This is a genomic window from Hoyosella sp. YIM 151337, assembly GCF_026041215.1.
Taxonomy (GTDB): Bacteria; Actinomycetota; Actinomycetes; order Mycobacteriales; family Mycobacteriaceae; genus Hoyosella.
Map to the genome: position 1 here is coordinate 1 of NZ_JAPEIQ010000026.1, position 57,671 is coordinate 57,671.

Genomic DNA, 57,671 nt, shown 5'->3' on the forward strand with positions numbered 1-57,671 from the left:
CGGCTCAATAGCGCTGCGGCATCGGTGAAGACCGTCTTGACGCTTGTGGCGAACTCGATCTTTTGGTCGAGTACGTCAACCATTTTGCGCTGTCTATCGGTGAAGTGGTGAGCGACGGCGCGTCCAAGGGGAGATTGCCGAAGCCTTGTACTGCGCCTGCTCGAAGAAGGTTCTGCTGAACCTGCCCGAGCTCGTCAAAGCAACGACCACACGATTCGGCAGCTTTGTCCAGCGCGTCACGTGTGAGTGTCAGGTCACCAGACTGAAATTGCCTGTAATACCGCATTCAAAAGCGGAAACGCCTGCATTCGGGCTTCTTCGCGCATGGTCATCTGTTTTCTCCTTACGTTATCGTCGTCAACTTAGCGGCTGAGGCAAAAAGTTCTAGGTCCGCGGCGTGTGAAATCACGCGCGAACACACCGTTTCGCCTGCAGGAAACCCCCCGTCGCGAAGAATCGACACTTCGATCGAGGCCATGCCGGGATGCCTGCTGAATGCAATCTTGCATCGGGCTCCCTCCCTGTCGTCGACTGGCTTGTGATCCCGGAGCACTTGCTGACAGTGGCCGAATACGTGCAGATCGCAGAACTGGAACCGGGCTACAGCGAACTTGGTAAGCGCCGGGTCGCGATGTCGCCGAGCCCAGTTCCCGGCACAACAACTCGTCGCTGATGTTGGCGGTCCAGTTGCTATTTGTGAGCGCTGCGGTGGCTCCGTTGCGGCTGTCACAGTAACTCCTCACGAAGCGAACGCCCCCTGCGTTTCCATGCTGATGTTCTACGGGGCGGTACTGACAAACGCCGGCACCGAAGGTTCCGCAATGGTGCGGGGGTCTACCGAGAAATGAATGTGAATTCCGACAGTCGTCAGATTGAGCCGCCACGAGCAGAAGATCACATAACGTGTCTGCATGAGCGGATATCTCCTGATCATCGCGGACCGAGAACCGCTGGGCTGGATTCTGTCTGAGCGGCGCACAGCGTTCCCGCACAAACGCGCTACTGAAGCGCGTTCGCTCAGGCCGGGTGATTCGCTGTTTCTGTACACTACGCGAGGCTGCTATCGGAATCCCGGCAGAGACCGCGGGCGCATCATCGCCGAAGCGCACGTCGCGACAACCGTCGCCGAGCTTGATGAGCCGGTCCGGTTCGGGGACCACGAGTACCCGGTGGGCTGTGACCTGTCGATCGAGAAGATCACACCGTTCGGCTCAGGACCGGAGCTTGCGCACCTCGTCGGTGATCTCCAGACATTCGCACCGATGGGCGGGGCCTGGTCGATTAAGCTGCGGCGGGCGCTCACGCCGCTTACAGATTCTGACTGCCAGACGATCAGGCAGCACCTTGCTCCCCTGACTGAACCGGTTGATGGGGTTATTCAGCCGTACCTGCGGTGGTGGAGCAAGAGGTGATGAACTTGCGGATCGCAGGCAGTGATGCCTCGCGCGACAGCTTTATGTGCGTTTTGGGCCTTGATGAGGTCAGCGGCTGCGAGTTTCAGGTTTTGCGCGGCATCGAGGGCATCACCGCGAAGTCCAGTTTGAACGCCTCCCTCCGGCGATTCCTCGCGGCTCTGCGCCCGATGGGGACCGACATTGCCAGCCGGAGATGTGGCTGTGCTGCGGTTACCCCGTGTGCGACGGTACCGGTGGATCCGCCAACGCGGGTCACCTCGACTACGCATGCCACGACGCCGAATTGCCGGATGGATGAGGCCAGCCCGGCATTCATAGGAGATCGCAATAAGCTGGCGTGTTTGCGCGAGTTCCTCGATGACGCGCACGAAACGATCCACTTCGACGGGTCGTGGCCTGGATTGGCTCATCGTAAAGCTCACCCTGGCTCATCACGCCGAGCGCACCGGCGGGGAGCATCATCAACGTCTGCTTCGAGAACGAACATCAGATTTGCTAGATCGAATCAGGATCGAACGGCGCGTCTGCGACCGCTCCAGGTGCGAAATCGTCTTGGTCTTCGTCGGCTCGGCGCCGGACACTTAGAACTGGACCATGCGTATGGATCGCATTGTTGGAGGTCAGGAGCGCTACATACCAAACATCTGAGAAGGACATGTTCCGATGATTGTCGTCGTCTACCGGCAGGGCATGACGTTCGCTTAGCGTGCCGATCACCAAGTCAGAGTTGAGCTGTCGGAGCCTGTCGGTGAGCCAGTCCGCATCGACCAGAAGCACATCCTGGTGGTTTTCCCCGTCGGGGACCTCAATAGCTCGTGCAACTACCTTTCCGCCACAGGCCCACTCAGCGCGGCCTCCTACCCAACGCGCAGAACCGAGGAGTTCCGGGGTGGGAGTGTAGAAGTCGACAGACTCGTCGATGGAACAGTCGAGTGTGCTGCCTTCCCACAAGTACTGCTCCACCGCGGGCCGAGGCCGAAGGCCGATGTCACGCAGGTCGCGCGGGATGTCGTAATCGCTCAGTTCCACTTCGGCGGTCGACACGATGGGTGCCGACGCTGCTTCTCCGAGGTATTGGTGGTGCATGCGTTTTGCTTCCGGCATTCCCCGACCGGACAAGCCCTCTTTCTGGATGAATTCGTAAACTCGAGTTCCCTGGCCCTGCGGAATCAACCACGAGAACTGCAGGAAGAAGATATCCCGTTCCCGCTTCGACATCCCGGTGCGCTGTGCGTTGTCGCGGTCCCAAGTTGAGTAGCGTTGGATCGCGACCCACTGTCGGCCGGCAGGGTCGGTGCAGCAGAACATCGATTCGGCAGTCGGCAGGTCGTCTGTCTTCGCAACCCAATCATCTGGCCTGGCATTGATGTCCATTTCTGGGGCGCGGAGAGTTGCCCACATGGCGGTTGCGTCACGAGCAACGCGGCAGACGTGGGACTCACCCTCCACGACACTCGGTGGAAGAGTCGGGTCGAAGTCGCGTCCGTACCAGACCCAAGGCCCTTCGTATCGGTTTTGGGTTTCGCTCCAGGTCTCGTATGAAGGGTGGTAGTTGTCGGCAAGCCGGGCCAGTAGCTCCCTGTGGGCGATCCACTGGTACTTCTTGCCAAAACGCTCAGCCTTGTGTCCCTCTCGCCCACGCCTAAGGTTGTGATTACGTTCAAATACCTCGAAGCGCTCTGTAGTCCAGCCGAGGGAGATTGCACGGTTCGCGATCCACCGCCCTGCCCAGTTGACATCAACTACATCGAGCGGGTTCTTACGGTCTTTTGCGGTTGGGGCCGGGCCAGATAGCGGGTGCCAACTGAAGAACTCCACGTCGCTCTTCACCACGTACTTATTGAAGTCTCCGTACCAATCGAGGCACGAGTGCAGGATCGACGACGCGCGCCAGTCTTTGTAGTTGCCAGCGGAATCCTTGATTGGACCGTATGAGGCTTCGAGGTCTTCACGCGTCGGAGGCTCATCAGGCGGTGTTGCTCCGTACGGCGGTTCGAAATTCGAAAAGGACTCGTCGGCCTGCAAGCCTCGATCTGCGTACCACGCGGCAATACCTCGGACAGCGTCACGCGCTAGGACGTCGACTGGAAGGCCGGATTTGGCCCACGAGGTGACTTCTTCGAGCACCGAACGAGCGGCGTCCAGGTCGCCGTCTCCGCCAACGAGAACAGCGCCGTAGGAGCAGGTCAGAACTCGCTCTTGAACGTAGGGGTCGTTGACGTGCCGCGCCTTCGCGATGAGGGATGCAGCGAGTCTCAGCCGACGAGCCAAAAGGGTGACCAAAGTCTTCGATGCGCGATCGCGCAGAAACCTGTTGGGAGACGTGAGCAGCCACATTAGTGCTATCGCTGCAAGGCGGGCTTCCTCCTCGTTTGCTGCGCCTGAGAGGCGCTCAGCCCAACGAGTCAGTCGATGAAACGCCTCGGAGCTCTGATCGAACTGGAAGGTCGCGATTGACCATTTAGCGTCTCTGTCAGCCATGCTCAGATCGACAAGTTGTGCGTGGAGCCAGTCAGCGTTTCCGGGATGGCCATCACGCGGAGCTAGCGCGAGAATGGTCTCAGCGTCGTGCGGTTCTTCGAGGAAACGCTGACGAAGCAGTTCCAATGCGCGCGTGCCGAAGGCTGCGGCGTGGCGGTCGGTCAAGCTCTCACGTAGGGCTTCTTGCAGTCGAAGATCGTCTGTCTTCGCCGACAGAATGTCGACGAGTTCGATGCCCTCCTTCTCGGGGAGCGTCACCGCCAGCGATCGCCAAGACCACGGAGCGTCAGCGATGCGCGTCGCCAGCACTCGCCGTCTCGATGCTGACCGCATGAAAGGTAGGAACCGGTGCATCCGAGAACTCGACTCTGCATCGACTGCGACCAAAAGCCGGTTTGCGAGGAGGTGCTCGGAGTAGGCCTGAAATGGAAACGCGACGGACTCTGTCCCGTCATACGAGGGGCGGAGCTCTATTAGCCCTTCACTCGCCAACTGCTGGAAGAGTGTGTTCGGCCAAGCCCGACCCGGGAGGAACCCCTCCACCTCCTGCTCGATCTGATGACGCGGAATGGGCCGACCACCGTTTTGCAGAAGGCGATCAGAAATGTGCGTCAGTGCATCCGCGACGACCCTGCTGGTCGGTGGCAATGCAAGCTTTCTCGTTACCTTCTTGCCGACTACCTCGGCGTAGCGATCGAAGAGGTTAGAGCGTGTGGGAGCGTCAACAACTCCTTTAGGATCTGCTGCCATCACCTGGCAGTACATGCGCAGGAAGAGCGGGCTACTGAAGCCAGGCTCGTAAAGGCCATGGGACGGAACTGGAATGCCGAACAGATTGCAGTATGCCGCGAGTCCCTCCGCCTCCATTCCCGTGAGTCCTGGGTGCTGGACCTTGAGGAGGGAGTCTGGTGGACCGATCACTTCGCGGTAGTCCGTTCTAAAGGACACGATCAAAGCAAGGTGGTGATACTTGCTGAATTGCGCAACCATGGCGGGGAGTTCGTCCCGCCATCTCTTAGGCGATTGTGACTCGTTGATCGCGTCGATCACCACGAGAGCGCGACAACTTCGAGCTTCAGCCAAAGAGTCGAGCGCTTGGAGGAACGTGTCGCTGTCGGCGGCGATGCCGCCGAGTGTGTCTGAAGCTGCTGGCCACCAGTTTTTGTCGCTGAGTCGTTGGCCGAGTATCGCGAGGGCAGGCACACCACGTTTCAGACACCCTTCAACGGCACGCATTAAGGCGTGTGTTTTGCCTTGTCCTGCTGGGCCGATCAGCGCAAACGCTCGATTTGTAAGGGCCGCAGCGGCGACGCCTGTAGCGAGAGAATGAAGGGCATGGAGAGCCGAGATCGCGGCATCAAGATTTCGGTGCTCATACCATGGCAAGTTTCCCAGCTCGCGGTACGCGAGATCGAGAAGTTTGCTCGTAAGCGCTTCGATTCTCGCCAGATCTGGAGCGTCATGTGGAATGACATCGTCACCGCTGTCGGTCGCACCAAAGTATGCTGCGCGGACGTCGTCGAGTTTGGTAATCAACTGCTTCGCAGATGCAGTCGAGGTGCCCCACATACCAGTGTCCTGCCGTAAGGCAGCAAGAGTGTGTTTGATGTCTGCGTGGAGACCGGCAAGGAACACCGGACCGCTCACTGCTGCATCTATAACGTCGTTTATGGAGGACGGGGAGTCGGCTTCGGGAGTGTAACGCTCGCCGGCCACCTGCTTCGACTCCGTGAACCTGTCTTCGAACCACTTGTCAGTAAGCTCTAGACCACCGAACCAGTACTCGCGGCGGCCGGCGTGCTCGTTCAATGTCAGCTTGGCTGTGATGTCTCCGGCTCGAATAGTAGCGAACTCGATCTGTGCTGCGCCCGGGATGTCGCTGCGCCACCGTTTTACGGCCGTGTCCCAGCGATCTTGGTCTGTTGTGTTGCTCGCTGTTCCCGAGTCCGTGAAGTCGTAGGGAACCACGAAGGTCAACTTCGTAAGGTTCGGGCGTTTAGCGCAAACCGCTTCGACGGAGTCACGCATGCCGCTCAATGCGTCCGCGAGGGTGGCGTGGAACTTCGCCTGAAAGCCCTCCTGGTGCCCGTCGTCGTAGATCTCGTACCACTCGACACCGGCGTCCGGAGCGCGGGTCTTGCGTGTCTCGACGTGGCTATCGCCCACGGGCGGGCGCAGCTGGTAGACGAGTTCTTCCCATGCACGCGCTTGGCTTCCCTCATGCGCTCGAATATCGCGCAGACGGATCTCGCTGGGTCGGGCGATCATGCGACGCCGTTTGGGGCGGCGGCATCCCCATGTCGTTCACCTTCTCGGATATACGTCACGCCAAAGGCCTTGACCTGACGGTACTGCTGAAGCTTAACCGCAAGGTCAAAGGCGTCGTTCGCGACGAACTGGAAGATGTCGAGCCCCCGCCCGAGATTGATTCGCCATCCGGAGTTGGCGACGATTGAGCGGTCGTGGATGGTGCCGTCGAACTTGACGTCCAGTTTGATGCCCGCGACTGCAGCCGCTTGCTTTACGCGGAGCAGAAATTCCAGCTGCTTCTGCAGCTTCTCCGGACCGTCCCTATTCTCGCTGGTGACTAATACTATCTTCACTTCGTCGGCTGGATCCTTAACGGCCGCAAGCGCTTCGATAAGTTCCATCAGGTTCCGGGCTTGGTGAAACTGCCGAATGTAGGGGTCGACGATGGTGATCTCCGTTGCACCGCGAAGGTACGGGAGCAAGAGTTTCTCGTACGAAACTCCGCGCTGGTTCTCTTGGAACTCGCGGTGGCCCTCGAACAATGGTTCCGGCTTTGAAGTCTTCTCATACCGCACAGACTTGGTGTCTGCTCGCTCCGTGGACTCCGTCGGCTGACCGTGCGGCTCCCCTTCGTCCGTCCGGCGCTTGTGGTAGTAGTCCGGGTACTCGTCCTCTTCGAGCGTAGTAACCCCGTGCCAGTCGCCTGCTTTATCGAGATACCCGAACTTCACATCCGCCATCGTCGTGTCGATGCGAAGAATTTGGTCTTTGACACGTTTGCGTCCTTCGATGGCGAATCGGAGGATCTCTTCGATCTCTTCCTTCGACGCTTCCCCATTCGGATAGAGGATCTTCATTAGTCCGGAGAAGGTCTTGTGGATTCCGTCGCGGTCGCGGGTGGAGATATCAGAACCAAGTGTGAAGTGCTGCTGGTAGCGATCGGAGTAGTCCGTGTTGCGCATGGACTTGAGCACTTCGGCGATGTAGTCGACGACGAAGCCGTAGCCGTCGGAGAACATCTCGCCTCGGATAATGTCGACTTCCCAGCCCGGAATGTAGAAGTGCAGACGGTCGAGATAGGCCGGGTCATGGTAACTTTCGGGCAACTCGTCGAACAGGTCCGAGTGTTTAAGCATGTAGGGCACGTTGTGTGAGGTGTTGCCAACGAACACCATCGATGCCTCAGCGCCCAATGTCTCTACGCCGCGGGAGAACGACTTGTTCGCCATGTAGTTCTTCATGATGTCGACAAGCGCCTTGTCGGTGCGCTTCTTCTTGCCAGCGAACTCGTCGAACGCAACGACATCCCAGTAACCAACGAGGCCGATTCGACCGTTGGAGTTGTTGACGAAAAGCTTGGGAACGGTGACCTCACCACCGGAGATGAGCATGCCGTGCGGCGAGAACTCCGAGTAGATGTGTGACTTGCCCGTTCCTTTGGGGCCGAGCTCGACGAGGTTGTAGTTGCGTTCAACGAACGGGATGAGGCGCACGAGCTGAATGAGCTTTGCTCGTCGGCCGAACACCTCGGGGTTGAAGCCAATTGACTGGATTAACAGATCGATCCACTCGTCAGTGGTGAACTTCTGTCGTGCTTCGACGTATACATCGAAGTCGAAGTTGGACAGCTGGATCGGCTTGATCGATCCAAGGATCCACGGCACGACGCGTGCGTTGTCACTGTGGAAGTATTCGATGTCGCAGATGCACCACACGCCGCCGACCAACAGCTTGGGGTGCGCGGTGATAGTGGTCGACTCGACGAGTACCTGCTTGATGCCGAGGTTTGTAAACGTGGCCTCGTAAACGTCGTCCTTGTCGTTGAGCGTGACGATTACCTTGTCGATGATCTTGTATCGACCGCGCTCACGAATGGTCGACTTCACTAGCTCCGACTGGTTCCGGTGGACGTAATGGTCAGCGAGAATCTTGCGGACCGCGTCAATGCCAGCCTGAATGGTGGCTTCGTCGTCGGAGGCTGCGTACTGGCCGAGAAGGTATTCCAGTACGTACGAGGGCACAATCGCATTGCCCTTAACTGCCTTGACGAGGTCCTTGCGAACGACGAGGCCAGCGAAGTGCTCGTTGATCTTGCGATCGAGGGCACCTGCCGTGAGTGAGTTCGAGGAAGTCAAGTCCTTGATGTCTGTCATGCGTCGTCCCCTGAATTCGAATAGCCGCTCGGCGAACTCTCTTCCTCTGCGATTTGCTGCCAGTCGCGAGCTACGGCGTCCCAGTTAGTCGGCCGGTTGACGGTATTACCATGGGCGTCTGAGCCGGTCCACACATACCAGTAGTCGGGGTCATCGGATCTCGGGCGATGATCGGCGGGTAGATCGAGCATTTCGACGGTGATTGGTAACTCCGACGCCCAACCCAGGAGAATAGCGTTCTTTGACGGCAAAGACGGTAGGTCGCGAAGGAGGCTCCGAAGGTTGTCAGGAACGAGCCTCTGTACGAGGTCTTGATCTGTGTGGTTGCTAAGGCGGTGCAGGAGGAACGTGTTGCACTGCGACAGTACAGTTGGAGAAAGCTCGCTCGGACGTTGCGATGACAACACTAACCCGAGCCCAAACTTCCGCCCTTCCCTCGCAATTCGTTCAAATGTATGAGAACAGATTTCCTGGGTGGATCTGGATTCGGAGTCGGAGGCGTACCGCTTAATGAAGGTGTGCGCCTCCTCCATGACGAGGACCGTCGGAAGAGTGTCACCGTCATTAACTTTGCGGTAGCGCTGAAGCGCCTCCAAGGCCATGCGCCCGATTACCGCGGTAAGAATGTGGACAGCGTCGGCTGGAACCAACGACAGATCGATCACAGTAATATTGGCTGCCCCAGGATCTTCACCGAAGAGGCTGGAGAGCCACCCCAATAACGATAATTCTCCATCGTCCCCGCAAACAGTTCGCAAGCGCGAGTCGGCGAGAAGTGTCCGAATCCGCATCAGCATCGGCTCGACATGCTCGGCAACATTCAAAACCTCAGCGTTTGCTTCGACGCTGCGAAGGAATTGTTCACTGTTAAACTTTCGGGGTACGTCAGCATCCAGCGGTAGCGCTTCGGCCAGAGTCCCGCCAAAGGCTGCGTGAGCGACTGAAGCGAACTCGAGTAGCTGCTTTACCTCGCTTTTGCTGAACTCCCACGTTGGGTGGTTACCACTCCGTGCACCGATCAACTGATTTGCATGATTGTGCAGACTCTGTAACGCTGCATTCTCTTTATCCGAAAAGTCTGCGTCTGGCTCGAAGTCGACTACGAGCTTCCTGAGCCTCTCGCAAAAGCCCTTGGGTTTTGGAAACGCGCCCCATGGAGATCCGGATCGATACTCCATCTGTATTACCGAAACGACCGTCCTGAGGAACCGTCGCATGTCATCGCGTCGAGACGACGAGGGGTCGAAGGATCCGTCGCGCACTGCACGCAACGAGTGGACGAGTGTAGGCCGTTGTGTACGTGGACTCGCTTGGGTGATCGCGGACCACTCGTCACTGTTCCACAGCCAGAGTGGGACCCGGAGTTGCCCTGCTTCCTCACTTGCCTCAACTGCGTAGACCTGGGCACCGAGATCTAAAAAAGCCTTCCCGTATTCGCCATTAGGATCAAGGATGATGAACCGTGCGTTCGGAGTTTTTTCCGAATGCCCTTGCTCTCGGAAGCGCTGGCGCGCTGACTCAAGTGACCAGCGGATGAGGCCTGCGACCGAGCAAGACTTTCCGCTTCCCGTATTCCCTAGGATGGCAAGGTGACGACCGAACAACCGATCTGGGTCGATCTTGACTTCAGCATCAGCGGCGAGCGGACTTGTGCCTATCAATACGCGCCGGTTTGCGCCTGACTCGACAATCGACCTCAACTGTTCGGTAGTCGGCAGTAACACCGGATCCCCGACCGTCGGAAAGGCCTGGATTCCTCTGATGAACGTGTAGTTAACCTCGCCATCGCTCTGGGTCGCCAGCAGCGATAGTTGTCCAACGGGATTCAAGCTCATCTTCCGAAGCGGGTACGGAACGTCGATCAGCCCAAAGTCCTGCATCCCTTTACGCTTTGGATACTGAGACCGCTCGACCGTGATCCATTCAACCTGCCCCACCGCAAACGCGCCGTCACTTGGGACCAGTACGTACCCGTTGACACGTGGAAAAGCGCGTGGTGATCCGGCATTTAGGGCAACCGTGTCGGGTGCCTCAATGTCGAGAAGCACTTCGATCTTGTCCGGGGAGACAAACTCAACGCTGCCGACTCGTAGGGAGTCAGCGTGGGCCATCGGTGTATACGTCATGAACCGTCCTCAGGCTTCGGACTGCTGTCGCCACTGGAGGATTGATTGATGTGGTTGTCCTCGCCGTAGCGATGCCGCAGCAAGTCAGCCATTCGTCGCGATGTCGCATCGATTGACGGCTTGGGCAAGTACTGAGAAGTCAAGTTGGAGATGTTGCCAAGTTCAGGCCCCACAAGTAGGGACACTTGGGACCTTCGTCCCCACTCTTCGAGCACTTGCTGAATTCTTCCAAGCTTGTCGTCAAACGAAATGATTACCAGGTGAGTTGAAGGGATCGTCAACGCATCGCGGATTACCCGATTGATGTGGTCGTCCCCGAAACTGTATCCGTAGGTCACGATCGTGCTATTCGGCCTTGCTATCGCTGCAGCGAAGTCCCGAAACAGTTCAACGTAGGGGTACTCAGCGGTTTCGCGGTCTTTAGCGGCATTAGGAAAGATCATGAGACTATTCGCGGAGACCCCGTTGAGCCCAGGAGCTTCCAAGTACGGGTTAATAATCTTCGCACCGTAGGGAATGCCCACTCGACGAATGGCTTGTCCCTTCGAGATCCAATCGATTGAGCCATGTAACTTCGTGAAGCGGACTACACCTTCAACGAATCGGGGTTCGCCTCGAATACCTGGTGGATTGTAATGCAGATCCAAATCAAGACGGGAAGATCGGAACATAGGGGTGACAGAGCCAACAAACCGGTCGAGGAGATGCAACCCCGCGAGCTCAGCGCCAACCTCTATTAACCGGTCGTAATTTGTCGTGAAGATATTGAGCCGGTCTCGGTTTCCGGTTCGGCTTGCGAAACTCATGAGGAACGACACCAAGGTTGCGAACGCGTGGGTGCGCTTCGACGGCTCAGCCTCCATAAGCTCCCGCTCTGCGCACAGAATCGAATCTGCGAACTGCTTGAGCATTTGGCTAAGTTCGTCGCGCAGATCATTTGCACGAGCGTCCCCTAGAATCTCCAATCCGCGCAGAAGCTGTGTCGCCACGCGGATCCGATCTTCGATGTTGGGCTGATCCCGCCCAGCCAGTAGCGCCGAACTTTTGCTCGCGTCGGAAAGTTCCTGTCCACATGTCTGGAATTCTCCGCCCTCCATGTTTGCCGCGTTGGCGCCTGACAAGCGTGCTACGCCGGTCGGGAGCCCCGAGCCGACTAAGAGCGACAAATGGTCGGATTGAAACAGCGATGTCAGCCATGGCTCAATCCTCCGACGTAAGGCTACTTGGTCGAATGAGTTACCAGCCCAAGGTGGAAGCTCGCCGCCAACTGCTTCAAACTCCCCAGAAGGGCTCTGACTGAAGCGAAAAGCCTTAACGTCGTCGCGAACTTTGAGCGAGTTTGTTGGGCTCGACGCATCTGAGACTTCCGCCGGAGAGTCCCCGTCACCGTTCTTCACACCACCCGCAGCTGAACTGGAAATCTCTCCTCCTTAGAAGTCGAAGTCCGAAGCGAAGGAACGCTTAAGCGTGTACATCGCTTTCTGGTAGACGCGCCACTGGTTGGTGTTGGGTATGTGTTCTTCGAGCCGGAATTCGACGGCACGGTTGTTGTAGTCGTTGGCGTCTTGGGTGAGCAGCATCTGAGCGTTTTGGTATCGGTCCCGTTTGTCTGTCGATTCTTGGTCGAACGTCAATTCGACCTGGTTTGAGATCAGCGTCTCACCGACATATAGTCCTGCGCGTACTTTGCGTGGCTGCACCTTTTCGCTCACGGGTTCAGACTGGAAGAGGCGGACGACAACCTGCCCGGTTGTGATCTTGTCGGATTCTGGCCACACTTCGACGTTAACCAATCGGGTGTCGCTCTTGCGCTTCTTGTTGACAGCGAGCACGGGTATGACGACTTCCTGCAGGGTCGCGCCTCCGTGCACGAAGCGCGAACCACCCCCAGCCAGTTTGAGGCGGTGGATCGATTTGGGGATCTGTACCTCAAGATCACCGTCGAGTTTGAGTTGCACCGAATTGAACGTGGTAAAGGCGTAATCGACTTTGAGGCCGTGGCCGAGCACGTAGCGACGGTTAGTGACTTTGATGTCGTCGCCTTGTGGCTGGGTCGAGAGGAAGAATGAGTCGGCGAGGGCGTCGTCTTGGAATAGGAACCCGTGGTCGGCGGTGATGAAGACGTTGGTGGCATTCGCGTTGGCGAGTTTCTTCACGAGGTCGACGATGTCGCGAAGGGTGTCGCTGACTGCCTCGAACACCTGACGTTCGGTGCCTGGCTTGTCACCGGTTGCGTCGATGCGGTTGTGGTAGACGTAGAGGACACGATTTGCCTTATAGATTCCGCGACGCTCGTCCTGAGTGAGCGCTTTGAAATCTTCAGCCTGGATTGCAGCGCCTCCGACAGTTTCAAGTATCTTGCTGCGGAACGCGGTGTTGTTTGTCGGCTGATCGTCAGCGAGTACGGTTTTCGCGTCAGGCGAATGTTTCAGAGTCCGGTGTGGAAGCAGCGCTGCCATGCCAAGCTGGGTGTAGCTCGGTAGGACTCCGAGCATGGCGTCGAGGCTGGCGTCGAATCGGTCCTCCTGCCGAATGCGGGCGCGAAGTTCCTCGGCCACTTCGTATCGGAGGGCATCCGAAACAATGACGACCGCTTTCTTGCCGTCGCGGACGAGGGGGTCGACGTACTCTCGGTAGAACGCCGTTTGCGGGCGAAGCAGGGACGAAGACCATTCGCTGGACTCGTCGACCTTCTTCTGCCACGTTCTACCTAGTTCGTAGACGAAGGCGTTTGTATACAGCTTCTCGACCTTTTCACGCAGCGGACCGAGCGGGCTGGGCCCCTCGTATGTGCGGAGGGCGAATGTGAAGTGCCGGTACAGCTGGTCAACGCGGAACCAGTCACGGCGGTAACGATCCAACGCATCGTCGAACGACGACATCGTGAAATAAATTGCTGCCAGCTCTGAGAGCAACTCGGCTGCACTAGCAATAGCGGTGTAAAGCTGCTTGTACTCGTCTATCCACACGCTGCTTTGGCGAGCGCGAACGACCTCGGATACTTCACGGGACGTGACGGTTTGATCCGTAACAGCTTGCGCCAGGTCATGGATGATCTTCTTTTCTGTCTCTTCGAAGAAATCGACGGAGACGAGGTCGCGGAAGCTCACGTCTTCAATGGCCGAGGCATAGTCGAGGTCACGCGCAGCACGCTTCGCCAAGGTTGTGAGGGCTTCCTGGCTGCGCCGGTCGTTGCGAAGGCTCGCGAGATCGCGCTGGACGTTCTGGAGCCCACCAGGCCGTTCCGATGCGAAGCCCTCGCTCGCCCTGCGAAAGATCCACAACACAAAGTCGTCGATACTCGGTGATGTGGTTTTGTATCCGTAGATCGATGCAACGCCAGTCCAGTAGAAGTCGTCGAGCCCGTGGTCGACCAACGCGTCATACTTGGCAGTTCGGCCTTTAGCGTTCTCCACTAGTAGTGTTCGGGTGATCTCCAGGAGGGTGTGCTCGGCTTGCCCCAACACCACGGCGGTCATTTTCGCCCGGAGCCTCGCGGCATCATCATTCTGGTTCAGGAGAGCTTTCAGGCTCTGGACGCGTTTGGTGGCGTTGAAGAATTTCTCGTGTGCCTGGACGACCTCTTCGATACCTTCGGCAGCAAGTCCGAGATCCTGGGAGACAAGGGATGCGCGGTCCGCAGTGAAGACTCCATACGCCAGCTCGAGGTCGAGAAGCCAGTTCCCAACGCCGGAAGGAACAATACCGGACCGGTACACGAGGAACTTGCTTGTGGGCTCGTCATGCAGAAGCCGATTTTTAATGGCGTACTCGTCGTTTGAGACGCGGATAATCTCCACACCCGGCAGGTCAAGACTGTCCAGGTCCGCGGCGTATTGCCCTTCCGGGTCGTGCCAGAACACAACCCGGAAGGTGTCGAACCGCCGCTCGAGATGCGGCCGGACTGTGGCGACTTGGCTCATTCCGCAGCCTCCAGACCTGGAATCTTCTTCAAAGCTGCACCGAACTTCGGGTAATTCGCTTTCACACCGTCGTCCAGGTCGATCTCGATCTGCTGGGACGCCAGCGGATACAGAACATCGTGCTCATACTCATCCAGTTCGAGCAGAACCTTGCGGAGCCGGTCTGCTTCCTTCTGGGCTGCCGCCTGCTGACGTGCCGTCCCACCGCCCGCAGCAAGACGTTCCTGATGCTCCAGGCTCGATCCAAGTTTGGCTTTGAACTCGCGCAAGTAGTCGTTGAGCACCGTCGACACCGTTGACGACGTATACCGGTGCATATAGATGAGCGCATTAAACGAGCCCTTAGGGCTTGAGAACAACCAGTAGATCGGGCGCTTCTTATAGCGCTTAACGTGATCCTTGTAGAACGACTTGACGAAGTAGTCGCGGAGGTTCTTCACTCCCAACGACTCGGTCACGAATCGAAGGTTTTCCTCGAAGTGCTGCTCACCAAACGCAACACGCAGGAACTCCCGGAACCGCGAGACAATGTCATCTTCAAACCAGTCACCATCGACGATCGGAATTACATTGTTTGCGTCTGGCATAAACCTCGGCGACGGAACCTTCGCCATGTAGTCCTGGATTGTCGCACCCTGGTCGGCCAGTACGAGGCCCGGTTTGTTGAGGCTGTAGCGGCCAAACATGCAACCAACGAAGTACGACAGCATGTCCTCCACCGCTGTGCGCACAAAGTCACTTCCGTCCGCACGTGCCGCGTCCAGAGTGATGTCATTTGTCACGACGCTGATGTCCTGCACGTCAAGAAGGCCATAAGCCTCCAGAGCCCCCTTGTTGAGGGTCTGCTCCAAATCACGCATGCGGGACACTAATGCCTGACACGAGAATATATGCTGCGCCAAGCGATCGCTTATCTTTCCTTCGGCGGCCGACTGAACAAGAGGCGAGCGCACAAACCCCCACGCCGTCTCACGCTGATCCCAATCATTCCGAGCGAGACTGACGCACTCCTCTGCCCAGTCAGCGAACTCTGCAGGGAGCGCATCCAGGAACGGGATGCTCATGACGTGCCCGAGGTTGAAGTCCAGCGTCGGAGCTAGCATCCGCATGAAGCGCACCGCAACGGCGCTATTGAGCAGCCCCTGGAGCAGGCGGAGCTCATTCGCTTTAATAGCAAATCCCATTGGGCCCTTCGTGTCGAACATGAATCCGTTGGGTACATCGCGTACTGCGAACCCGTTACCTGAGATTCCCGACCACGTAAATCCCTCACGGAATGCGAACTCGCCGTTGAAGTTGTGAGCCCGCACCCGTCCGGTTGTGGAATCGACGTTCGATTTGACTTCCGATCCGTCGTTGTACCAGTTCACCACGAACTCATAGTTGCCCGCCCATCGCCGATACTCCCCCCCTTTAACGTACGGGAACCATCGACGAGTCGAAGGTTTGGCCGAACTAGCCTCAAAGTCGATTGACGACAGCGACACCTCGTGCCACCGACGCAGGAACGAATTGTTGTCGCCGGTGATGAGACCAACACGAGTCTCGATATGGTCGCCAACGGATTCAGCGGTCTCGAACAACTCAAAGTCGCGATCCGTAGCCCAGTATACGATCGCCTTGCCCGGTATCCGAGTGAGATGGACGAGATCAATTAGGTAGTAATCCTCGGCACCCCCCGCGGCAATCTCCTTTAGCCGCTGAGCCTTTACTGCTTCCGATCGACCCTCAACGAGGCGCATGAAAGCTCCGCGGACTCCCGGAGCAGCAGCTTGTCTCGCAATTACGAATGCAGTCGTTCCAACGACTTCGCCACCAATGCTGTCGAATGCACGCGCTCCGAGATGTGCCATTGAGACCAAGCGTTGATTGCCGACAATCTCGGCTCTGAGCCGCTCAAAGTAGCGGAGTGACATCCAACCCTGCATTGTTACCATCGCCACGAGTCCGCGCGACTTAGCCAGGAGGAGAGCGCGCTCGATGAACATAGCGTAAAGGTCAGTTTTGGTAAGAGGGTAAGCCGTCTTGGCCCACTCGGAAAGGCTGCCGCACAACTTTCCCAGTCCGGCGTATGGTGGATTCGCGACGACGACCGCGTACAGCGGGGACAGGTAATGAGTCTGCTCGACGACCCGGTTAGCCCACGAGATCGCGTCGGCCTTCAGCATGTCTCCACCATCGTCGAGTGTGTCCAAGTGGGTCGCCAGTCTGACCGTTAAGCCAGGTTCCGGCTGGATAAGCGCACCCCGAGTATCAGCCTCAGCGAACTGGTTCCAGAATGCGATCTCTTCGTCCCGGTCACCGTCAGCAGTCAGCAGGTAATCGAGCTCCTGCGGTGTGAAACGGATCGGAACTAGAACACAGATATTAGGCTCAACCTGCTTGCCGAAGAACGTCCGCTGCTTCGCTCGCGCCTTCATCGTCAACGCAAACGCCGCAAGAGCCCCTGCCCGAGGATCAATCTCGGTGCCATACAGATTATTGGCGAGGATCAGCCCAGGAATCTCTGAAGGGGCGTAGCCCTCCTCCTCATATATCGCATACAAAAGGTCGAAGGCATAGGTCAGCATGTGGCCGGACCCGCAAGCCGGATCGATGATCTTCAGTTCCTCTGGCGTGTTGATCTTGAGGAAATCGGTCTCCTCGTCTACCGGGGCGATGTAATACTCCATCTGGTCAACCAGCCGGGACAACGGACGGTTGAGCATCCACAACCGGCCCAGTGAGTTCTCCACCAAATAGCGGACAATCCAGTGCGGCGTGAATAGCTGTGTCGCAGCGGGAATTTCCGCAGCCCCGGCCTTCTTGTTCTTCTTGAACCCGGCGAAGACCTCGTCTTTACGCTCCGAAATGTAGAACTGGTACAGCCAGCCAATAACCTCAACGTCCTTGCAGACATCCTCAGTTAGGACCTTGACGGCCCGGTTGAGCACAGAGTCATCAGCCAGGAGGTTAGAAGGGATCAGTAACTCGGTGAAGTCGCCCTCACGCTCGAACATGAACGGCATGGTCCGGTTCCAGTGGCGACAATACGCCGTTAGCAAGAGTGCGTAAGCCTCCCCCTGCGGATCATCACTGCGACGAGTCCCATTCAGAAGCCCCGTCACAGCCTCGCGTATCCGCGGAGTCACTACATCGGCATCAATAACACCGCGTTTCGCCTCAGCAAGAACCTCCGGCTGACCACCCTCCACCCCAGCGTGAGGCGAAACCACACCGATGCCCGTGTAGCCGTTGGCATCCATGAAACGCAAAGCGATAATCCGGTTGAACCACGTATACGCAACTCGGTCCGCTACCGCCGCACGGCCTTTGCCACCACCCCCTGCTGCGGTGACTGCTTTCTCCAGATCGGCAACGATTTTCGGCTGCTCAACCCGCTCAGCGGAAGCCGGCGCTAGCACCGCGGCAACACGCGCAGTCACATCACGAATCAGCGCAGAACGCGCCCACGTAGCAAACGATTTCAGTGGTGCGGTTTCCATCAGAGTGAGATTCGCTTTCCATCGTTCAAGGTCTGAATGAGTACAGCGCGGAGCGCATCTAGATATTTGTCGACGTCATCCTCGGTTTCGAGTACACCACTGGCTCCCGCCACGGTGACGGTCTTCACCGAGACAGTTTGCTTCACCGGAGCCGTACCCTGACCGCTGTCTTCCTGGCCCGCTGCGAGCTGATCGAGCAGTGACGGATAAACGTTGGCCTCAAAGTCGTTCCCGATCTGCAAGATCATTGCAATCTGGTTTTCAGCTACAAGCCTTGCGAGCGTCCTATCGATCGTCTGGCTCACGCTGCGTTGTGCTGCGGACGTGGCCTTCGCGTAGTAGGCGCTGGCGACAAGTTCTGCCTTGCGGACTTCGATCGACTCGGTGGCGGTCGCTCGGTGATCGGCTACCACACTGTCCAGCTGGCCGCGGAGTTCGCCAGTGGCCTGCTTCAGTTGTGCCATCCTGTTGCCCCGGAAGGCATTTCGGTCGGTAAGTGCTGTTCTGACAGCGTCGTCACTGCCGTCGGGCAGATAGCCAAGGTTGCTGCTGTGGGAGGTCAGGAGTGCTGCCGCCTCGTCGTAGATTGTTCGCTGGTTACCGTTGAGGAATGACTGGATCGGATCGATCAGATCCTCTTTAGCGTCGATAAGTTCGTCGGCGAGGCTGAAGTCATTGAGGTACCACTCATCGGACTTGCCCACCACCTGCTCTAGCAGCCCGATAGGGCCTGCGAGTTGCTCAACGAACGGGTACTTCGATCCTGTGATGGTGGCCTTCAGCTCGTCAAGTTTGCCCTTGAGTTTGTCTGCACCATGTCGACCCAGTTCGAGTGGGTCCTTCGGCGCGTCGGACTCATCGAAGAACTCGATACAGAATTTGCGGAAGCCACTTACCTTCTTCTGATCGAATGTTTTCTGCGGAGCAACCACCGCGTGGGAGTGCTTCTGCGTATTGCGCAGCGCCGTCGCTATCTCGCTGCGCTTGAGAGTATTGCCGTCCACGGTGAGCGTTACCTTAGACGCCCCGATCAAGAACGCGATGATCACTTCAATCGAGGCAAGATCCCAGCCGTAGGGCTTGGCCTGGAATGTTTCGACGATCGTTTTGACGGTGACCTGCTCACCGAGTCCCTGCTTACGGAGAATGAATGACAGCACCTCATCGCCGGGCGCAGCGAACTTTGACGACGATTCTGGGTCGAAAAGTCCGCTCTCTGGGTTGGCGGCGTCAGCAACCTGTTTTTCGCTGTAGGTAACCCCTCCCAACAACTTGAGCTGGGTGTATGTCCGGCTGACGAGCTGCTGGAACCCATCAGTCACCCGCGTGAGCGCATCGTGTGAACTCGACGTCACGTCCGACGCGTTGATGATGAGCAGTGCGTTGCCCACAGCGCGGCTCAGGCGCGCAGTTAGTTCCTTCTCGCGGTCGACGTTCTGAAGGGCCTTCGAACCAAGGATCTGGTCCTCGATCGCTGACAACGATGTGGTGCGCTTCCGTTTGGTGTACTTTTCAGTTTTTATCAGAAGGCGCAGGTCTGCGAGGACGCGCTCGTCCGGTTCGAGGATGACACGGAGTTCGTCCTTTCCCGCGCTGTGCATACGTACCTCATCGAGCGTGTGCGGGTATTCCGGGGTGATGAAGTGGATGGCGAGCTCGTGCTGTTTACCGTGGACTTGATCGTCGAGTTTGAAACCGAATGGGAAATCCTGTCCATTCGTGGTGTAGCGAATCTTGTTGGTCTTGATGACCTCGCTAGAGAGGATCTTGAAGAGTCGGCTGCTGATCTCAGCGGCGTCAATGTCGACGTTCTTGATCTCTTCTTCGATGACCTGCTCTTCATTAGTTAGGTATTCGTAGACATTGCCGTTGCGCTGAACGTAGGTCTGCATCTCCAGCAGAGTCAGCGCCTCCTTGACTTCGCTCGACAGTGCAGGCAGGTCCAGTCCAAAGCGGTCGTAAACGAGGACGGTGAGGTTGCGTGGTGTGGCCTGGAAGCCTTCCACGTACTTGACGAGAAACAGCGCTTTGAGCAGACGGATCGCGAGCGGGTTATCTAGGTTGCGCTCAGCGACGTCGATGGAACGCTGAGCGGCGGACTTCAGCGCAGCCCGGATTCCGGCGAACATGTGGTCAAATGTCGCCAGGCGGCCGAGTTCCACGTTGCCAATGTCCTTGGCGACTTGCTGAACGACGCCAAGCATCGACCTTTCACCAACTGAGCTGTTACGGCCCTCGAAAACGTTGTGGTCGGAGATCCCTTCGATCGCTGCCTGGAATAGTGGGAACTGGTAGCTTACGAACGGGTATGTGCCCACAAAGTGATCTTCGCCGGTGTAATTGCGATAGGACTTCGCACCGTCCACGAAATCGAACAATGTTTTAAAGTTCGCGGATTGTTCTTCATAGATCTCACGGAGAGCAGCCGCACCAGCCTCATTCTTGTCTAGCAGGCGCTTTCGGATAACCTCCTCGACGTCGGCGCTCGTCAGCTTCACGCGAGTCTTGAAGCGGGCCTGAATCTTGGAGAAGTCGCTGCCCTGCTGCTTTGTGCGGTCTCCAACAACCTTGTCCATGTCTTCTTGCGAGGTCACAAACACCCATGCGCGGCCCTTACACTTCGTGTTGAGGCTCTCAGCGATCGTCTGGAGATTGAGCATGAGATGGGTGTTCGAACCGATAAACTGGCCGACCTCGTCGACGAAAAAGTTGAGTCGGAAACCCTTGGGCTGCTTATCAAGCCAGCCTTTCACTTCGTCAGCGAAGTCTTCGATTGAAACTGAATACGTCGACTGGTAGGTCGACAATATGTCCGGAGAACCGTCTGCGTTGATACCCGAAGCCTCGGCGTACGCCTTGTTGACTTGTTCGCGAACAGACGGGAGACCGAAACTAGCTCGCCGCGCCTCCCAAGCACGCCCTGAAATCGCCTTGAACGATTCCTTGAAAGCGCCGTACAGTCCCTCTTCGTCCAGCTGGCTCTCGAACCGGGCGATGTGTCCTTGGTCGCCGTAATAGCCGCGGCTCTCGTTGAAGACCTTGACGAACACCTTCAGCAGGGCGTCAGTCTGGTCTTTGGTGATCAATGAAGCTTTCTGGTCAATGTTGAACAGCAGACTCTTAGCGTGAATACGCTCCGACTTCGTCAATAAAGCGGGAAGGAACGCACCAGACGCCTTGGAGCGGAAGCTCTCTGTGACCTGAGCTCGGTCGAAATCCTGACCTTCGACGTCACCAAGTAGGTGGGCGAGCATCTTCAGTAAATGCGACTTACCGGAGCCGAAGAACCCCGAGATCCAGACGCCGTTAGCGTTGGTGTAATTCGTGTAGGTCTCCAGCAGCAGCTCCAGCCCTTTAGCCGCCTCGTTTGTAAGGACGTATTCCTCGACCTCAGTGCCCAGATGCGCTGAGTCGTCCGCTTTGATGACGCCCTCGATCGGACGTTGGACGTCTTTGTTAAAAATTTCATTCAACAGCATCTGAGTCACGCTTCCTGTTCCAAGATGTTCTTGGCTCGGTAGTACTGGTCGTCCTTAAGCCGCCCGAAAAGAACGAGCGACGAGCCGAGAGTGTCGGACTGCTCGTAGCGGCCTGGAAAAAACATGAGCATCGGCTTGCCAGTCACAACGCTCTGAAGGTTATTGAGCACGTTGTGCGAACGGATATAGGGGAATACCTCACCGATTCCGGTGAGAAAAAGGACATCGAAATCCCCGTCTTCGATCTTCGAATAGATCGCTGGCCCAACATGCACCTCAGGGTTAAGCATCGACTGCAGCATCTCAGTGAACTCGGTTTTATCAATGCTGGGCTCAACCTCGATCACCTCATCCCAGTCACCCTGGCGCTTAAGAATCTCCACGGAAAGGTCATAAAGGTTGATCTCGCGGACGCTGACGCCCTTCTGGCTGAGTTTGTTCTTGATCCGCTTCTTCGCCTGCGCGACGGCCAGAGCATCCTCGGGCGCAAACGGGTAGATGAAAAAAGGGACCTCGTTGCTAAGACCCTCCATCTGAAGGAACCTCTTACTGCTGAGCACAGCAAAGACGTGCTCCTCGTCCTTAGTTAAGTCAGCACGGTTCATTGCACAGCACCCCCAGTTGGGAAGAAACGAATATCGCTCGGCGTGCGAGCCGATAAGAGTTCGAAGACGCGGGCTGACAGCACTGCCGGAAGGATGCGTCCCTCTCTGGACAACAGCCCTGCCTCGATAAGCATGCGAAACACGTTCGACCGGAGCTTGCGCAACGTGGACTCCTTCAGGTTCGCGACCTCCTCGTGCCAGAGCTGCTTAGCCCGAACAAAGGCGTCAAAGTCGTTGTGGCCGAGCATCTCCCCCATCAAAAGGAAGCGCTCACGAACCACCTCCTCGGCAAACTCACCGATGAACACATAACGCCGACAGGCAGCTGCCCACAACAAATGCCCACGCTCAGACACCGTAGAGTCGACCAACAACTCAAGCTCATCACCGCTTAGCACTGAGAGACGCTGAACAACCTCACGCGCTAGACGCTTTCCCGAAGCAACAGTGCGGGATTGAAGCAGATTGTCTTGATCGATCAGTTCACGAACCTTGGCCCAGTCGTGCTCGCGAAGGTAAATCGGCGCCGCGACGAGGGCTTCACGCAGCAGGATGGCACCGCTGGTGAACGACAACGCGTAGCGAACCGTGCCTGAAGTGTCCGCCATCATGTGCGCCTCCTTCCATCGATGAGCAAAGTTGATCAGAATAGCACCGCGGTCAGACAGTTTCGGATTGCCAGCCCCGGTGTGGGGATCAGTCGGATCTGTCGGCCTCGCTCGACCCCGCGGCCCCGCCGTTCCGAACCCACTGGTCAATCTCACTCGCCTGGAACTTCCAGAGGCGCCCAATCTTGTGGGCAGGCATCGCCTTGCCGGCGATCCACGAATAGACCGTGTCCTTCGTGACACCCAAGTGGGCGGCGATATCGTCAGCTGAGAGCCAAGGCTCGGACATGCGACGCAGACCTTCCGGTTCGAGAAGACCCAATCTTTCTGGGTATTACCGAGCCTAGACGAGGATTTGCCGATTTGTACGCGTTCAGCCCTGGTGTACTCGAATTGATGTACTACTGCTTCGCGCGTCTCATGCCTTGTTGCAAAACTTTCACAAATGGAGAATCTGGATAGCGCCCGGCGGATGCAGGAGGCAGCTGATTCCAGTAGACGCGAGCGTTGTGGTCGACCTCTGGTTGGCTGGAGCGGCAACGACCGCTCGCTCCCCGCTTTCCCTCTCCGAAGGAATTGCACCTCGGGACCCTCAACAAAAGCCCATCGCTATCGCTCAGGATCACGCGCATTGGAATTGGTCCGGGTTCAATTCCTGCCTTCGCAGACGGCCTCCGTCAACGATGTTTTTGACGGATCTTTACCCGGAATCACCGCCCATCGATCAGCCGATCGGCCATGCGCCAACGCCTACGTTGGATAACGTAGGCGTACGGGAGCGCTTCCGCACACCATCGCCATGCTTGCCTTCACGTTCGCGGCCGGGATTGCGTGCGAGGCGCCCGACTGCGCCTCGACCGCAAACCATGGGAGGAATCGTGGGTTTCCAGGCCCCGCTGCATCAGCTGAGCGATTATCTGGCATGGACGACGAGCGGACGCATCCAGCTCCCGGATTTCCAGCGCGGATACAAGTGGGAGGATGAGCGGATCCGACAGCTGCTTATCACCATTCTGCGTGGCCATCCGCTCGGTGTGGTGATGCTGTTGCAGACAGGCAATGATCAGATCCGCTTCAAGCCCCGCCCAATCGAAGGTGTTACCCTCCCACCCGGTTCCACACCCGATTACCTTCTGCTTGATGGGCAGCAGCGCCTCACGTCGCTGACACAAGCCCTTACCGGTGACGGCGTTGTTGCTACGGAGGACAGCCGCGGCAAGAAGATGGACCGCACCTACTACATCCACATCGACACCGCGCTCGCAGGTGAGGACCGTATCGACGACGCTGTCATCTCGGTACGCTCCGACCGAACACTCCGCTCCAATTTCGATAAGGTCATCGACCTGGATCTCAGGACGGACGACAAGGAGCGTTCATCAGGTTATTTTCCCGTAAGGCTTCTCTTCACGGACGAGGGCTTCTCGTGGCTGATGCAGCTCGAAAACCGCGAACAGTCCATCGCATTTCAGTCCCAGATCCTGCAGACCGCGCGAACTTATAAGATCCCGGCTATCCAGTTGGACACCTCAACCAGCAAGGCAGCCGTTGCCACGGTCTTCGAGAAGGTGAACACGGGCGGGTTGCCCCTGAATGTGTTCGAGTTGCTTACTGCAACCTTCGCCGGGGATCGCGAGTATTACGACACTTACGGGTCAGACTTCCGGCTCAACGATGACTGGCGCGAAACGCAGCAGAAGCTCGCCCCATACTCTGTCCTGTCTGCAGTGGAGAACACTGATTTCCTTCAAGCCGTCACTATGCTCACTACGCTGCGGCGCAACCGGGATGATCATTCAGGCCGACCGCCGGCAGTTTCCGCGAAACGCGAGGACGTTCTCAAGCTCGAACTGAATGACTACCTCACCTATCGCGATCCCCTCCGCGAAGCCTTCATCTGGGCATCCACGTTCCTGGCTGATCAGTACATCTTCGACACCAAGTTCCTTCCGTACCCCAAACAGCTTGTTCCGCTGGCTGCGATCAAAGTGGTACTCGGCAAGGACGCCGATCTGATCAGTGTTCGGGACCGGCTCGCGCAGTGGTTCTGGTGCGGCATTCTGGGCGAGCTGTACGGTAGCGCGATCGAGTCACGTTTTGTTCGCGACCTTGAACAGGTTCCGGCATGGGCACTTGGAAAGACTGGCTCGATTCCCAAAACGGTGCAGGACGCAAGTTTCGTGGAGTCCCGTCTGCATTCGCTGCGTACACGCAACGCCGCCGCGTACAAGGGCGTGTACGCGCTACTACTCGCTCACGGAGCGCGGGACTGGATGAACGACCAGGCATTCAACAAGGTTCAGTACGTTGATCTATCGGTCGATATTCACCACATTTTTCCGCAACGCTGGTGCAACACCAACAATATCGATGACGAGCGACGAGAAAGCATCGTCAACAAGACCCCGTTATCCGCCGTGACCAACCGGACTATTGGGGGCGTCGCGCCCTCGTCCTATCTCAAAGTGATCGAACGTAAGGCGCAAATCAGCCCTGACCGTCTCAACACGCTGCTCGCAACCCATCTGGCCGACGCTGGCGCCATGCGCGAGGACAACTTTGACCATTTCTTCATCCTTCGCCGTAACGCGCTTGTCGGAGTCATCGAGAAGGCCCTCGGCAAATCGGTTCAGCGTGACGTCGATTCAGGAACTCTCAGTGAATCGCTGAATCAGTTCGATCCGGAGAACACAGCAGTAGCCGCTGATCAGGACGACTGGGAGGAACGCTAGCATGCAGACCGCACCTGGCGTCACTTCCTGTACCGCACTTTCAGCACAACCCAGCCGTGTGTCGTCACTGGAAACTTTGAAAGCGCACGTAGGCAATCGTATTTCGGCAACCTGGTATCAATGTTCCCCCGCCGACTCCCGAATCAGAGGTCGACTCGGCTCGTCCACTGTCGTGACCGACGACCCCGCCTTACCACCGAAGCCGACAACAGGCTCCCTGCCCCCTGCAGCCAGGCTCGGCGCCAATCATCAACTGTATCGGCGGCGGCCGGAAACTGGACCGGAATTGATTCGGTGGGTTCCGGCCCAAAAAAGGACCATCCTTTGCGCAACGTCCGCATCACATTCGGTATGTATCAACGGGCCCAGTACTGAGGGCAGCGGTACCCGACCGCATGTGTGAATCTCAACGACGCTTATGGGCACTCTGCGTACGCAGAACTGGACGATGGTCAGCAGAGCCGCACCTTCGCTGGGTGCGCAGACGAGGAAGTGGGTGAAGATAATGGCCGACCTGCATCTCATTTACACCACACACGGGAAAGACGGCGATTGGTCGCTTACTTCTCCCCAATGCCCAGGTTATCTGGTCCGGCGGGACACGATCGATCAGCTGCTGAGCGACACGCCCCGGATTGTTGACACGTGGGGAGTTCCTCCGCATCGCCACGTTTGGCACCATGAGCAGCATGGCTACGTGGACCCAGAGGGCAGCGGATACCTGATCCGATTCGTTGCCGACCCCGGTTATTCGAACGAGGAGCGCCATGACACGGCTGGACGACTGAAGGCCTCGATTGAGACTGGATTCGATTCGGCATTTAAGTTGCATCAACCTTTGTTAGCGTCCGGCGAGCGGTTGTTAATTGCGGTTCATAGTGCGGACACCATCGGCTGGTGCTTGGATCAGCTCGCGACGGGTAACGGGGCAATGCTCTCCGAACACCGTGGAGAGGGCGCGATGTACAACCTTCCCATCCTCGAGGACGGCGACTTCGGAGAGAGTCGCTGGAGCATCGAGACGCTAGGCCTAACCCGCGTGAACTCCTTCGCAGAGCTCTTTGACCGCGTCATGGCGCAGGAAGCTGCTGAACTTGACTACTCGCCGGGTGGCAGAGGCCGTGTTCGAATGAGGCTGTGACGTCGTGGGTCTTGTGTCTAGAAGTACCGTGATCCGGCTCCACCAGTAACAGCACTGGCTTGGCATATGCGAAAAGTAGCGAAATCGGACGGACCACTCCGTTAAGACAAGGAAATACGTTCCCATCTACCCGCCCGCACACGACACCTGGACGCGTACACCCGATACCGAAATGAAACGAGCGTTCCCGCCGATACTGCACATAGCAGTGCAAAACTAGTTGCTTGCGTGAGTGGATCATTTAGTCGGATCGATCCTGCTCTCAAGCCGCCGCCACGTACCTGTGAACTAAACCGCCGCACTGCGGAGAGCCAAACGAGGAGTGCTGGGAGAAATGGAATCTACAGTCCCTCTGCGAGATGACTCGAGACTCTCGTTCGGTTACCACCCAGAGTGTGCGGACGTCGACGTTCCCCTGAAGTTTGGTCGATTCACGCGGGCGCTGATCGTCGGTCTGCCAGTGCAGGGTCTGTACGGACGAACACCCGAATGCCGCTTTATGTGGAAAGCCGACGACAACGTGGCGGAAGGCCTCTATTGGTTTCGCGGAATCGAGCATGGCTCCTTGCTCGTCCAGGTCGGCGGCGCGGATCTTCCCGCAGACGCTGTGGTCGTCGAGGAGCCCGATCTTGACGAGAATCACCCACTCGCTGCCATTTGGAATTGGGCTGAAGACCAATGGCTACAGGCAGAGCCGGTGCCAGCACCCCTGTTTGAACTTCACGAAGCAGCGATCACGAGTGGCGGCCTCGATGTAGTGATTCAGAGCAGGAGGTTTCTCCGCGAGTGGTCTTACACGGTGCTGGTGGAAGGTCGGCGGGAAGAGGTCTTCGAATCGCGCCTGAAGCCTCGGCCGCAGATAGATGATCCGACGACGTGGGTTGTTGGCGAGCCGGTGCCAGCTACACGGTTCGGTGCGACGCTGACGCGCGCGAAGCTTCGAGGAAGGTTTGCGAACACACTATTTTCGTTCCGAGCTACCCGGACCACCTTCCGTCCATATCAGTTCAAGCCGGTGCTGAAGCTCCTGCAGACCGGGAAGGCGCGACTGCTCATCGCCGATGAAGTCGGACTCGGCAAGACAATCGAGGCGGGATTGATTTGGACCGAACTCGAAGCGCGGCAAGAGGCTGATCGGGTGCTCGTCGTGTGCCCGTCGAGCCTGCTCGGGAAATGGCAGGGAGAGATGGAGGAACGCTTCGGGTTTGAGCTGCTCGTGCTCGACCGCAATGAGCTGAAGAAGTTCCATAACCGCCACAGTCAGAACAGGCTGCCGAAACGGCAGGCATACATCGCGAGCCTAGAGACCCTCCGAACATGGTCGGCGCTTGAAGAAGTGGCTAAAGTGCCACCGGAATTCGACCTGATCATCCTGGATGAGGCTCACTCCATGCGGAACAAGGAGACCAAGAGCTACGCATTAGGAACGGAGCTGGCCGACTGGGCAGACAACCTTGTTTTCCTCTCCGCCACACCAATCAACCTGGGCTTAGACGATCTGCAGAACCTCCTTCAATTGCTAGCACCGGAGGACTGTGGCGACATCGAAGACTTGAAGCTTCGCCTCGAACCGAACCGGATCATCAACTCCGTTACTGCCCAGCTCGGGCTAAAAGGAGTCAGCGGGCGCGCGCTCAACGCTGAACTCAGAACACTCGCCACCGTAGCTCTGGGCGACTCGATCATGCAGCGCCCCGAGTACAAGCTACTCACCGATCTCCTTAACAAGGACAAGCTCAGCCCAGGTGACGTCGTCGAGGCAAAACGCTACGTAGCCGATCTCAACATGCTGTCGACCCTGATCACTCGCACAAGGAAGGTTGAGGTCGACGACCGTAAAGCTGCTCGGAGAGAGTCGCGAATCGAGGTTCACTGGAAACCTGCAGAGGAGAAGTTTTACAGCGAATACCTCAAATGGTGCATCGACCGCGCTCGCGAAGCTAACGGGCCGTTGTACTACGCCATGCAAATGCCGTTACGGCTCGCCAGCGCCTGTCTGCCTATGGCTCGAAAGGCTGTTCTCGACCCATCTGCATTCGGCCGGATCACGGACGCCGACGCGGAAGCAAGTTCCGAAAGACTCGAACCCCACCCAGAGTTAGTACGTGCAGCGCACGATCTGCCCGAAAGTCTAGACTCTAAATTCGACGAGTTGACTGGCATATTGCGCGAGCTGCACCAAGAGCGTAAACAAGCGCTCCTGTTCACCCATTCACGGCCTACACTGAGCTACCTGCACAAACGGCTAGCAGGTGACTACCGAGTCGCAGTGATGCATGGCGGCGTCAGCCGCGACCAGCGGGCGCAGATCATGGGCGACTTCAGGGCGGGAATATATGACTTCGTCCTGGCCAACCGTGTCGCCAGCGAAGGCCTCGACTTCGAGTTTTGTTCGGCCGTCATTAACTACGACCTGCCTTGGAACCCCATGGAAGTCGAGCAGCGCATTGGACGTATCGACCGTATCGGCCAAATGGAGGAGACCATTATGGTGGTTAACTTCATCAATGAGAGCACCATCGATGAGCGCATTCTGTCTCGGCTGCTCGCCCGCATCGAAATCTTCAAATCTTCAATCGGCGCACTTGAGCCGATCATCGCTGTCGAAGCCAAAAAGGCACTTGATGCGGGACTGGATTTCACGCTCAGCCCCGAGGAGCGTGAACAGAAGATACACGAGGCGCTCACAGCGGTAGAAGAGCAACGGCGTGGCCTGGAGGAGGTGTCAGATGCTTCGAGCGCGCTGTTGGTCAGCAATGATGTTGACGTCGCAGGACTCGAAGAAGAACTAATGCGCACCGGTCGCTACATCGGCCAACGCGAACTCGCACAACTTCTGGATGACTGGGCGCAGGTCGACGGAGCACAGGGAGTGACCTACCTGCGCGGTGGACAGTCAATCGAGTTCCGGGGGAACGCCGCCATGGCCGCTCGGGTCGACGAGTTGACCCAAAAGCTGCGACGCACCCGTGCCGAAACGAATGCGCTGGCGGCGAAGCTCAGGGAAGAAATGCCGATCCCGATGGTCCTCGACCAGGAACTTGCACGAACGCGTGGGGCGCAGCTGCTGACTGCTACCAGCCCGCTCGTGATGGCCGCCACCGATATGCCGAGCCACCGACACGCACGATACGCATCCCTGCAAGTTTCTGCAGACGGGAAAGATGTCGTATCCGGGCTCTACATTGTCGTCATGGCAAAAGCAGTGTCAGCATCGCGAGGAGGCGATGAGATCTGGGGGGCAGCGGTAACTCACCGTGGTACACCCGCCGGCGAAGGGCCGCCGAATGCTCTGCTCGCTGCGCTCGCCCAAGGTGCGCTGTGGGATGAGCCGCTGCCCCAGATTCAGCATCTGCCGAAGCTCGCAGAGCGAGCGCTCAACCAGCTCATGTCCCGCCACCAGACTGAACAGGAGAAGCGGGACCGCGAGTTCGACGCGCTCCAGCAGACTCGGCTTGTAACCGTTGGTGCACAGTACGAACGGAAGATCCAAGCGATTGAGCAAAGAATCCAGTCTGCGAGGTCCGCTGGCCGTGACGAGAGCGTCATCGGATTGTTTGAAAGCCAGAAGCGGCGCGCCAAGCAGCGGTTTGACCGCATTCTCGCGGAGCTTCGCGATACTGCCCGGCCCGAGATTCGCCTTGAGCCGTTGGCCGCGTGTGTTCTCAGAGTCACTGCACGAGAAGGGCAGTGATGGACTCCGAGAACCAACGAATCGTCGCTAGTGAACGCGCCATTGAGAAGCGCTACGCGGAACAGTTGGCTGAGAAGGCGCGCGCACTCACAGCCAACGTCGCGGGTCCGCGAAACAACCGGTGGACAGGCGACGGTCAGCCACGTAAGCGTGAGCTTCCTATCGGACGCTTAATCGGCCGTGTAGCGCTGGGCGCTCCTGATGAAGAGTGTCTCGATGGACGTGCCGACTTCTACGTTGGCGTAGGGTACGCCGAGTTCGATGGAATCGAAGTCTTCAACTGGACAACGCCGTTTGCACTTAGCTTCTTTCGAGCTCCAGGTGATACTGGGACTTGCGACAACGCCGCAGTGATTCGCACCTTCCAGCACCAACGGGACCAAATCGTCGATTTCGTAGACGAACGGTTGCGGGAGGACGCTCCGACAGACCCATTTCCAGCGCGTGAGTTGAAGGCTCCGAAGTCCCGAGTGCGGCGCCCGCTACGTGCGACGCAGTCTGGCAGCAGGCGCAGCCCGGAGCGCTCTGAATCCGCGGCACCGCCACCGCGAACGAAACCCGATCCAGCCGCCCCCCGGAACGCTGGAGTCCGCGCGGAACCCCTGTTGAAAGCTGCGCTCGCAGCGCCTCGGACGAAAGGCCTGTCCCCCGTACTAGCAACTTTGCAGCCGGACCAGTTCGACCTCGTGACGCTACCGGCAATGGAGAGCGTCATCATCGAAGGGCAGCCCGGTACCGGGAAAACAATCATCGCGTCGCACCGTGCCGCATACCTAGTCGACAAGGCCACTCCCCCCGAAAACACGCTTGACGGTGGGGTACTCCTCGTTGGGCCTACGCCGGCCTATTCAGCTCACGTGCGCGGCGTGATCGAAGGGCTGTCTGCAGGTTCGGAAAGAATCAAGGTTCTATCGACAGCAGAGTTTCTGGCGCGGATTCTCGACGCAAGAGAGTTGCCGGTCGGCGAAGTCACGGTGGTGCCGGAAGATGGAGACGCGGTCCTTGGCCAGCTAGCAGGCTGGGCCGTCGAAGCGTATCGGGCTCGCAAAAGGACTACTCCCACCAGTAAGGACGCTTACGAATTTCTCCGTGCGCATGGTGCAGCTGTGGCGAGAGACGCTGCGTGGGAAGCCTACATTCACAGACTCCCACCGTACCCACAGGCGATGAACCAGCGACGACATATCCTGCTTCTGGCGGCGATACGCTGGCAGGTCGCTAGACCGCCGTCTCTCACTGGAATTGAACACATCATTGTCGACGAGGCTCAAGACCTCACGCCCTTAGAATGGTTTCTGCTCCAAGCAATCAACGAAGCTGGACAGTGGACAATTCTGGGCGATCTCAATCAGCGGCGGTCCAGTCACACACTCTCGAGCTGGGACCAAATCCTTGACATCATCGTGCCAGCGGGAGAAGCACCTGTACGGAGGCTGGAGCGAGCCTACCGTTCGACAAGGCCGATCCTTGAATACGCGAACAAACTGCTCCCGCGCGACCAACGGGCCCTGACACCGTTTCAGGAGAATGGACCAGATCCTGTCGTGGTCCGCTCTAACGCCGACCTGTTAGGGCAGAGTATCGTCAGCCAGCTTCAGCGCCTGCTTCGAAAATACCCGGACGGCACACTCGCAATCATCAGCGCGAATCCAGACGTAGTCCGCAAGGAGCTACGCCAAGCGCGGTGGGTTGGCGACGGCGGAAAAGGACAGGCCTGGACGAGTCACGATCGCGAGATCCTCGCATTGCACCACGACGAGGCGCGCGGACTCGAATTTGATGCGGTGATCGTTGTCGAGCCATCAGCTTTTCCCAAGTACTTCGCTAAATTCGGGCCGCTGTACACAGCATTGACTCGCGCGAATCGCGAACTGGTCATCGTGCACTGCAAACCTCTGCCGGACAAACTTAAACGCACTGGATCACGCACACAGAACTCGGTCACGTCTGGAAAGCAGCAGACAACGACTTCGGTTGCCCGCGAGGTAGCTTCGCAGCCTGACAGCAGGTACCCCACGTGTGCACAGGAAAAGCATATCCGTCGACTTTGCTCTCAGGTTGGCTACGACGCCGACGAGTTGATTGCACGACTGCGGTCGCGGAACTACCACCACGCAGTCAGCTACGCGATCGATTGTCTTGAGCACGGCAGGAGGCCGTGAGGGACCAGTCCGCACTCATACGGTCCGCTCATGAATCTCCCGATGTGGAGACGAGTCTATACGCGCGAAGGTCTTGCGCATCCGCTCAACCTCCCTTCGTGCGGGCAGCTGCGCTGCATATCGGCGTACCCCGGTCCCTAGGATGTTCGCTATCTCGTATTGGTCGCTTTTAGCTAGATACTCGAAGCTAAGGCCCGGATGCCGTTGGAGCGCATTGTCACCAGAGAGAGGGAAAAGCAATCGAAGCGCTCCTGCCGGGACGGAAAACTCAGCCGACTCATTGTTAAACCGCAAATTAACGGACGGCGAAAGCACAAAGGCTTGCGCTATCCCACGTGTCTGCGCGATCCACGAGTCAACGTCCTTCCGAAAGCCAGGAAGGTCGACCTCCTGGTGTTGCGGCATGCCCACAACAATGAGCGGCACATGACGTTCGCTGTCCACGAGTACCTTCCTGAAGGACGGATACTGCTGGTCGGAGACCAGTTGCGCAGAGCCACGGAATTCAACTGGCCCGTCATAGAGGTCCAGACAGTCCAGAAGATAGTGAGCAATCCGTGGGACATTAACAAAGTGCCCTTTGGAATTGGTCACCTCGACAGAAAGCCAGTCACCTGGACCCCGGCGATCATGCGCCATGAGCTCAGTCGTCCACGTGCCTATGTCCGTAGTCTCCTCGAGAGTCATCCGGAAGCAGACTCCCTCCCGCGACTCCCGATGCCGGATCGAAAGACACTCTCGCGGACGTTCGAATTCGCCGTCACGACCAACCGTGACGTCCCATCCCTTCTCCCGGAGCCAGGTGGCAATCTGCGCCTGCATTTCCGGAAACCAACCATCTACGTTTTCGCACTGCATAAAGGCCCGGTAGTTAAGGTCACCGTCGCCTGCGATGTCCACGCCAGCTCACCTGCCTCGTCAGCGTTCGGCCGATAGAGAACTCGAGCATACGGTGGCACGGCTCCTTACTGCGGTAGGACGACGCAGCAAGTACGGTCGTCTCCCCTTCGAAATAGAATCCCGCTGGCCGAGGTGGTGAGATTGCGGAGTCGGCCAACCCCTTCCCAAGGCACAATAACCCCAGATGTCCAGACTGATTCTCCTCACTGCACTGCTGGTGGTCGCGACGCTCCTGCCACCACTCGCGCATGCCAACACCCCACTGACGTGGGGTCCGTGTCCCTCCGAGGCGCGGGCACCTGATGCCGAGTGCGCCGAGGTCACCGTCCCTTTTGCTCACAACGCGCCTGCGCGCGGCTCCATCACGGTCACGGTCTCGCGGATCCGCGCCACGGGTGAGCGCCGCGGCGTGCTATTCGGCAATCCCGGCGGTCCCGGCACGGATGCACTCGGCATGTTCTCTGCTGTACGTGACGTATCGTTCCCCGTCGGGCTGCGCGAGCATTTCGACCTCGTGGCGATGCAGCCGCGCGGCCTGCGCTGGTCAACCCCGCTCGAGTGCGACACCCCCGTCGGCGCATTCGCGATCGGTGCGCTTCTGTGGCAAGCCTGTGATCCGCAGTATGTCGACACGATCACCACCGAAAACACCGCACGCGACCTCGACGTCGTCCGGCAAGCTCTCGGCGAGGACACCGTCAACCTCTACGGCCTCTCTTACGGCGCCGCACTTATGGCTGACTACGCCACACTATTTCCCCACCGTGTCGACAAGCTGGTATTCGATTCCGGCGTTGCCCCCGATTCACGCTGGCTGAGGCTCTACACCGACCGCGTCCCCGCACGCACGCAGCGGCTACATGATCTCTTCGACTGGATCGCCCAGCGCGACGACATCTACGGACTGGGCGCCACACCCCGCGCGGTGTACGAGAGGTGGTCAGACCGGATTAGGCAGGAAAGCGGCGCACCCGCACCCGTTCCCCCACCACCCGCTCAGCCTGGGGACACACCACCTGAACTCGCACCCTGGACCAACGAGTACCTAGCCATCGACGACGCACTCACCGAACCTCTATGGCGCACTACCCAATACGCCTACCCCGGCGTAAGACCCTCGCGCCTCTACGACCTCACCATCTTCGTCGGCCTCTACCGCAGCTCCTCATGGCCCGAAATCGCCGACGCCATCCGCCACGGCATGCCCGACGAGGCCACCGTGCCTGTCCCGCTATCCATGCAATACGTCATAACCGCAATCACCTGCAACGAAAACGCCAACCCGCCAGCCACACACACCATCCCGAACACCGCCTGGGACTATTTGACCGGCGGCAACCGCATCGTCGCCGAAGCTAACGTCTTCGGATCCGGACTAATCTGCGCAGGATGGCAACCAATCACCACCCCCGTACCGTGGTCAGGCGAACAACTCCGCCACCCTCCCCTCGTCCTGCACCAGACAGGTGACGCCGCCGCACCCTACACCGGAGGCCAGGCACTAGCGGCCACATTCGACGCACAAATCATCACCGTCGACGGCGGCGACCACGGCGTCGCCATCCACGACCTACCAGACACCGACCGCGCAGTCGTGAATTACCTGCTTCACGACGACTGATTCGGCGCAGCACAGGAGTAACGGCTCACCGAGCAAGCATCCGTCTCGTCAGATCGCCGCCGACCCACCGTCAACAGGAAGCATCACCCCTGTGATCATGCGCCTTCTTCCTTTTCCGCGCACACCAGTCCCAGCGTGACGCCCCTGAGCCCGGCGTCGAATACACGCAGGCCGTTTCGCGCTTATTGGCTCGAGGGATCTTGCAGCCATCGAATATCAGCGATACCGCCCGGTCACTGCGCGCTGATTTCTTTCATCCGGTCTACAAGGCGACGCAGTTCCGCCGCCCGCTGCTTATCAGCACGACCGTCATTCGCGTGATCGGTGTAGGCCGCGGAAAGCGCACTGTACCACCAGAGCTGATCCTCCACACCAGCATTGAATCGGTCCCACATTGAAGGGCCATCAGTCTCAAGATCGTTGACAGTCGAGCGCGCGTTATGGACTTTGTCGGCCAGGGAGACGCGCACTGTCGCTAGGTCGCGGGTAGCGGTCAGGTGATCGAGGTAGCTCTGCTTGCGAGTCCGAAAATCCGGGATCTCCTCCTTCTTTGCACCGGAGCAGCCGATAACGATGTCGCGTACCCGCAGACCGAATCTTTGCTCGAGTTCATCGGCCCCATCTTCATCGACATCCTCGATGTAATCGTGCAGCAAGCCCGCAATGGCCTCATCAGTGTCACCGCCGTCTTCGATCACCATTCCGCACACTGCCATCAAGTGACTGATATACGGAATTCGCGGCCGCCTATCCCCTTTGGCGCGCTTACGGGTCTGGTCACTGTGCTTGTCGGCGGCGAATGCGACCGCCTCGGCCAATCTCACCGGATCGATCTTCATGGTCTGCTCGGTCATAATCATCACCTTTCTCTGCGATGGTTCGATGTCGAGAAGAACGAGATCGAGCAATGCTGCGCGAGACCTTCTGCACGCACACGTACCCCACCAAAATCGTATGTGCCCTTTTGGCATCGGGTTGGCGATCGCTCGATTCGCACGTCGCTAGACGCATCACCGGCGGGACAAGAAGCGCTATCGATCCCCCAGCAGCTCCGCCACCACCCCACACCAATGCCGCACCTCGCTCGCCGTGGGCGCCAATTCATACGCGTGGTGGTGGCAGGCGTGGCTGAGATCGTTCCACGCGGACGCTGCTTTCTCGCCTGCTTCTCGATCATCTAACTCCCGCAGGATGATCAGCCGCGACCTCATCGACGCCCGTTCGAGGTTAAGCCCGAGTCCACGGCAGCGTTCGAGAACGATTTCCTCTAGCGCCTGCCTCACCAAGAAAGCAGCAGCGCGAGAAGCGCGAGCGCGTTCGACGGCCACCGTGCCGTCGAGGACCTGTTCTGCATACCGCAGAAGTGCTGCCGTGGTGTTCATTTCAGCTGCAGAACGTCGTCGACGGTTCGCCGCAGGTCATGTGCCGCGTCTTTGGGGTCACCTCGCAATCCGCGGTGCACTCCCCCTGCAGCGATTCCGACCGCGATCTTCCGGTACGGAGCTCGGTCCTTCCAGAAGGAAATGTCACCGGCTGGATCACCGGTTAACGCTAATGCGAGGCTGGCTGACGCTGTTTTCGCTCGAGACCACGCGGCTTCGGTGTCCTCTCGCGACTCGCCTGCTCGCAGCCGCTTTGCGTAGAAGATTTGCCGGGCAGCCGCCTCGATCGCCAGACGGCTTAACCCGGGAAATATGCGGTTCTTAATCTCGCTGGGCACGTTCTCGTCGTTGGCGAGCGCCAGCGCGTCCTCGACATACCGCTGAGCGGGGTTCATTGCACTCGTCACGCTGACGGCCGACTGTGCTCCGCGAGTGACTTCGAGCAGCTGCGCTGTCACGCCGAGCTGCCGAATCGTGGTCGCAAGCCGGTCGTCGTGCGAGAAGACAATCACCTGCCGAGTTCGTGCGAGATCCTCGATCACCCTCAAGAACCCTTCGATTTTCGACGGGTCCATCGCCTGAATCGGATCGTCGAGGATGATGAACCGTAACGGGCTGTCCGGTGACGACGCTCGAGGCAGAAACAGCGCGAGCGCTAACGCATGCAGTTCACCCTGGCTCATCACCCCAAGCGCTCCCGCCGGTGCGCCATCGACTTCTGCTTCAAGGACGACGCGTCGACGCGTACCCGTGCCTTCCAGCTTTACTGATCCGAGGTCGACATTGCTTTCTTGCCGCAGCTCACCCCATATTCGAGCGGCTTGCTCCGCAATCGGCTGCAGGCGCTGGTTACGAAGCGTCGCGGCGTTGTTCTTGACCCAGCTGCGTGCGGAATCGAGAGCTTTGATGATCGGATCAGCCTTGCGGGCCTCACGCTCGCGCGTCACCCACGCGATGAGATCAGCCGCAAGCGGAGCCCATCGATCTTCCCTCACGGCGAGCTCCCGCTCTGCCTCGGCCTGAACATTCGTGAGCGTCGTGGCCAGCTTCGAGTACCTACGGTCCACATGCTCTGCGAGTTCTGCATCCGATGCAGGCACCTCGACCCACACTTTGCGCGCTGAACGGTATGCGTCAAGTGATGCGAGAGCAACATCCATCACCTCGGGCGCTGTGCCCGCCTGATTGATCAGCCCGATCAACGCACCACGAGCGGAGCGGAGTTCGTTCGCGGCCCGGCGATGCTTCGCCAGCTGTTCGTTCTGCTGAGCCAGTTCTGATTCGACGCGAATTCTCCAGTCCTCATTCAGCTCTCCCTCACCACACACGGGACACGCGACCGCACCGTGCTGGTGCTGAAAACTCAGCGCCAAATCAAGCAACTCATTCCGTTTCTGCGCTATCTCCAACACGTCGTCCGCTACTTCCGCGACGCGAGCGAGTTTCTGCCGGAACGTAGACGCGGCAGCGGTCACGGCCTCATGCGTCGGGATGGAAAGCGACACGATGGCCCGCAGCTGGGTGAGCAAACCGTCACCGGAACCCACGCGAGCACCCGTGACCAGCTGTATTAGGGCATCAAGATCCGGTGCCCGTTTCTTGACCTCCTTAAGCGCTGCGACCGCGCGTTCATCCTCCGACTCGGCAAGGGCCGCCTTCAGTGCCTTACCGAGCGTGTTCGCCTCCGCGCGGGGCTTCTTCTGCAACGTGTGTTGATCTACAAGCCGCTTCTCCGCATCCGAAATCTGCTCCAGACCAAGCACCTTCGCCAACGCGTCATACAAGACGGATGGGCCCTCATCGAAGAGACCGCCCAACTCGTCATACGACAGAATCGGGCGGTACAGCTCCACGGAAGCCTGCCATCCCAATGGGTCAAGGCCACTCGTCCGCTTCTGTCCAGGCCGCGTGCGAGGAGGTTCTAGCGTTGAGTGAACCCTACGTACGCCGGATAGTGGTGACTATCCTCCACCGGCCTAGCCGCTAGAAGCCGCGAGGGTTACGCCGCGACAAGAGGTACCCGCGGCGGGCGCAGAGCGATTGCCAAGCCTCTTCGTCCACTGCCTTTGAATTCCGGCCACGAACTTGGCAAATACGCTTCCAGCCCTCGCTACCAACGAGGTCCTCCGCGTCGACCGACCCCGTATTGATCGCCTGCACGATCACCCGGTCAGATGCATTCCTGATACTCATGTCTGCTCCCGATCACTGCGGAGACTTCCCCTTTTTACACCTCCGACGGAAGGTGCCCCATCACAGCGGGTCAGGCGCGGGAGCACCGCCTCTACCCGTGCTAGCACGCACAGTCAGCGAGTGTCAACGGCTAGTTTGATGTCCCCGTTTTTGGCGTTAAAAGGCCGGCCGCAATGCAAAAGTCCGGGCGGAACCCGTTGAGCAGCCCGTCCGCGCCGGTCAGATCCTCACCGCGAGCCCGGGCTGCCTTGTCCAGCTCCCGGACCTCGACCTGGTCGGCCTCGCTGCGCGAGGTCGTCTTCCCAGCTTTCTTCTGCATCGAGCTCACGCTCATGATCTTCGGGTTATCAGGTGGCCTTTCCCGTCACGAGTCTTATGACCCGAACACGGGAGGCTGCGGTCTGGCCGGTTCAGCGGCGTTGAGGGCAAGTGTTTCGTTGAGTTCGAGAGGGTCTTCTACTCGTGCGTCATCGTGGCAGGACGTCTGGACCCGGTAGGTGCCCGGGGGCAGGAACGGGTGCGTCAGTGTATAGGCCAGCGGGCTTCTGCCTTCATGTGCGGGTGCGGCACCGAGCTGCACACCTTCCTCGTCAAATAAGGTGAATCGGCACCACACGTAGCCACCCGGTTCGCTCGTTACGGTGAAATGAGATTCGATCCGGTCCTTGTTGACGACGTGCTCGATGGTTCCGTTGAACTGTTTGCACTCTGCAAGGTACGGGCGTTCGATGCAGTATCCGCGTTCCCATGGTTCTAGGTACTGACCTTGGACCGGCGTGCCATCGCCGGGTAGATGCAGGTGCGCGCCGTAGCTCACTTCGATGTCCCTAACGCGGTCGGGCATGTTTTCGAAGCACCGGACTTCGGCAAGGACGTCAGCTACAGTTAATTGATGCATTTCGAGCCAGTCCTGCGTCTGCGTGGCTGATATCCGGCCGTCAGCATCACCGTCATCGTCGTCGAATACGATCTCGGTGGTCGTTGAACCATCGATCGTGAAGAAGCAGTAAAAGTCTTCACCGGTGCGGTCACTTTCGGCCATGAAGGTTGCCGTGACTGTACCGTCAGGGTTCGGGGAAAAGGTCGCTTCCATCGCCGGAGCTGCGAAACTCGTACCCGCACCCACACATAACGCGGCTGCAGTAAAACACGCCGCGGCCACCACCCTTGCAGCTGACTTAAGGTACACGGCGCAAGCATTACAGCTGCACACCGGCCGGTGCTGTCTAACTGCACGCGCGACATGAATGTTCACTGAACTGTTCTATTCGCGTGTCCCTGGTGTTGCCGACATCCCGACCACTGAACCGGATGTCAACGACTTATCGCGCAACCTACGAAAGATGATGACCGACGATCCGGATACAAAAGACCGCCACATCGCACGGGCCCAAGCGATCACTACAGCGACCAAGGCATTGCGCGGCGCGTCCTCGCCCGGGCTTCACATCCGAATGCACACCCATGAACGCCGCACACTGGGCTCTGCCCACCTAGATCGCCGTCGCCACAGACGATACCGCCAAAGCGAACGACGCCGAGTCACGCCTCACCCGACAACCGACCCGAACACCGCCGCGAATGACGCACAGACCTCACCTCGGAAGGTTTGACATACGATGAGATTGCAGACCGTCTCTTCCTGAGCAAACACCCTGTCGAACATCACATCAGCAGCATCTTCCGGAAGCTCGGGGTCTCCTCGCGGGCCGAAGCGATCGCGAACTCCTCCCGGGTGGGACTTTCGAGGTCGGGCCGGAACAGCCGGTACACAGGGTCGTTCTGGATCATGTCGGTGTTGCAGTTCGTCGGCGCGACGACGTTGACTCGTATCGAGTGCGGCGCGAGTTCCATGGTCAGGGTTCGCATCAGGCCGATGACTGCGTGCTTGGATGCGACGTAGTGTCCGAATCGAGCGAAACCTTTGACACCTGCGTCGGAAGAGGTGATCACGATGCTGCCGCCTCGGCCCCCTGCTAGGACGTTGTGCTGAGGATTCATGGGTTGCCTCCTTTTCCGACTCATCTGGATCGTCATCCGATCACGACGGTTGTCGAACCTAAGTGTTGGATGCCCGCACTGTCCGTGGACGTGTCACCGTCGAAGCAGCAGGGGGAGAACCCATGTGTGCCTGCGGGAAGCGCGAGTTGCACCTCTCCCGCCATCCCGGGCGGTGCGGGCTCGGTTACGGCTCACCGAGCATGCACCCACGCATCCTCCTCGTCAGATCGCCGCCGACCCACCGTCAACAGGCAGCGTCACTCCTGTGATCATGCGGCCTTCGTCAGACGCTAAGAAGACGACAGCGTTGGAGACGTCCGCGGGTTCAACCCAGGGTTGCGGCAGGGCCAGCAGCGTGGACGATGCCTCAGCGAACTCCTCCGGGGTGGGACTTTCGAGGTCGGGCCGGAACAGCCGGTACACGGCGTCGTTCTGGATCATGTCGGTGTTGCAGTTCGTCGGCGCGACCACGTTGACCCGTATCGAGTGCGGCGCGAGTTCCATGGTCAGGGTTCGCATCAGGCCGATGACTGCGTGCTTGGATGCGACGTAGTGTCCGAATCGAGCGAAACCTTTGACACCTGCGTCGGAAGACGTGATCACGATGCTCCCGCCCCGGCCCCCTGCGATCACATAGGGGATCGCGGCTTTGCAGGTGTGGAACACTCCCCCCGTGAGGTTCGAGCGCGGCATATCCGGTGCGCGACTCGCTGTGATCCGTGGATGCGGCCATGTCAGCAGTCTCGAACGTCCAGATGAATTCACGCGTCTTGTGCGCGAGTTCTGTCGCGAACGCTGATGTAAACCGATACAACACACCACGCAGCGCGACCCCAATCTAAGCCGCTTGGTCAAAGAGCGCGGCGAGCCACGAGTCAATCGTGGGATCTGCGGCCAGGGTCACAAAGTCGATGTGCGCGAACCCGGCTTCTCGCCATTTTTCGACGAGCGCCATGGTTCGGAGCGAATCCATCCCGGCGTCTGATAGGTTCACGCCTTCGGCCAGGTCGTCTGGTGATACTCCCAGGACGCCCGCGATGTCATTGCGCGCGTCCTGCTTGTTGTATTCGTGGGCAACTGTCATCGGTGGCTCCCTCAATGAGTGGTGGTTTAGTCGTGGTCGTCGAAGTCAGAGACGCCACGTTTCCAGTAACCGGTGATCAGGTGGTCTCCGCGTGCGGACTTTGCTTCGGCACGCACCCATCGACGCAGGGGCTTGATGGAGCCTGCTTCACCGGAGATCCAGATGTAGACGCGTTCCCCAGCCGGTAAGTCGATAGCTCGCACGGCAACCTCAAGTAAGTCGGTGGTTCCGGGCGCCGCGTCACCGCGATGCAGCCATTGCACGACCACACCTTCTGGAGCATCGAGTGGCACTTCTTCGCTGTCGTTGGCGACCTCAATGATCGCCCAGCCGCGGGCGCTTCTTGGGAGCGTTTCCAGCCACCGCGCGATGGCGGGCAACGCAGTGATATCGCCCGCGAGGAGGTAGCGGTCATAGCTGTCGGGCACTACGACGCCGCCGGGGGGACCAGCGATGTGAATGCGCTCACCAGGCCGTACTGCGGCTGCCCACTCGGACGCCAGCCCTCCAGGGTGGAGCACGAACTCAATGTCGAGTTCGTTGGCGTCGCGGTCGAAACGCCGAACAGAGTATTCGCGAGAGATGGGTCTTGGTGCCGTCCACCGCAGTGAGAGTCCGTCACGTTCTGGAAGGTTCAGCACGCCAGTGTCATCGGGGAAAATGAGCCGCAGGTGCTCATCGGGCACGTGGGAGACGAATCCTTCTAGTTCTGAACCGCCAAAGGTGATCCGGACGAGCCCGGATCCCACCGGAGTCTTTCGCACTACTTCGAGTTCGCGTAATCCGATGGGATAGGGCACCTTGTCTGAGTGTGTGCCGCCAAGTACCTCGGCGAGGCGCTCGTGATATGTCGCTAGGTTCATTCTTGAGTGCTCCTGCTGTGTGATGCCGATACTGTCTCGCCGCCGGTGAGCGCGCCGACTGCGCGTAAACTGCGCATCGACACGAGTAGGGCCATCCCCAGAACCCAACCGAAAAGACCGTAGACGAGCAGCGCAGTCCCTGGTGCGAACACCGTTCCGAGTGATCCTGCGACGAGGGAGCCAGCGGCAGCACCAGCCACGCCTTGAACCATGAGGAGGCTGGACACGCGTCCACGCATTTCTTCGGCTGCGTTCCGCTGGAATACCGCATATTGCAAGATCTCTTGGATCGCGCTCGCAAGACCGTATGCAGCTAGCCCAAGGAACGCAACCACTGCGGTTTTAGCGAAGCCGAACACAAAGACACCAAAAGGCATCGCCGCGACCGCGACGAGCAACCATAGTCCCGCACGTTGGGTGCGCCCGGTCCAGCCGCTGAGCAGAGACCCGAGCACAGCTCCCACGGCTGGTGCCGCGTAGAGGACGCCGAGCACTCGCGGTCCCGCCTCCAACTCGATGTCAACGAATGCGGGGAGCAATACCAGCGGACCACTGATTACCATCGCGAGAAGTCCAGTGAGAAGCACAGCACGCAGAATCTTGTGTTGCGCTGCGTAGTGCAGCGCCTCGCGCAGTGCCTGCAGTGGTTGCGTCGCTCCGCCACCGGGCGGTGGTGCCGGGCCTACGCCTTGGAACAGCAGCACTGTTAGTCCTGTCGCTGCAGCAGCAGCGAAGTACGTGGTGGCGACGCCACTTTCCGCGATCACAATTCCCGCAATCGCGGGGGTGATCATGAGGCCTAAATCAGTAGTGAGCGCAACGAGGGCGCCAGCTGCGGCCAAACGGTCGCGCCCCACGAGCGATGGCATGAGTGCCATCAGCGCGGAACCGCTCACCCCACCTGCGGCCCCGTCAACCACGGCAACGATATAGATCACCCACAGCTGGGGTTCGGGCATGAGCGCGTTGACACCCAACACCACGAACCCCAGACCAGCGACCGCGCGAGCCCACTGAACAGTGCGGCTCCGATCAGCCCGGTCGGCAATCAGTCCTCCGCTTAGGCTGCCGATACACAGCGCCACCGCCAACGTTGCTGATACTGCTGCAACGTGGAGGCTTGACCCCGTGAGCTGATAGACCTGCATCGGCAGTGCTACGAGGAGCAAACCAATTCCGAGCAGCGACACGAGCCGCGCGGTGAAGGCGTACCGGAATGGGCGGCTATCCCGCAGCGGGGACAGATCGACGAACAGGCGGCGGATCATCCGAACTGCGCCTCAACGATGTCAAGAGTATCCATGGCGAGACGGAAGTCAGGCCGGAAACTTGTTGCGGGCAGGTCGTATACGTTGCCGTTCTGGAACGCAGGCAAGCGTGCGTAGACTGGGTCAGCTGCGAGTTCCTCAGCGGTGCGACCACCATCAAGGGCGATAACGAAGACGACCGGTGCGTCCACAGCTTGTTCGAGGCGTTCCAGGCTGAACTGGAAGCTGTCCCCCGTGCCGTATAGTTCTGGGTTTCCTGCTTTGTCCCATACGTCCGCGTCTGCTTCGAAACCGATTTCGTTCATCATTTCCGGCAGTGCCGCAGTAGCCGAAATCATTGTCACTGTGCTCGGATCAGACGTGGTGAGAATGTACGCAACCTGGCCCTCGGGTGGTGTGATGGCGGATGCGACTTCGCTGATCCGGTCACGGTAGCTGTCCATGATGGTGTCGACCTGGTCAGACCGGCCCACTGCGCTGGCCACAAATTCCAGTTGGTCTTGCCAGTCAGCAGCCGAGTTGGGAACGAGGACGGTGGGCGCGATTTCTGCGAGTTGGTCGTACGCCTCCACTGAGAGGACGCCCGTGAATCCCTGTCCGCCACCGATGATCAAGTCGGGATCGTAGCTCGCCACAACTTCGACCGGAATTTCGGAAGCGGCCGGAAGGACCTCGGTGCCTTGTTCGGTGGCTGAATCGTCAAGTGATGGCGGGAATTCGTCGCCGTCGGTGTTCACACCGATCATGCGGGTATCTGCCGCGACTATGGGAACGTCGAGGTCGAACAGGTAGCCTGCGAGACTGGCGTTGAGAACGACGACGCGCTGCGGATCGGCTGGGACCGTGATGGTTCCCTGGTCGGTTTCGACGGCGAGTGTCTCTGCCGAGTTTGCGCCCGCTTCTGCATCACTGTCGGCGCCACATGCGGCGCCGGTGAATAGAACCGCGAGGGCGGCCGCAGCGACCGCGGTCTCCCGCAACGGACGCCGCACTCGGCTCCTAACGGTGGTTTTCATGCCGTGATTCCTCTTTCTTCGGAAGGCAGGTGCTGTTCCAGCGCCTGTTGTTGTGCACCGCCATCGAGGTGAGCTGCTAGTTCAGCAGCCGATGGGTGTGCAAGCACTGTTCGGACGTCAACCAGTCCGCATTCTCGGTTTAACTCGCCAACGAGTCGCATCAGCGCCAATGAGTCGCCGCCGACTTCGAAGAAACCGTCGTCGGGGTCCAGACCGACCGTGTCGAGTACACGTTCAAATATCGCCAGCACATGTTGCTCAGTGGCGGACCGGGGTGAGCGCGTCGGCACCACCGCCGGTGGTGCTGGTAACGATGCACGATCGAGTTTTCCGTTGACTGTCAGTGGTATTGACGCCACTTCGACAAGCACCGAGGGAACCAGTTGCGCCGGTAGTTCACTTCGCAACTGTGCACGAACAGTCGCGGGATCATAACCAGTGCTTGTGACCACATAACCAACCAATGTGGTTACCCCAGAGTCACTCCGGCGCACATCCACCGCTGCACGTTGGACGCCGGGGCTGGCCACTAGTGCGGCTTCAATTTCGCCGAGTTCGATGCGAATACCACGGATCTTCACCTGCCGGTCAGCACGCCCAAGGTATTGCAACTCACCGTCGTGCCGACGGAGTACCAGATCGCCCGTGCGATACATACGAGAACCGGAGTTGTACGGATCAGCAACAAACGCAGCAGCCGTCAATCCTGGTCGGCCGAGGTATCCGTGGGCGATGCCGTCACCGGCAAGGTAGAGCTCACCGGCTGCACCAACGGGCACTTCGCGCAATCCGCTGTCGAGAACCCGGGCGGTCGCGTTCCGAACTGGACGGCCGAGGCACGGGGTTTCGCTTCGGTGCACCGCAGATCCCAGCGCGTTGATGGTGAACTCGGTTGGCCCGTAGAGGTCGTAGCCGTCTACCCCGTTGTGATCTCGGAGCCGGCTCCACAGAGACTGCGGCACGCTTTCCCCGCCGAGCATCACTAGTGCGGGGTGCCGTTCGCCGTCGAGGAGGCCTGCTGTGAGCAGTTCTGCCGCGTAGGTCGGGGTCACGTTCACCACGTCGATGCCGACTTCACGGTAGTGCTGCACGAGCGCGACTGGATCTAGCCTGGCGTCCTCGTCGATGACATGGACTTCATGCCCGGCGAGCATCCACAGCAACTCTTCCCACGACATGTCGAACGAGAACGACACGGTATGGGCAATGCGCAGCGGTGACCGTGCAGCGGTCCTGACCGTGGGGACGAATATTTCGTCGCGGTGGTTGTGGTACATCGCGGTCAGTCCCCGGTGACCCACGACGACTCCCTTGGGACGACCGGTCGTGCCGGACGTGTAGATCACGTAGGCCGGCTGATCCGGGTAGGTGGGCCCGCTCACGGCGTGATCGTCCACGGCGGGTGCAGGCACGGTGCCATTCAGGACTTGGGTGATCTCCGGAGCATCGATGTCGATACGAAGCTGAGGCGCGGCAGCACCGCCTGTGAACAACGGTGCTCGAGTTCCACTTTCGATCAAGCACCGCGCCCCGCTATCGGCCACGAGGTCGCGCCGCCGGGCGACCGGGTGTGCCGGGTCGAGTGGCAGATACGCCGCACCGGTTCGCAGAACCGCAAAGATGGCAACCACATGATCTGCGGTGCGAGGCAAGCTGATTGCCACAACGTCGCCGCAGCCGATACCGCCAGAGGCGAGCACCCGCGCCAACCGGTCAACTCTGGTGTCGAGTTGAGCTGCCGTCAGCCGGATTTCACCGAACACGAGCGCCAATTGGTCTGGCGTACTCGCCGCGCGTTCACGCAGCAGTGCATCAACGCTACCCTCTGGCTCCCCTGGTTCTGGCACCGGCACGCGGTCCAGGTCTGCCGATACGATCGCAGCCCCGGTATCGGCGACCACAGTAATTCCGCGTGCTGTCGCAGGCTCAGCGAATCGTTCTAGGGTATCGGCGAGATGTGAACACAGATGCGCCACAGTGGCTGCGGGTACGAGGTCGTCTCGATGTTCGACCAGCACGTGAAGCGGCCTGTCATTGTCACCAGGGTCGACGTCAATGGTTATGGCGTAGTGCGTGGCATCAGCCGACGCGGTGGCGGTTACACCGCTTGTCGCGAACGCCGACAACCTGCCTTCCTCATCGCGCGGCAGATTCCGGAAAACATACAGGGTGTCGAACAGCGTTGAATAACCGGCTGATCGCTGGATGTGTCCGAGGCCCAAGTGCTGGTGTGATGTCAGTGCGCCTTGCTCCTGGAACACGCGTCGCAGGAGGTCGGTAAGCCGTTCGCCTGGTTGGGTTTTCACCCGGATGGGGAGGGTGTTAAGCAACAACCCAATCATCCGGTCGGAGCCTTCGACGTCTGCTGGTCTGCCTGACACGGTTGCACCGAACACGACGTCATCACTGCCTGTCAGCGTGCGCAAGGTCAACGCCCACGCCGTGGCCACGACGGTCGATAATGTGGTCCCGCACGTGCTTGCGAGACGACGTAACTGAGCTGTCGTGTCCGCCGATACGGCTACAGGGGATTCGGAGAGCCGGCTCTCGCTCACCTCGCTGCCGGGGGCCCTTGCGCCGGCAAGCAAAGTCGGAGCAGCTAAGTCTGACAGGTAGTTTCGCCACGCGAATTCGGCGGCAGCACGGTTGGCGCTGGCAGTCCACCTCAGGTAGTCACGGAAGTCGGCTGGCTCAGGCAGTACGCGGTCAAGCGCCTCGGGTTCCACACCATCGCGAGCACGTTCATACAGCGCGAACAATTCAGCGAAGAGCAGTCCGTGCGACCATCCATCCGCGAGGAGGTGGTGATGGGTAACGATAAGTTCCGAACGCCCATCGGTTCCACGAACCACCGCAAGCCTGAGAAGAGGTGGATCAGCGAGATCAAAGGGTGCCGCGTGCTCCACCGCAGCGACTTCTGCTGCGCACCTGTCAAACTCTTCGTTTAATCCGCCATCTGCCCGAACCTCCACTTCGCGGCACGGCACTGTCGCGTGGCGGGGCACGAACTGAACCGGTTGGCCACCAGCGTGATTGGTGAAACCTGCCCGCAGGTTCGGGTGACGTTGGAGCAGAACCTGCGCAGCTGCCCGTACTGCGTCGCCTGAGACCGGTTGGTCGCTGGCAAAGGTGAATCGGTGTTGCACGTGGTAGGCATCGGCCGCGGCGTCGACGACTGACTGGTAGTACATGCCTTCCTGCAACGGCCCCAGCGGGAGCGCCTCGACCCACCCCGGACTCAATGCGTCGAGGTGCCGCCGCATGGTGTCATCCACAGTAATGAGGGGGTCGTCAACTATGTGTGGGACGGGTACCTCAGTGGATGACACAGGCACGGCGGCGGATGCGAGATCGGCCAGGGTTGCCCGTTCAAACACCTCGGCGACGGACAATTGCAGTCCCCGCTGCCGTGCGGCGGTCACGAATCTGATCGACGAGATGCTGTCGCCGCCGAGAGCGAAAAAGTTGTCGTCTGGGCCCGCGCCCTGGCTGCCGACGACGGAATCCGTGATCTCGCACATGAGTCGCTCGGACTCCGTTGCCGCTCGTCTCCCGGAACCGGCTGGGCCCGGTTCGGGCAACGCCGACCTGTCAACTTTGCCGTTGAGTGTTGTCGGCAATGCGTCCAGCACGGTGATGACCGTGGGCACCATGTATTCGGGAAGCGCTGCGGCAACGGCTGCCCGCACTCCCTCGGGTGCTAGCGCGGAACCAGATTCTGGAACCACGTAGCCCAGCAGCTGGCCCGCACCGCGCGCATCGGTGCGCACGGTTGCCACTGCCCTAGCGACGCCGGGCGCGGCAGCGAGTGTCGACTCGACCTCCCCCAATTCAATCCTGAACCCGCGTACCTTGACCTGATCGTCGGCACGGCGCACGAAGTGCAGTTGCCCATCGCGGACGCGGACGAGATCACCCGTGCGATACAACCGCTCACCAGGCACCGTGGGGTCGGCGACAAACCGGCTCGCAGTTAATCCGAATCGGCCGCCGTAGCCGCGAGCAACTTGGTCACCGCCGAGATACAGCTCACCGACCGCTCCTTCTGGAACATCGCGCAGGTCGGCATCGAGTACGTGAGCGTGGACGCCCTCCCAGGTCTGACCGATCGTGACAGGTGCACCGCTGGCCAGCATCGTCGTGGTGGCCCAGACAGTGACTTCGGTTGGGCCATAGACGTTGCGCGCGCTGACGCAGTGCGCTGCGAGTTGGGAAGCAAGATCGCTGGGGACGGCTTCACCACCAACGAGTGCGCGCACACCTCCCAGTTCGCCGTGAGCGCTGTGCTCGATCAATCCACGCCACAACGACGGGGTGGCCTGCACAACCGTCGCCCGCTCCGTTGCGATGAGCGCTAGCAGACGTTCCGGGTCTCGAACCGTTGTGCGATCCGCGAGCACCACAGTCGCACCGATTGTCAACGGGCACAGCAACTCTAGAACGGCGATATCGAAGGACACCGTGGTGACCGCGACAATCCTGTCGTCTGAACGAATCCACCCATCACCTGTGACCGTGGCAGCGAACGCTTCTAGGTTCGCTGTTGTGATCTGGACGCCTTTGGGACGGCCGGTAGATCCTGAGGTGTGGATGACGTAGGCAAGTTCGTTACCGGGCGCGGGCGGCTCCGGGAGAACACTTAGTTTCGGCATATCGCCATCGACGAAGACCAGTTGTTCGCCATCGCCGGACGGCAACCGATCAGCGTGCTCCCTGGTGGTGAGAACACACACGGGTTTGGTGTCCTCGATCATGAATGCCAAGCGTTGCTGCGGGTAGTCGGTATCGAGGGGAAGGTACGCAGCTCCGACTCGGAGAACAGCAAGAACACCGGCGATCAGGTCGGTAGACCGCGGGAGTGCCACCGCTACAACGCGTTCCGGTCCAGACCCAGCGTGTTGCAGCAGCGTCGCAAGCTGATCAACCCGTCGTTTCAGCTCGGCGTAGGTTGTGGTGGTGGTTCCGTACCGGATGGCTGTGGCGTTGGGAGTGAGCTCGGCCTGGCGGACGAAGTGTGCGATCACGCCGTCGCCGCGCTTACGTGCCGCTGACGGCGTGGCCGCAGGTTCCCCCAGTGTGATCTCGGCGATCGAGCGCGCTGGCGCGTGAACCATCTGGCCGAGCATGCGCTCGACACCGTGGACGAGGTTCACAACCGTTCCGTGGTCAAACAGATCGGCGTCAGCGACGATACGCAGATGCGCAGCAGGCTCGGAAGAATCGGTTGACTCGGGTGAATCCGCAAGCCACACAGCAACATCGAACCGCGACGCCGCTACCGGCGGCACTACGGGTTCAGCGGCCAGTCCATTAAGTGGCAATGCCGGTTCGGGTTGTTCATGCGCAACCAGTGTTTGGAACAGCGGATGCCGTGCGAGCGAGCGTGGTGGCGAAATCGCCTCGACGACTTGCTCAAACGGGACGTCTTGGTTTGCCAGGGCACCTAATGCCGCTGATCTCACCCGGTGCAACAGCTCGGCCACCGATGGTCGCCCGGCGAGGTTACAGCGCACCACAAGAGTGTTGACGAAGTAACCTACTGTGCGCGTGAAGTCAGGCCCGATGAAATCGGGGCCAGCGCCGTGATGCAATCCGCCAGAACGGTGTTCAACCAAACTGCCCAGCGGGATATCTGAGCCCGCGCCGAAGGCCTGCCACGTGGCCGCGACCGCTGCCTGGAGCACCATCAGCGGCGTTACCGCGTACTCGCCGCACAGCGTGCCGATTGCGGCACGGGTTTGACCTGACAGTGGGATAGAAACCGCTGTACCCCGGTACCGAGGACGAGCCGGGCGCGGCCGGACTAAGGGCAGATCCAGTTCGGCGGGAAGCCCTGCCAACGTGGTGCGCCAGTACTCGAGCTGAGCACTATACGAGCCTGCCACAACCCTGGCTTGTTCACGTGCCGCATAGCGGCGATAGTCGGGCGCAACGGCGGACCATTGTGGCGCCTCACCAGCAGTCCTGGCGTTGTAGGCTGCGGCCAGATCTGTGCACAGGGTTGCGATCGATCCAGCATCGACAGCGATGTGATGCACCACAATCACAAGGACGTGATCGTCAGGGTTGGTAGCGAGAAGCGTCGCACGCGCGGGCACCTCACGTGACAGATCGACAGCTTGCGACAGGCACGAAGCTATCGCAGCGTCTACAGTTTCGGCATCGGATTCGACGTGCCGGATTCGCAACGCGGGCACGCTGTTTGTTTCGACCGTTGCCAGTGTCGGTGCACCGGTTTCGTCTTCGGGGTAGATCGTGCGCAGCATGGAGTGCTGGTTGAGCACATCACGCCACGCGGCGGCCAGTGCTGCAACATCAAGATGGCCAGACAGTCGCCACAGGACGGGAATGTCGTAGGTCGTTGACGTCCCCTCCAGCCTGTGCAGGAACCACAGTCTTTCCTGCGCTGGCGAGAGAACGTCGCGCGCCTCGACGGAGTCCGCCATGAAGTGTTCTGGCAGCGGCGACGTGAGTGGAGCTGCTCCGCTCATTCGCCGGGCGAGTTGCCGCGGCGACGGAGCTTCGAAAACGTCGTCCACCACAGCGGTGTGCCCGGCACGGCGCAGTGCTCCAATGAGCCGGACCGCGGTGAGGGAATGCCCGCCCATGGCGAAGAAATCGTCGTCGGCACCGACGTGTGCAGCGTTGAGCACCTCCGCCATCGCTGTGCAGACAGCCGCAATCGCTGGCTCGTCTCCGAGGCCAACTTCAGCGGGTGTGTACGGCACGTGTGCAGGTACAGGCAATGCCGAGCGGTCGATCTTTCCGCTCACCGTCAGCGGCATTGAATCGAGGATCATCACAGTGGACGGCACCATGAACTCGGGCAGCGTCGCGCGCACACGATCACGGAGGTACTCACTGCTCGTGGACATTCCGGCCTGCAGCACCACGTACGCGACGAGTCGCTGGTCCCCCGGCACATCCTCCCGCGGAACGACGACAGATTGTGCGACAGCCGCATCGGCGAGAAGTGCTAGTTCGATTTCCGCGGGTTCGATGCGCTGTCCGCGGAGCTTGATCTGAAAGTCAGCGCGTCCAACATATTCGAGTTCGCCACCGGCGTTCCACTTCACCCGGTCGCCTGTGCGATACATGCGCTTGCCTCGTTCAAAAGGATCAGCGACAAACCGCTCGGCTGTGGTGGCGGAGCGTGCCACATAGCCGCGTGCCAGCTGATTCCCAGAAAGGTACAGCTCACCGGGAACACCAGGGGTTACCTGCCGGAGCGTGTCATCGAGCACGTACATTCTCATGCCTGGGGCGGGCAACCCAAGCGGCACCACAGTCGTATCCTGATCTGATACTTCGCGGCACGTGACGTCAACGGCGGCCTCGGTGGGGCCATAGGTGTTGAAGACTCGAGCTCCAGTTGTGGCGGCAGCGCGCTGTGCGAGTGCCGGTGATAGCGCCTCGCCCCCCGAGTACACGCGCCGGAGTGACGGCACACTGCCCGACTCGATCTCTTCGGAGAACAGCGCCAGCATCGACGGTACGAACTCTGCGGTGGTAATGCTATGAGTGCGGATAAGGTCCACGAGCGCACCGGGATCCCAGTGTGCGCCGTCACGGGCAATCACAAGTTTCGCGCCCGCAAGTAATGCTCCGAAGATCTCCGCGATGACGACGTCGAAGTTCAGCGCCGACTTGAACAGTACTGTGTCTTCGGCTGTGTAGAGGCCAGCGCGCTGCACCCATCGCATACGCTGCACGATCGCCTCATGGGACACCGCAACACCCTTCGGCTCGCCCGTGGAGCCTGAGGTGAACATGACGTACGCCGTATTTGAGGGACGGAGCGGCGCTTGACGTTCGCTGTCGGTGATCGGGGCAGCCGAGTACTCGCCGAGTTCGACGTTGTCGAGTTCAGCTGCCGTCAACACCACCGGTGGCTCGGTGACTGCGAGCATGGCGTCGATTCGTTGCGTCGGCAGCTGCGGGTCGAGGGGCAAGAACGCTGCCCCCGTCTTGCTAATCGCACACACCGCAATGACAAAGTGAGTGCTGCGGCCCACCACAATGGGGACCACAGATTCTGGCCCGACCCCCCGCTTGATCAGCCAGCGGGCCAAACGATTAGCGCGCTCATTCAGTTCGCGGTAACTAAGGGCCTCGTCATCGTAGGCGAGAGCAGGGCGGTCTGCGTGCTGTGCAGCGACGGTTTCCATCCAGCCAGCAACAGTGTCCCCACCAGCAGCAGTGATGTCGTCTAGGTGGATCAGTTCCCTAGGCGTCACCGCCGGGTTTGCCGACAGGGCAGTCAAGATCGCTGCCAGCCTGCTAGCGAAGCGTTGCGCCAGCCCCTCGGGCATGCGTTCGGTGTCATAGGCCAGCAGCAATTCCAAGTGATCTGCTGGGGGCGCGACCAGTGTCACCGGGTAGTGCGTGACGCTTCGGTTGACGAACCGACTGACACGGAGTTCATGCGATTCTGGCTGACGCACACCGGCGCCGGGAAAATTCTCAAAAACCATGAGGGTGTCAAACAGTTGCCCGAGACCGGCCGACCGCTCGATCTCAGCCAGGCTCACATGCTCGTGTTCCTGCTGTTCCAGTCGGGTGCGTTGCAGTGTCGCCAACTGCTCACGCAGCGGCACACCCAACTCCAGGTGAACACGAACGGGTACTGCATTGCTGAACAAGCCGACAGTGCTTTCGACACCACGCAGGTCTGCTGGCCGGCCGGAAACGATGGCGCCAAACACAACGTCGTCAGAGCCCACGTGTTCGGCCAGCACCATTGCCCAAGCGCCCTGGACGATCGTGTTTTGGGTGAGCCCTGCTGACTTTCCGAGCGCTTCGAGACTGCGGACGGTGTTCGGCGGCAACTCGACTCGTTGCTCCGCGGTGGAACCCGCCCCGGCCCGGCGTCCAACCATGGTGGGCCCTTTGAGCCCAGCGAGCCGTGTGCGCCACGATGCCAGAGCTACTTCAAGGTCTTGCTCAGCGCGCCACGCAAGGTAGTCGCCGTAATACCCCGGCGTCACCAAAACGGCCTCGTCACCGTGGTAAAAGGCAAGCAGTTCACGAAGAACAATGGGGGTAGACCAGCCGTCCGTAAGCAGGTGATGCGCATTCAGAATGAGTCGGTGTTGACGCTGATTCCCACTATCGGGCGTACGAATCAGCAAGGCACGCAACATCGGTGATGTTTCGACGTCAAAGACGTGGGCAGCTGCTTCCGCCTCAAGCCGTGCTGCAACGCGCTCGGCAACTGATGGGGGCAGCGCGGAAACATCTTCATGCCGCCACGGCACCTGCACGGTGCGCGGGACCACCTGCACGGGATAAGGCAACTCTGCGTAGTGGAACGCCGCCCCGAGGTTACGGTGCCTCGCTACTACTCGATCAAAAGCGGCCGTAAGTCTGTCTTTGTCGAGCGGACCAGTGAGGTCAAGGCGAGCGGTCAGCGTATAAGCATCGTCCTCGCCGTCGCGGAGGGCGTGATAGAGCAGTCCTTCTTGCAGCGGCGAAAGCGGCAATACATCAGCTAACGGCCCATGAGTGGCTTCGAATATGTCGATGGTGCGTTGATCAAGGGTCACCAGTGGGCAATCGCTTGGCGTGAGTCCACCGGGTGCGAGACATGCGTGTGCGGCCAGCGCTTCGAGAGCGTTCTGCCAGTGCTGCTGCAACGCGGCACGTGCGCTGTCGTCCACGATCCTGCTCGCGACAGTCCACTCGACCGCAAGCTGCGGGTTACCGCCTTGTTCGCGGATGAAAGCGTTGAGTGCCAGTACTTCTGTGAGCGTTTTCCCGGCGGGTTCTATGACCGCGAATGGGTCCTCGCTGGGAAGGTGCCAGCCCTGCCCTGGAGCATCGGCGAACCTCCCCAGATAGTTGATCAGCACTTCAGGTTCAGGCAAGGCGTCGAGTACGGGTGCCGCTTCCTGGTCGAGCCATCGGAGCACACCAAAACCGGCACCTGAACCGGGCACGCGTCGGCGCGCTTCTTTCACGGCACGGAGCAACTGTCCCGCTGCGTTCCCTCCAGCGAGAGCATCATCGAGCGCCTGCCGATTGTTAATCGCGTGCATCGGAAGGTGGACGGGGAACTCGCTTGTGAACCACCCGATGGTTCGCGTGAGATCGAGTCCTGTCTCGTCCATTTCGCGTCCGTGGCCTTCGACGGTGACGGCGCAATACTCAGGCGCCTGCTCCGGTAACCACGACCGCAGGGTCAGCAGCCAGGCGGCAAGCAGCACCTCGTCGGCCCGCACGCGGTACCCATCAGCCAGGGTGGTCAGCAGTGCTGACGTCACACCCGCTGAGGCAATGGTCGTGCTGCGGTGCGCTGTGGCAACGGTATCTATGTGGGGATCGAGGTGACGCGATCCGAGCAGCGGCGTTGCTGCGTCGAGAGTGGATGTCCAGTACGGCAACTCCCTGCGCCGTGCGCCTGTCTGGCCCTGTTCATTGAGTACCTGTGCGTGGCGCCGCCACGACGCGGGGACCGGATCTAGCCGTGGCGTCTGCCCCTGTTGCGCAGCCTCACAAGCGTGATAGAGGTCTGACAGCAGGATCCGCCAGGAGACACCATCAATGATGAGGTGATGGGCGACGATCACAATGTGACTGCACTCATCGTGCTTCACCAACACTGCGCGCAATAGCGGGCCGCCTACGACATCGAGCAATGCTGCTTCGTCTGCCGCAATCTGGGCGATGTCGTCATGCAGGTTTCGTTCCGTCACAGCGACGACAGCGGCTGACGATTCCGGAATGACTAAAGAACTGTCGGTCTTAACTAGGCGCAGGGCATCATGATGCTGCACAACTGCAGTCAGACCCGCCCTTAAGACGTCAGCAGAAATTCCACCGTCTACGCGCAGAGACGTCCACTGGACGTACCCGGCGATAGCGGCCACGTCATCGTTGCGGCGCAACAAGGCCTGCACGATGGGAGGTTCCGGGACTTCTCCCGTGCCATCTCTGGCTGCCGTCACCGCATCTGTACGATCGGTTGCTTTCAGGGTCGCAGCGATGGTGCCGAGCGGCCGCTGTGTGAGCAACTGCTTCGGCTGCACCACATACCCGCGTGAGCGGAGGCGACTGCTCACCGTGATCGCGCTGATGCTGTCCCCACCCGCGGAGAAAAAGTCATCGTCTAACCCGACAGCGCCGGAATTGAGCACTTCCGCGATTACCTCGCATAACGCTCGTTCCGCGGGGGTGCTCGCCTTCGGTCCAGTAGCGCCGACGAGAGGAGCAGGCAGCGCTGAGCGGTCGAGCTTCCCGTTGTCGGTCATCGGTAGTTGATCGATCACCACCAGCGACGAGGGCACCAGGTGGTCTGGCACTGTTTCCGCGAGCATCGCCCGCAACCGGACGGTGTCGGTCAGGTCTTCACCTGGGCGTGGCACAAGATAGCCGACGAGGATCTGTGGTTCGTTACGGACAGTGGCGGCAGCAGCATGAACTCCGGGCAGACGTGTGAGCGCGGCCTCGACTTCGCCAAGTTCGATGCGGTAGCCCCGGATCTTGACTTGTTGATCAGCACGACCGAGATACTCGTATCCTTCGCCCGGAATCCACCGGGCGAGATCGCCGGTGCGGTACATCCGGGAACCGGGCTTACCGAACGGGTCTGCGGTGAACCTGGCTGCGCTCAGCGCCGCGCGCCCGAGGTAACCACGTGCAATGCCTGGTCCGGCGAGATACAACTCCCCAGTCTGGCCATCCGGAACGAGGGTTAGATCAGCATCGAGGAGGTACGCACCAGTGCCTGGCAGCGGATAACCAATGCGTGGCTCGGCACCTGGCCGCAGCGAGCCGATCGCGTCGACCGTGGCCTCTGTTGGTCCGTACAGGTCAGCGACCGGAATTTTGGCATCGAGGAGGCTCTGCCACAGTCCTGGTGACGAGGCTTCACCACCGAGGATGAGTAGTGCTGGCGGCCTGTCAGCTAGGCCGCACTCCATAAGAGCACCCGCCATCGACGGGGTGGTGTCGATGACGTCGATGCTGTCGTCGCGGAACGCGGCAATGAGTGCGGCGGCGTCGCGCTGCAGTTCAGGGCCGTATATGTGGACGTGGTGACCATCGAACAGCCACAGCAATTGATCTATCGAAGCGTCGAAAGCGAATGATGCGGTGTGTGCGGTCCGCAATGGTCGTCCGCCGCAGCGTTGCTTCGTCTCGGCGTACAGCCCACCTCGATGCCCAGCCAGCAACGTGGCAAGGCCCCCGTGATGCCCCAGTACACCCTTCGGTTTACCCGTCGATCCTGATGTGTAGATGACGTACGCCAGCTGATCACTGGCCAGGCCCCACTCGTCGCCTTCCGGCACGCTGCTTGGCATTTCGGACACAGCCCTGCGTGTGTCTGGTGCGTCAACGTCCACCAGCACGACGGTGTCCGCGAGATCGGCGGTATCCAGGTCAGCGAGTCCGCTGCTGGTGAGAATGACTGATGGCCGCGCATCATCGATCATGTCGCGTAATCGCGCAGTTGGGTGCTCAGGATCTAGCGGCAGATACGCTCCGCCTGCACGAAGCACCGCCAGCACGGCGATGACGAGGTCAGCGCTCCGAGGCAGGGCAATGCCCACGATCGTTTCGCGTCTGACACCCTGACTTCTCAGGTACCGGGCCCACCGATATACCCGCGCGCCGAGTTCTGCCGCACTGAATTGTTCGGCGCCACACGACAGGAGGGCGCGCTGTGGGTGCTGTGCAACTAATTGGTCGAACACGTCAGGAAGCAACTCGGCTGAGCGTGATGCTGGTGTGCTCGCACGTGCTTGAAGCAGCCGTTCCTTTTCCTCGTCCGACATCAGCGGTAGCGCACCCACTTTGGTTTCGCTAGCAGTGAGCGTCCGGACGATCTGAGTGAGTGCGTTCATTCGCCACTGCACGTGAACCGCATCGTTGGTGCGGGCATCGGCCTCAAACCCCAACTGGATTGTCCGATCGGCACCTGGAGTAACGGTAAGTCCGAAGTCTTCTGGAGGCCCACCCGCTACGTTGCGGAGAACCCCCCGGGCCCCCGCGAAGTCCAGCGCCATGTCGAATGCCTTGAGGTTGACGCCCACTCCGTGGAGCAAGGCGCCGCACCCTGGGAACTCGCGGATGAGGTCCTCACCCCGA

30 protein-coding genes and 3 pseudogenes (1 of these 33 running past the window's edge) are annotated in these 57,671 nt (G+C 59.6%); 9 read left to right on the plus strand and 24 right to left on the minus strand.

Annotated elements, in window-relative coordinates; all coding sequences use genetic code 11:
* The first annotated feature begins 484 nt into the window (after window positions 1-484).
* Window positions 485-673: a hypothetical protein gene (locus tag ONR57_RS12705; RefSeq protein WP_265123853.1), complete on the plus strand. Its 189-nt coding sequence runs from the start codon at window positions 485-487 to the stop codon at window positions 671-673.
* Between the two features lie 105 nt (window positions 674-778).
* Here the strand turns inward: ONR57_RS12705 and ONR57_RS12710 are convergent, their stop codons facing one another.
* The gene (locus ONR57_RS12710) at window positions 779-913 is read right to left on the minus strand and encodes a hypothetical protein (RefSeq protein WP_265123854.1); all 135 of its coding nucleotides are present in this window, start codon (window positions 911-913) and stop codon (window positions 779-781) included.
* Between ONR57_RS12710 and ONR57_RS12715 the strand changes: the two genes are divergently transcribed.
* Window positions 912-1,412 (plus strand): hypothetical protein, encoded by a 501-nt coding sequence (locus ONR57_RS12715; protein ID WP_265123856.1) that lies wholly within the window; start codon window positions 912-914, stop codon window positions 1,410-1,412. The genes ONR57_RS12710 and ONR57_RS12715 overlap by 2 nt on opposite strands.
* Before the next feature lie 498 nt (window positions 1,413-1,910).
* On the opposite strand, the gene ONR57_RS12720 is transcribed toward ONR57_RS12715, so the two are convergent.
* From ONR57_RS12720 to ONR57_RS12765, 10 genes are all read right to left on the minus strand, one after another.
* Entirely contained in the window at window positions 1,911-6,164 is a 4,254-nt protein-coding gene (locus ONR57_RS12720) for a hypothetical protein (RefSeq protein WP_265123857.1), read from the minus strand.
* Window positions 6,161-8,299 carry a BREX system Lon protease-like protein BrxL gene (brxL, locus tag ONR57_RS12725; RefSeq protein ID WP_265123858.1) on the minus strand — a complete coding sequence of 713 codons (2,139 nt, stop codon included), beginning with the start codon at window positions 8,297-8,299 and terminating at the stop codon, window positions 6,161-6,163. Before brxL ends, ONR57_RS12720 begins: the two co-directional genes overlap by 4 nt.
* Window positions 8,296-10,425 (minus strand): ATP-binding protein, encoded by a 2,130-nt coding sequence (locus tag ONR57_RS12730; protein WP_265123860.1) that lies wholly within the window; start codon window positions 10,423-10,425, stop codon window positions 8,296-8,298. The genes brxL and ONR57_RS12730 overlap by 4 nt, the downstream gene beginning before the upstream one ends.
* Window positions 10,422-11,822, minus strand: coding sequence for an SIR2 family protein (locus tag ONR57_RS23325; RefSeq protein ID WP_265123861.1), 1,401 nt, complete (start codon window positions 11,820-11,822; stop codon window positions 10,422-10,424). Before ONR57_RS23325 ends, ONR57_RS12730 begins: the two co-directional genes overlap by 4 nt.
* A gap of 33 nt (window positions 11,823-11,855) precedes the next feature.
* The gene (gene pglZ / locus ONR57_RS12740) at window positions 11,856-14,348 is read right to left on the minus strand and encodes a BREX-1 system phosphatase PglZ type A (RefSeq protein ID WP_265123862.1); all 2,493 of its coding nucleotides are present in this window, start codon (window positions 14,346-14,348) and stop codon (window positions 11,856-11,858) included.
* Window positions 14,345-17,833 carry a BREX-1 system adenine-specific DNA-methyltransferase PglX gene (pglX, locus tag ONR57_RS12745; RefSeq protein WP_265123863.1) on the minus strand — a complete coding sequence of 1,163 codons (3,489 nt, stop codon included), beginning with the start codon at window positions 17,831-17,833 and terminating at the stop codon, window positions 14,345-14,347. Before pglX ends, pglZ begins: the two co-directional genes overlap by 4 nt.
* The gene (gene brxC / locus ONR57_RS12750; protein WP_265123865.1) at window positions 17,833-21,312 is read right to left on the minus strand and encodes a BREX system P-loop protein BrxC; all 3,480 of its coding nucleotides are present in this window, start codon (window positions 21,310-21,312) and stop codon (window positions 17,833-17,835) included. The genes pglX and brxC overlap by 1 nt, the downstream gene beginning before the upstream one ends.
* Before the next feature lie 5 nt (window positions 21,313-21,317).
* A complete protein-coding gene (locus tag ONR57_RS12755) occupies window positions 21,318-21,917 on the minus strand; it encodes a DUF1788 domain-containing protein (RefSeq protein WP_265123866.1) in 600 nt (199 codons plus the stop codon).
* Window positions 21,914-22,528, minus strand: a complete 615-nt coding sequence (locus ONR57_RS12760; RefSeq protein WP_265123867.1) for a DUF1819 family protein — start codon at window positions 22,526-22,528, stop codon at window positions 21,914-21,916. The genes ONR57_RS12755 and ONR57_RS12760 overlap by 4 nt, the downstream gene beginning before the upstream one ends.
* An 85-nt stretch (window positions 22,529-22,613) precedes the next feature.
* Window positions 22,614-22,814 (minus strand): helix-turn-helix domain-containing protein, encoded by a 201-nt coding sequence (locus tag ONR57_RS12765; RefSeq protein ID WP_265123868.1) that lies wholly within the window; start codon window positions 22,812-22,814, stop codon window positions 22,614-22,616.
* Between the two features lie 589 nt (window positions 22,815-23,403).
* Here ONR57_RS12765 and ONR57_RS12770 point away from each other — a divergent pair.
* From ONR57_RS12770 to ONR57_RS12795, 6 genes are all read left to right on the plus strand, one after another.
* Window positions 23,404-25,257, plus strand: a complete 1,854-nt coding sequence (locus ONR57_RS12770; RefSeq protein ID WP_265123869.1) for a DUF262 domain-containing protein — start codon at window positions 23,404-23,406, stop codon at window positions 25,255-25,257.
* A 505-nt stretch (window positions 25,258-25,762) separates the two neighbouring features.
* On the plus strand, window positions 25,763-26,398 hold the full coding sequence (locus ONR57_RS12775) for a hypothetical protein (RefSeq protein WP_265123870.1): 636 nt from the start codon (window positions 25,763-25,765) through the stop codon (window positions 26,396-26,398).
* A gap of 334 nt (window positions 26,399-26,732) precedes the next feature.
* Window positions 26,733-30,092, plus strand: a complete 3,360-nt coding sequence (locus tag ONR57_RS12780) for a DEAD/DEAH box helicase (protein ID WP_265123871.1) — start codon at window positions 26,733-26,735, stop codon at window positions 30,090-30,092.
* Window positions 30,092-32,254: an ATP-binding domain-containing protein gene (locus ONR57_RS12785; protein WP_265123872.1), complete on the plus strand. Its 2,163-nt coding sequence runs from the start codon at window positions 30,092-30,094 to the stop codon at window positions 32,252-32,254. The genes ONR57_RS12780 and ONR57_RS12785 overlap by 1 nt, the downstream gene beginning before the upstream one ends.
* A 426-nt stretch (window positions 32,255-32,680) precedes the next feature.
* Window positions 32,681-33,190, plus strand: a complete 510-nt coding sequence (locus ONR57_RS12790) for a hypothetical protein (RefSeq protein WP_265123873.1) — start codon at window positions 32,681-32,683, stop codon at window positions 33,188-33,190.
* A 148-nt stretch (window positions 33,191-33,338) separates the two neighbouring features.
* Window positions 33,339-34,775 (plus strand): alpha/beta hydrolase, encoded by a 1,437-nt coding sequence (locus ONR57_RS12795; RefSeq protein ID WP_265123875.1) that lies wholly within the window; start codon window positions 33,339-33,341, stop codon window positions 34,773-34,775.
* 233 nt (window positions 34,776-35,008) lie between these two features.
* Here the strand turns inward: ONR57_RS12795 and ONR57_RS12800 are convergent, their stop codons facing one another.
* The 6 genes from ONR57_RS12800 to ONR57_RS12825 form a co-directional block, all read right to left on the minus strand.
* Window positions 35,009-35,629, minus strand: a complete 621-nt coding sequence (locus tag ONR57_RS12800; RefSeq protein WP_265123877.1) for an HD domain-containing protein — start codon at window positions 35,627-35,629, stop codon at window positions 35,009-35,011.
* Between the two features lie 177 nt (window positions 35,630-35,806).
* On the minus strand, window positions 35,807-36,157 hold the full coding sequence (locus ONR57_RS12805) for a hypothetical protein (protein ID WP_265123878.1): 351 nt from the start codon (window positions 36,155-36,157) through the stop codon (window positions 35,807-35,809).
* Entirely contained in the window at window positions 36,154-38,010 is a 1,857-nt protein-coding gene (locus ONR57_RS12810) for a recombinase RecF (protein ID WP_265123880.1), read from the minus strand. The genes ONR57_RS12805 and ONR57_RS12810 overlap by 4 nt, the downstream gene beginning before the upstream one ends.
* Window positions 38,011-38,140: 130 nt before the next feature.
* A complete protein-coding gene (locus ONR57_RS12815) occupies window positions 38,141-38,350 on the minus strand; it encodes a hypothetical protein (RefSeq protein WP_265123882.1) in 210 nt (69 codons plus the stop codon).
* Between the two features lie 130 nt (window positions 38,351-38,480).
* The gene (locus ONR57_RS12820) at window positions 38,481-38,678 is read right to left on the minus strand and encodes a hypothetical protein (RefSeq protein WP_265123883.1); all 198 of its coding nucleotides are present in this window, start codon (window positions 38,676-38,678) and stop codon (window positions 38,481-38,483) included.
* A 45-nt stretch (window positions 38,679-38,723) separates the two neighbouring features.
* The gene (locus ONR57_RS12825) at window positions 38,724-39,392 is read right to left on the minus strand and encodes a hypothetical protein (protein WP_265123884.1); all 669 of its coding nucleotides are present in this window, start codon (window positions 39,390-39,392) and stop codon (window positions 38,724-38,726) included.
* Window positions 39,393-39,959: 567 nt separating this feature from the next.
* On the opposite strand from ONR57_RS12825, the pseudogene ONR57_RS23515 reads away from it, so the two are divergent.
* Window positions 39,960-40,013: pseudogene (locus ONR57_RS23515) on the plus strand (hypothetical protein); the annotation flags it as partial.
* A gap of 44 nt (window positions 40,014-40,057) precedes the next feature.
* Here ONR57_RS23515 and ONR57_RS12830 read toward each other — a convergent pair.
* The 7 genes and pseudogenes from ONR57_RS12830 to ONR57_RS12860 all read right to left on the minus strand — a co-directional run.
* Window positions 40,058-40,324, minus strand: a pseudogene (locus ONR57_RS12830) (SDR family NAD(P)-dependent oxidoreductase); the annotation flags it as partial.
* 249 nt (window positions 40,325-40,573) lie between these two features.
* Window positions 40,574-41,032: pseudogene (locus tag ONR57_RS12835) on the minus strand (SDR family oxidoreductase); the annotation flags it as partial.
* 157 nt (window positions 41,033-41,189) lie between these two features.
* Window positions 41,190-41,435 (minus strand): phosphopantetheine-binding protein, encoded by a 246-nt coding sequence (locus ONR57_RS12840; protein WP_265123886.1) that lies wholly within the window; start codon window positions 41,433-41,435, stop codon window positions 41,190-41,192.
* Between the two features lie 26 nt (window positions 41,436-41,461).
* Entirely contained in the window at window positions 41,462-42,298 is an 837-nt protein-coding gene (locus ONR57_RS12845) for a siderophore-interacting protein (RefSeq protein WP_265123887.1), read from the minus strand.
* The gene (gene entS / locus ONR57_RS12850; RefSeq protein WP_265123888.1) at window positions 42,295-43,566 is read right to left on the minus strand and encodes an enterobactin transporter EntS; all 1,272 of its coding nucleotides are present in this window, start codon (window positions 43,564-43,566) and stop codon (window positions 42,295-42,297) included. Before entS ends, ONR57_RS12845 begins: the two co-directional genes overlap by 4 nt.
* Entirely contained in the window at window positions 43,563-44,582 is a 1,020-nt protein-coding gene (locus tag ONR57_RS12855; RefSeq protein ID WP_265123889.1) for an ABC transporter substrate-binding protein, read from the minus strand. Before ONR57_RS12855 ends, entS begins: the two co-directional genes overlap by 4 nt.
* On the minus strand, window positions 44,579-57,671 hold the 3' portion of the coding sequence (locus ONR57_RS12860; RefSeq protein ID WP_265123891.1) for a non-ribosomal peptide synthetase. It continues 1,055 nt past the right edge of the window; only the last 13,093 of its 14,148 coding nucleotides appear in the window; the start codon falls outside the window, past its right edge; it ends in the stop codon at window positions 44,579-44,581. The genes ONR57_RS12855 and ONR57_RS12860 overlap by 4 nt, the downstream gene beginning before the upstream one ends.

Bases quoted from the DNA above. Each gene is read 5' to 3' on its own strand.
- ONR57_RS12705 (WP_265123853.1), top strand. From the start codon at position 485: ATGCCTGCTGAATGCAATCTTGCATCGGGCTCCCTCCCTGTCGTCGAC.
- ONR57_RS12715 (WP_265123856.1), top strand. From the start codon at position 912: ATGAGCGGATATCTCCTGATCATCGCGGACCGAGAACCGCTGGGCTGG.
- ONR57_RS12710 (WP_265123854.1), bottom strand. From the start codon at position 913: ATGCAGACACGTTATGTGATCTTCTGCTCGTGGCGGCTCAATCTGACG.
- ONR57_RS12720 (WP_265123857.1), bottom strand. From the start codon at position 6,164: ATGATCGCCCGACCCAGCGAGATCCGTCTGCGCGATATTCGAGCGCAT.
- brxL (WP_265123858.1), bottom strand. From the start codon at position 8,299: ATGACAGACATCAAGGACTTGACTTCCTCGAACTCACTCACGGCAGGT.
- ONR57_RS12730 (WP_265123860.1), bottom strand. From the start codon at position 10,425: ATGACGTATACACCGATGGCCCACGCTGACTCCCTACGAGTCGGCAGC.
- pglZ (WP_265123862.1), bottom strand. From the start codon at position 14,348: ATGAGCCAAGTCGCCACAGTCCGGCCGCATCTCGAGCGGCGGTTCGAC.
- pglX (WP_265123863.1), bottom strand. From the start codon at position 17,833: ATGGAAACCGCACCACTGAAATCGTTTGCTACGTGGGCGCGTTCTGCG.
- brxC (WP_265123865.1), bottom strand. From the start codon at position 21,312: ATGCTGTTGAATGAAATTTTTAACAAAGACGTCCAACGTCCGATCGAG.
- ONR57_RS12755 (WP_265123866.1), bottom strand. From the start codon at position 21,917: ATGAACCGTGCTGACTTAACTAAGGACGAGGAGCACGTCTTTGCTGTG.
- ONR57_RS12760 (WP_265123867.1), bottom strand. From the start codon at position 22,528: ATGATGGCGGACACTTCAGGCACGGTTCGCTACGCGTTGTCGTTCACC.
- ONR57_RS12765 (WP_265123868.1), bottom strand. From the start codon at position 22,814: ATGTCCGAGCCTTGGCTCTCAGCTGACGATATCGCCGCCCACTTGGGT.
- ONR57_RS12775 (WP_265123870.1), top strand. From the start codon at position 25,763: ATGGCCGACCTGCATCTCATTTACACCACACACGGGAAAGACGGCGAT.
- ONR57_RS12780 (WP_265123871.1), top strand. From the start codon at position 26,733: ATGGAATCTACAGTCCCTCTGCGAGATGACTCGAGACTCTCGTTCGGT.
- ONR57_RS12785 (WP_265123872.1), top strand. From the start codon at position 30,092: ATGGACTCCGAGAACCAACGAATCGTCGCTAGTGAACGCGCCATTGAG.
- ONR57_RS12790 (WP_265123873.1), top strand. From the start codon at position 32,681: ATGACGTTCGCTGTCCACGAGTACCTTCCTGAAGGACGGATACTGCTG.
- ONR57_RS12795 (WP_265123875.1), top strand. From the start codon at position 33,339: ATGTCCAGACTGATTCTCCTCACTGCACTGCTGGTGGTCGCGACGCTC.
- ONR57_RS12800 (WP_265123877.1), bottom strand. From the start codon at position 35,629: ATGACCGAGCAGACCATGAAGATCGATCCGGTGAGATTGGCCGAGGCG.
- ONR57_RS12805 (WP_265123878.1), bottom strand. From the start codon at position 36,157: ATGAACACCACGGCAGCACTTCTGCGGTATGCAGAACAGGTCCTCGAC.
- ONR57_RS12815 (WP_265123882.1), bottom strand. From the start codon at position 38,350: ATGAGTATCAGGAATGCATCTGACCGGGTGATCGTGCAGGCGATCAAT.
- ONR57_RS12825 (WP_265123884.1), bottom strand. From the start codon at position 39,392: ATGGCCGAAAGTGACCGCACCGGTGAAGACTTTTACTGCTTCTTCACG.
- ONR57_RS12840 (WP_265123886.1), bottom strand. From the start codon at position 41,435: ATGACAGTTGCCCACGAATACAACAAGCAGGACGCGCGCAATGACATC.
- ONR57_RS12845 (WP_265123887.1), bottom strand. From the start codon at position 42,298: ATGAACCTAGCGACATATCACGAGCGCCTCGCCGAGGTACTTGGCGGC.
- entS (WP_265123888.1), bottom strand. From the start codon at position 43,566: ATGATCCGCCGCCTGTTCGTCGATCTGTCCCCGCTGCGGGATAGCCGC.
- ONR57_RS12855 (WP_265123889.1), bottom strand. From the start codon at position 44,582: ATGAAAACCACCGTTAGGAGCCGAGTGCGGCGTCCGTTGCGGGAGACC.